This is a genomic window from Sphingobium sp. WR1, from assembly GCF_059693745.1.
Window position 1 is genome coordinate 176,526 of sequence record NZ_JCATID010000002.1, and the last position, 54,832, is coordinate 231,357.

Sequence of the window (54,832 nt, forward strand, 5' to 3'; positions counted from 1 at the left end):
TGCTCGCGGGCAAGCTGGTCGAGCCATTTGACGTCCTCGTCAGGCAGATCGGCCAAAATGCGGGTCATGACAATCTGATATCATATCATGATATCAAGTCAATCGCGCAGGCTATTGTGGACGGATTGTAATGAACCAGATGTCCGGCGGCGCCAACATGCGGAAGGGCAGGCCGCTGGTGCCGACGCCCGCCGCCACGATCATCGTCTTGCCGCCGTCGCGATAGAGGCCGCAGGCATAGCGGGTGCCATATCGGGACGGCACATAGACGATGCCCCAAAAAGGAAAGGCGATCTGCCCGCAATGGGTGTGCCCCACCAGCGTCAGCGACGCATCGTCGGGCAGCTTCGGGAAGACATCCGGCCCGTGCGACAGGATCACCGGCGCGCCGCCGAGCCGGCGCATGTCCGCCAGCGTGTCGGGGATATCGGTCATGCGCGTGTAAATATCCTTGAGTCCGCCGATCGCCAGCGGGCCGCGCCGCACCGCGCCATCCTGCAACAGGGTGATGCCGATCCGATCGAAGGCCGCCTGCCAGTCCGGCCCGCTGAGCGCGCGCGGATTCTTCCCGCTGCGGCTGTCATGATTGCCCAGCACAGCCACCACACCCAGCGGCGCGCGCAGCCCCGCAAAGGGCGCGATGCTCTGCTCCGCATCATAGATCGCCCCGCCCTTGTCATCGCCGATATAGTCGCCGCCCAGCAGGATGAGGTCGGGTTTCAGCCCGTTGATCTGGGCCACGATCCGCCGCATCCGCTCCGGGCTGTTGTCCGGTCCGGACAGATGGGTGTCGGTCAGCAGCGCGACTGTCAGCGGCTCATGCGGCGTATCGACGGGGAATGGCAGCATCACCTCCGCCTCGCGCACCACCGGCATGGCGCGGGCGTTGAGCAGCAGCCAGGCCAGCAGCCCGCCGACCAGCAGAAGCAGGACAAGCAGGCCCCACAGAAATTTGCGCCAGAGCCTCCCGGCGCGCGCGCCTTTCCCGGTGCGCGATGGCGGGGTGGAGTGGCCGCCCCTGGACCATTGCTTCCCCACGAACGCTGAGATGGCCATCATTTGGCGGCCTTTTTCGCCTTCATCCGCTCGCGGAAGGAAGCCGCCCAGCCGACCTTGCCGACCTGCTCGGGCCGCACCAGGCAGAGCGAATCCGCCTCGACCGGGCGCGTCACCACGCTGCCCGCCGCGACGATCGCGCCGTCGCCGATCGTGGCCGGCGCGACCAGCGCGCTGTTGGAGCCGATGAAGGCGCCCGCGCCGATTTCCGTCCTATATTTGAAGAAGCCGTCATAATTGCAGGTGATCGTGCCCGCGCCAATATTGGCCCCCGCCCCGACACTGGCGTCGCCGATATAGGACAGATGGTTGGCCTTGGCCCCTTCGCCCAGGGTCGCCTTCTTGATCTCGACGAAATTGCCGACCTTGGCCTTGGGACCGATGTCCGCGCCCGGACGCAGCCGCGCATAGGGGCCGATCTCCGCACCGCTTTCGACGCGCGCGCCTTCCAGATGGGAGAAGGCATGGATCGTCACATTGTCGGCCACCGTGACGCCGGGGCCGAACACCACATTCGGTTCCACCACCACGTCGCGGCCCAGCAGCGTGTCATGGGCGAAGAAGACCGTGTCCGGCGCGACCAGGGTCACGCCCTCGCGCATCGCCTCGATCCGGCGGCGCGCCTGCCACATGGCTTCCACGCCCGCCAGCTCGATCCGGCTGTTGACCCCCGCCACTTCCCACGCCTCGGTCTCGATCACCGCGCTCTGGCCGTCGGGCAGCATGACGATGTCGGGCAGATAATATTCGCCGGCGGCATTCTCATTGCCGATCTGGTCGAGCAGCACGAACAGGTCGGTCGAGCGCACCGCCATCAGCCCGCTGTTGCAGAGCGTCACCGCGCGCTCGGCCTCACTCGCATCCTTATATTCCACCATCTTCTCGATGATGCCCTGCCCGTCGGCGACGATGCGGCCATAGGCGGCGGCGTCATCGGGGCGGAAGCCCAGCACCACCGCGCGCGGTTCATCGCCCCGGTTGAGACGATCCAGCATCGCCCGCATCGTAGCCACGCCCACCAGCGGCACATCGCCATAAAGGATCAGCACGTCGCCAGCGAAGCCAGCCAGCGCATCATGCGCCTGCGCGACGGCATGACCGGTGCCCAACTGCTGCGCCTGCACCGCGATCACCGCGCCGGTGCCGGCCACGGCCTTCTCCACCTGCTCGCGGCCGGCGCCGACCACCACCACCTGCCGCTCGGGCGCGAGTTCGGAAACGCTCGCCAGCAGGTGCAGCAGCATCGGCCGACCGGCGATCGGGTGCAGAACCTTGTGCAGCGTGGATTTCATCCTGGTCCCCTGCCCGGCGGCGAGGATGATGACGGCGAGCGGCCGAGACGTCGGGTTGGGAGCGGTCACTTTCGACAGGTCCTTGGCAATGAGCGATGAATAGACACACCCTCTGCCATGTTTGACTTGCCATGGCCACCACGGGCGCGGCATGGCGCGGCATGGCAGCGAGAAATTTGAACCCGATCCCCTCAGGCCCCATTCCGTTCGACATCGTCGGCTTCGATCTGGACGGCACCTTGATCGACACCAGCGGCGATCTGGCCGCGGCGGTCAACTATGCGATCGGCACGATCGGCCGCCCGCCCTTTCCGGTCGCCGCCATCCACCCCTTCGTCGGCAAGGGCGCGATGGTGATGCTCCAGCGCGCGCTCGACGCCTCGGGCGGGTTCGACGAAGCGACGCTGGCGCATCTGCTGCCGATCCTGCTCGATTATTATGAGCAGAATCTCGCCATCCACTCCGTCCCCTATCCCGGCCTGATCGCGGCGATGGATCAGCTTGCCGCGCGCGGCGTGAAGCTCGCCATCTGCACCAACAAGGCGGAGCGCTTCACCATGCCCCTGATGCGCCAGATCGGCCTGTCGGACCGCTTCGCCAGCATCATCGGCGGCGACACGGTGGGCGTGTCCAAGCCCGATCCCGCGCCGATCCACGCGATGATCGAGCGCGCGGGCGGCGGCCGCACCATCTTCGTCGGCGACACCATCAACGACATAGCCGGCGCGCGCAATGCGGGCATCGCCAATGTCGCGGTCAGCTTCGGCTTCCTCGATGGTCCGGTCGAAAATCTGGAGGCGGACGCCGTCATCCATCATTTCGACGAACTGGTGCCGCTGCTGGAACGCTGGCCGGCATGAGGAGTCTGTCATGACTTTAGGGCTGGAAACGGACGGCCCGGTCGCGCGGCTGCTGATCGACCGGCCGGATCGCCGCAACGCCATGACCCAGGCTATGTGGGAGCAACTGCCCCATCTGGTCGACGCAGCGATGGCGGACGCCGCCATCCGGGTGCTGATCCTGGCTTCGGCCACGCCCGACCTCTTCTGCGCCGGCGCCGACATCAACGAATTTGCCGCCTGCTCGGGCGATGAAGACTGGCGCGTCGCCAACCAAGCCGCGATCCGCGCCAGCCAATATGCGCTGGCCCATGCCGAAAAGCCGGTGATCGCCGCGATCGACGGCGATTGCGTCGGGGGCGGATGCGGCCTGGCGATCGCCTGCGACCTGCGCATCGCGTCGCCCGCCGCACGCCTCGGCATCACGCCCGCGAAGCTCGGCATCGTCTATTCGCTGTTCGACACGAAATTACTGGTCGATCTGGTCGGCCCGGCCCGCGCCCGGCGCATCCTCTTCACCGGCGCGCTCCATGACGCGCAGGAGGCGCTGAACATCGGCCTGATCGACGAGATCGCCGCCGATCCGCTCGCCGCCGCCGACGCGCTCGCCCGCACGATCGCGGCCAATGCCCAGCATAGCGTGCGATCGTCCAAGGCGATCATCCGCCGCATCCTCGACGGGCAGGCGGACGACGACGCGACCACGCTGGCGCTGTTCCGCGACGCCTTCACCCTGCCCGACTTCGCGGAGGGCGTGGCGGCGTTCCGGGAAAAAAGGCCGCCGGATTTTTAGACGGCGGATTATTTGGCCGAATAGGTCATCGCCTCAATCTTGTTGCCGTCGGGATCATGGACGAAGGCGCCATAATAATGGGCGTCATATTGGCCTCTGATCCCCGGTTCGCCGTCGCTGCGCCCGCCATGCGTCAATGCCGCCGCATAGAAGCGGTCGACCATGGCCCGATCCTCCGCGCCGAAAGCGACATGGCTGCCATTGCCTGCCGTCGCCGGCTTGCCGTCCAGCGGCGTTTCCGCGCTGAACATCAGATGCCCGCTGCCATAATCGGCCGATGTGTCGGACGCCTTCATCAGCGTCAGCCCCAATATGGGCAATACCGCGTCATAGAAGGTCCGCGCGCGCGCCACGTCGTTGGTGCCTACGGAAACATGATGGATCATGGTCGCTCTTCTCCTGCCTGCTCCAGCCGAACGAGCGGCCCGCCCGCGCGATCCCTATGCGCCCAAAAGAAAAGGCCCCCGAAACCGGAGGCCTTCCCTTCGAAACGTCGATCAGCCGGCCGATCACATATGGATCGGCTTGCCGGTCACGGCCATAGCCGCTTCCTTGATCGCCTCGCTGTGGGTCGGGTGCGCGTGGCAGGTATAGGCGATGTCCTCGCTGGACGCGCCGAATTCCATCGCCTGCGCCGCCTGCGCGATCATCGTGCCGGCGACGGTCGCGATGATCCACACGCCCAGCACCTTGTCGGTTTCGGCGTCGGCGATGATCTTCACGAAACCGTCCGGCTCATGATTGGTCTTGGCGCGGCTGTTGGCCAGCATCGGGAACTTGCCGACCTTGACCGCGCCGCGTTCCTTGGCGGCTTCCTCGGTGAGGCCCACGCCCGCGATTTCCGGCTTGGTGTAGACCACCGACGGGATCACGTCATGGTTCACGATGCCGGTCAGGCCCGCGATATTTTCTGCGACGGCGATGCCCTCATCCTCGGCCTTGTGCGCCAGCATCGGGCCGGGGATGACGTCGCCGATCGCCCAGACGCCCGGAATCTTGGTCGCGAAGTCATGATCGGTCTCGATCTGGCCACGCTGGTTCAGTTCCAGCCCGATCTTGTCGAGGCCAAGACCCTCGGTGTTGGGACGACGGCCGATCGACACCAGGACGACATCCGCCTCGATCTTCTCCGCATCGCCACCGGCGGCGGGTTCGACGGTCAGGGTCACGCCCTTCTTACCGACTTCCGCGCCCGTCACCTTGGTGCCGAGCTTATAGTCGAAGCCTTGCTTCTTGAAGATCTTGTTGGCTTCCTTGCGGACTTCGCCGTCCATGCCGGGCAGGATCTGGTCGAGATATTCGACCACCGTCACCTTGGCGCCCAGGCGCTTCCAGACCGAACCCAGTTCCAGGCCGATCACGCCGCCGCCGACGACGACCAGATGATCCGGCACCTTGTCCAGTTCCAGCGCACCGGTCGAATCGACGATCTTGCCGCCCGCATTGTCGACCGCGACGCCGGGCAGCGGCGTGACCGAGGAACCGGTGGCGATGACGATATTCTTCGCCGTCACCTTCTCGCCATTCACTTCGACGGTGTTCGCGCCGGTGAAGCTGGCCAGCCCCTTGAGCCATGTCACCTTGTTCTTCTTGAACAGGAACTCGATGCCGCCGGTCAGCCCCTTGACCGCGTCGACGCGCTGGCCCTGCATGGTGGGCAGGTCCAGGCTCATCTTGTCGATCTTGACGCCCAGCTTGGCGAGCGCACCATTGGCGGCCTCATCATAAAGTTCGGAGGCGTGCAGCAGCGCCTTGGACGGAATGCAGCCGACGTTCAGGCAGGTGCCGCCCAGCGTCTCGCGGCTTTCGGCGCAGGCGGTCTTGAGGCCCAGCTGCGCCGCGCGGATCGCGGCGACATAACCACCGGGGCCGGCGCCGATCACCAGAACGTCATAATCGAAATCGGACATGAGATTTTTCCTCTTTCCGTCATGCCAGCGAAGGCTGGCATCTCCCTTTTCTTCAGAAAGAACAAGGGGCACCCCGGCTTTCGCCGCCGGGGTAACGTTAGATTGCAAGTGTTACAGGTCGATCAGCAGGCGGGTCGGATCCTCGATCGCATTCTTGACCGCGACGAGGAAGGTGACTGCCTCGCGGCCGTCGATCAGGCGATGGTCATAGCTGAGCGCCAGATACATCATCGGACGGATCACGATCTCGCCATTGCGGACGACCGGGCGGTCCTCGATGCGGTGCAGGCCCAGCACCGCCGACTGGGGCGGGTTGATGATCGGGCTGGACAGCAGCGAACCGAACACGCCGCCATTGGAGATGGTGAAGGTGCCGCCCTTCATATCCTCCATGGTGAGCGTGCCTTCCTTGGCCTTCTTGCCGAAGCTGCCGATCGTCTTTTCGATATCGGCAACGCTCAGCGATTCCGCGTTGCGGATGACCGGCACGACCAGACCGTTGGGGGCCGAAACGGCGACCGAGATGTCGGCGAAGTCGTTATAGACGATCTCGTCGCCTTCGATCTGCGCGTTGACGCCCGGAATGTCACGCAGCGCCATGCAGACGGCCTTGGTGAAGAAGCCCATGAAGCCCAGACGGACGCCATGCTTCTTCTCGAACAGATCCTTATATTTGGCGCGCGCCTCGATGACGTTGGTCATGTCGACATCATTGTAGGTCGTCAGCAGCGCGGCGTTGTTCTGCGCTTCCTTCAGCCGCTTGGCGACCGTCTGGCGCAGGCGGGTCATCTTGACCCGCTCCTGCTTGCGGCTCGGGCCAGAAACCGATGCACCGGCGGGTGCGTCGGCAGCCGGGGCAGCGGCGGCAGCGCCGGCCGCAGCCTTGGCCGTGCCGTCGGCGACAGCGGCCATGACGTCGTCCTTGGTCAGGCGGCCATCCTTGCCGGTGCCCTTGATCTTGCTCGGGTCCAGGCCATGTTCCAGCACCAGGCGGCGCACCGCCGGCGACAGGGTCAGATTGCCGCCATCTTCGTCGTCCGCAGCGGCGGGCGCCGACGCGGCCGGGGCAGGCGCCGCGGCTTCTGCCTTGGCGGCCGGAGCGGCGGCAGCGGCGGGCGCCGGCGATGCACCAGCGGACGCGCCTTCGTTCACATAGGCCAGCAGCGCGCCGACCTCGACCGTGTCGCCTTCCTTGGCAACGATGTCGCCCAGCGTGCCGGCGACCGGGGCGGGCACATCGACCGCGACCTTGTCGGTTTCCAGGCTGACGATCGGCTCGTCGGCCTTGACCGCTTCACCCGGCTTCTTGAGCCACTGGCCCACGGTTGCTTCGGTAACGGATTCGCCCAGCGTGGGGACTTTGACTTCGGTGGCCATAAGCTGTCTCAGCCTTTCTTCTGGCGGCGGATTTCTTCACGAACGCTGTGACCCAGCGCATCGGCGACGAGGGCGCCCTGCTCGGCGACATGGCGCTTGGCCAGGCCCGTAGCGGGCGAAGCGGACGGCTTGCGACCGGCATAGCGGGCGCGCATCGGCGCCTTGCCCGCCTTGGCCAGCGCTTCCTCGATATAAGGCTCGACGAAGAACCAGGCGCCGTTGTTGCGCGGTTCTTCCTGACACCAGACGACCTCCTCCAAATTGGTCATGCGCTCGATGCGCGTGGCCAGCGCCTCGGTGGCGAACGGGTAGATTTGTTCGATGCGAACGATCTGCACATTCTTGTCCCCGGCGGCGTCGCGGGCTTCCATCAGGTCGTAGAAGACCTTGCCGGAACACAGGATCAGACGCCTGGTATCCTTGTCGGCCGCCCCGTTGGGGTCCGACAGGATGCGCTTGAAGTGCGTCTCGCCCAGAAAGTCCTCAGCCTTGCTGACCGCCAGCTTGTGGCGCAGCAGCGACTTGGGCGCCATGATGATCAGCGGCTTGCGGAAGGGCCGCAGCATCTGGCGACGCAGGGCGTGGAAGTAATTGGCCGGGGTCGTGATGTTCGCGACCTGGATATTGCCTTCCGCGCAGAGCTGGAGATAGCGCTCCAGACGCGCCGAACTATGCTCCGGCCCCTGCCCTTCATAGCCGTGCGGCAGCAGGCAGACCAGGCCGTTGGAACGCAGCCACTTGGTTTCCGACGAGGCGATATACTGGTCGAAGATGATCTGCGCGCCGTTCGCGAAGTCGCCGAACTGGGCCTCCCAGAGCACCAGGCTCTTCGGGTCGGCCAGCGCATAGCCATATTCGAAGCCCAGCACGCCATATTCCGACAGCGGGCTGTCCAGCACCTCGAACCGGCCATGCGGCACGGTCGAAAGCGGGATATATTTCTTCTCGCTGTCCTGATCGGTCCAGACCGCATGACGCTGGCTGAAGGTGCCGCGCCCCGAATCCTGACCCGACAGGCGGACGCCATAGCCTTCCGACAGCAGCGATCCGAACGCCAAAGCCTCGCCGGTCGCCCAGTCGAAATTCTCGCCGCTCTTGAACATCTCGGCCTTGGCGTCCAGCACGCGCTTCAGCGTCTTGTGGACGTTGAGGCCGTCGGGAACGGTCGTCAGCGTCTTGCCCAGGCTGTCGAACAGCTTGCTGCTGATCGCCGATTCCACATTCTGCCGCGCGGTTTCGGCGTCAGCGGGCTTGTGCAGGCCCGACCAGCGACCGGCGAACCAGTCGGCCTTGTTGGACTTGTAGCTCTTGGCCGCCTCGAACTCTTCCTCCAGATGCGCGACGAACTCGTCGGTGGCCTGCGAGACGAAGGCGTCGTCGACCAGCCCCTCCGCCTTCAGGCGCGCCGCATAGACGTCGCTGACCGGCGGATGCTGGCGGATTTCCTTGTACATCAGCGGCTGGGTGAAGCCCGGCTCATCGCCTTCATTGTGGCCGAAGCGGCGGTAGCACCACATGTCGATCACGATGTCGCGATGGAAGGTCTGGCGATATTCCATCGCCAGCTTGCACGCGAAGGTCACGGCTTCGGGATCGTCGCCATTGACGTGCAGGATCGGCGCCTGCACGCCCTTCGCCACGTCGGACGGATAGGGCGAGCCGCGCGAGAATTGCGGGCTGGTGGTGAAGCCGATCTGGTTGTTGATGATGAAGTGGACGCAGCCGCCGGTATTGTAGCCGGAAACGCCCGAGAAGCCGAGGCATTCCCAGACGATGCCCTGACCGGCGAAGGCGGCGTCGCCGTGAATCAGCACAGGCAGGACCTGCTCATGCTTGGCTAGGTCGTCGCGGAAGGTCTGTTGTGCGCGGACCTTGCCCAGCACCACCGGATCGACGGTTTCGAGGTGCGACGGGTTGGGAACCAACGACATATGGACCTTGATACCGTCGAACTCGCGGTCGGTCGAGGTGCCGAGATGATACTTCACGTCGCCCGAGCCGCCGACATCCTCGGGATTGGCGGTGCCGCCCGAAAATTCGTGGAAGATGACGCGGAAGCCCTTGGCCATCACATTGGCCAGCACGTTCAGGCGGCCGCGATGGGCCATGCCGAACACGATCTCGCGCACGCCCGAGGAGCCGCCATATTTGATGACGGCTTCGAGCGCGGGGATCATGGATTCGCCGCCATCCAGGCCGAAACGCTTGGTACCGACATATTTGCGGCCCAGGAACTTCTCATATTGCTCGCCCTGGATGACCTTGGCCAGGATCGCCTTCTTGCCCTCGGGCGTGAAGTGGATTTCCTTGTCCTTGCCTTCCAGCCGGTCCTGAAGGAAGCGGCGTTCCTCCACGTCGGCGATGTGCATATATTCCAGGCCGACATTGCCGCAATAATTGGCGCGCAGGATCGCCACGATCTCCGCGACGGTCGCATATTGCAGGCCCAGCGTGCCGCCCAGATAGACCTTTTTGTTGAGGTCGGTCAGGCCATGATATTCCGGGGTGAGATCGGCCGGCAGGTCACGCTTGGCCAGGCCCAGCGGATCGAGATTGGCGGCCAGATGGCCGCGCACGCGATAGGTGCGGATCAGCATCTGCGCGCGGATGGCGTCGTCGGCGGCGGCAACGGCGTCGGTATCCGACACGGCCTTGCCCGCGGACTTGGCGGCGGCCTTCACGGCGACCTGCATCTGCGTGGGGTCCAGCGCCCCGGTCAGATCATCGGTATCGCTCAGCGGCCAGTTGTCGCGCGCCCAGCTCGGGCCGCGTTCGATCTCCCCGACCCCGTCAAAAACTTCCTGGTTCTCGTAACCCATTGCCTTGTCCCATCCCAGCCGCGTGCAGTCGCGGAAGCGGGAAAATAGCGGCCGGGGTGCAGCCCGGCCGCTTCATATATAGTGGCTGATCAGCCCTTGAGTACTTCGACCAGCGTCGAACCCAGTTCGGACGGGCTGGCGGCGACCTTGATGCCGGCCGCTTCCATCGCCGCGATCTTGCTTTCCGCATCGCCCTTGCCACCCGACACGATCGCGCCGGCATGGCCCATGCGACGGCCCGGAGGCGCCGTGCGACCGGCGATGAAGCCGGCCATCGGCTTCTTGCGGCCACGCTTGGCTTCGTCGATCAGGAACTGGGCAGCCTGTTCTTCCGCGTCGCCGCCGATTTCGCCGATCATGATGATCGATTCGGTGGCGTCGTCGGCCAGGAACAGCTCCAGCACGTCGATGAAGTTGGTGCCGTTGACCGGGTCGCCGCCGATACCGACCGCAGTGGTCTGGCCCAGGCCGGCATTGGTGGTCTGGAACACGGCTTCATAGGTCAGCGTACCGGAACGCGATACGACGCCGACCGAACCCTTGGAGAAGATCGAACCGGGCATGATGCCGATCTTGCACTCATTGGGAGTCAGCACGCCGGGGCAGTTCGGGCCGATCAGCCGCGACTTGGAACCCGACAGCGCGCGCTTCACGCGCACCATGTCCAGCACCGGAATGCCTTCGGTGATGCAGACGATCAGCGGGATTTCGGCGTCGATCGCTTCCAGGATCGAATCGGCTGCGAACGGCGGCGGAACATAAATGACCGAGGCGTCGGCACCGGTCTTCGACTTGGCTTCGGCGACGGTGTCGAACATCGGCAGGCCGATATGGGTGGTGCCGCCCTTGCCCGGCGTGACACCGCCGACCATCTGCGTGCCATAGGCCAGAGCCTGCTCAGTGTGGAAGGTGCCGGTGGCACCGGTCATACCCTGGGTGATGACCTTGGTGTTCTTGTTCACCAGAATGGACATATGCGTCCCTTTTGCTTCTGTGGACGTGGCACTTGGGTCGAAAACGACCCGCCCCAGGCTGCGCACTTACCTGGGGCGGACCGGTGCAAGCTGGGTAGGATCAGGCGAGCGAGGGGTCGATGCCCTTGCAGGCGACCAGCAGTTCCTTGACGGCGTCGACCGACACCTGGAGGTTGGCCTTGGCTTCGTCGTTCAGCTCGATCTCGACGATCTGCTCGACGCCGTCCTTGCCGATGATCACGGGCACGCCGACATAGAGATTGTCGACGCCATATTGGCCGGTCAGGTTCGCGGCGCAGGGCAGCAGGCGCTTCTTGTCGCCCAGATAGGCCTCGGCCATGGCGATCGCGCTGGTGGCGGGCGCATAGAAGGCCGAGCCGGTCTTGAGCAGCGCGACGATCTCGCCGCCGCCCGAACGGGTGCGCGCGACGATGGCGTCGATGCGCTCCTGGGTCGAACGACCCTGCTTGATGAGGTCGGGGACGGGGATGCCCGCGACGGTCGAATATTCGATCACCGGGACCATCGTGTCGCCATGGCCGCCCAGCACGAAACTGGTGACGTCCTTGGCCGACACGTTGAATTCTTCCGCGAGGAAATGGTTGAAGCGCGACGAGTCGAGCACGCCGGCCATGCCGACGACCTTGTTGTGCGGCAGGCCCGAAAATTCGCGCAGCGCCCACACCATCGCGTCGAGCGGATTGGTGATGCAGATGACGAAGGCGTCGGGCGCGTTGGCGGCGATGCCCTCGCCCACGGCCTTCATGACCTTGAGGTTGATGCCCAGCAGGTCGTCGCGGCTCATGCCCGGCTTGCGGGCGACGCCGGCGGTGACGATGATGACGTCCGCGCCCGCAATGTCGGCATAGTCGTTGGAACCGGTGATCTTCGCATCGAACCCTTCGACCGAAGCGCACTGCGCCAGATCGAGCGCCTTGCCCTGCGGAACGCCTTCGACGACGTCGAACAGGACGATGTCGCCGAGTTCCTTGAGCGCCGCGAGATGCGCGAGCGTGCCGCCGATATTGCCAGCGCCGATGAGCGCGATCTTCTTACGGGCCATATGCAATCATCCTCCAAGTCGTGACTACTGGAATTGCACGCCCGCCTACGCCCTTCGAGCGGGGGTTTCAACCGCGGAAATCCGTGGAAGGCAAATTATCTTTGCAATTCGTTCGCAATTGCATTAAGGCCCTTTCACCCCCTGTCGCTCCGGGCTTCTACCCTGGCCTGCGAGCCTTCCCTGCAGAGGTATCCTGCCGGATGCCATCGTTCGCGATGGCATCCGGTCTGTTTTCCTTTCCAAAAATTGCGTTCAGATGAACGGCGCGCGCAACGTCGACGGGCGGAGCCATTATGTCGCCGTTGCGAGTGTAACGAAGCAATCCGCTGCTGTTACAATGGATTAGCTCGCCGCGACCGCAATAACCGATGTAAAAGCCTATTTCGGCCCGTGGCCAAGGGCGAGATAATCGTCCGACTGCATTTCCATCAGCCGCGACACGGTCCGCTCGAACTCGAAGGCGCCATCGCCTTCGGGATAGAGTCGCATCGGCTCCGCATCGGCCGACGCCAGCAGCTTCACCTTATATTCGTAGAGCGAGTCGATCAGCGTCACGAAGCGCGCCGCCTCGTTCCGCTTTTCCGGTCCCAGCACGGGAATGCCGACGATGATGACCGTATGATATTTGCGCGCGATCGCCAGATAGTCGGGCGCGCCCCGCGCCTCGGCGCAGAGCCGCTTGAAGGAGAAGACGGCGACGCCCTTCAGGCTCTTGGGCACATGCATGGTGCGCCCGCCCTGCACGACGATGTCTTCGGACGGCACCTTGGCCCGATCCTCGACCGAAAAGTCGGTCAGACGGAAAAAGGCCTCGGACAGTGCCCGGGTCGCCTCCGGCCCGTTGGGGACATGCCACAGCTTGGAGTCGCCCAGACGGTCGCGCCGGTAATCGGTCGGCCCGTTCAGGGTCATCACATCCAGCTTCACCTTGATCAGGTCGATGAAGGGCAGGAAGAGTTGGCGGTTGAGTCCATTCTTGTAGAGTTCGTCCGGCTCGCGGTTGGAGGTGGTGACGATCGTCACCCTTTTTTCCAGCAGCCCGGTAAAGAGGCGGGACATGATCGCCGCGTCGGCCATATTGTTGACGACCATCTCGTCGAAACAGAGCAGCCGCGCCTCGTCGGCCAGCGACTCGACCACCGGCGGGATTGGATCGCCCGTCTCCGACTTGCGCGCCTCCGCCAGCCGGGCGTGGACGTCGAGCATGAACTCATGGAAATGGGCGCGCTTCTTGCGCTGGACATGGACCGTGTCGAAGAACAGGTCCATCAGCATCGACTTGCCGCGCCCCACCCCGCCCCACATATAGAGGCCGCGCGGCGGCTCGGGCTGCTTGCGCAGCAATTTCCACAGGGTCGATCCGCGCGCGGGCACCGATTCCAGTTCCTGCTGCAACTCGCCGAGCCGCACCGCCGCCGCCCGCTGGTCCGGGTCCGGCCTCAGTTCGCCGGCCTGCACCAGCGCGTCATAGCGGGCGATGACGCTGGTCACTTGAGGGGCGGCGCCTTGCGGATGGTCGCGGTGGACGCCGCGACGGGCGCGCCGTCCTGGGTCATCACCATGCGCAGGAACATCATCCGCCCGGTTTCGCGCAGCAACTCCACCTCCGCGATCAGGTCGGGTCCGACCTTGCCCGCGCCCAGATATTGCATGCTAAGGTCGACGGTCACGCCATTGACCTGTTCCTTGTGCCCCATCGCCCAAAGCCCGCCAAAATAGGCATGATCGGCGAAGGCGGCGAGAAAACCGCCATGCAGCGTGTCGAGCCGGTTGCGATGGCTGACGCGCGTTTCCAGCCCGACCAGCGCCTGGCCGGGCGCGTCGCTGCGCATATAGCCGCGGCCGATCGCCTGCAAAAACGTATCGGATTGCAAGTCGGACCATGGGGTCCATCCCGCCCATTTGCCATCCGTCAGCGGTTTCCCGCCCGCAACGCCGTCGCTCGCCAACTTACAGCTGCCGCTCGACCATCATCTTCTTGGTTTCGGCGATCGCCTTGGCCGGCGAAAGACCCTTGGGGCAGACATTCGCGCAATTCATGATGGTGTGGCAGCGATAGAGGCGGAAGGGATCTTCCAGCTCATCGAGGCGCTCGCCGGTATATTCGTCGCGGCTGTCGGCCAGCCAGCGATAGGCCTGGAGCAGGATCGCCGGGCCAAGGAACCTGTCGCTGTTCCACCAATAGCTGGGGCAGCTGGTCGAGCAGCAGGCGCACAGGATGCACTCGTAGAGGCCGTCCAGCTTCTCGCGGTCGGCGGGCGACTGGAGCCGCTCCTTGCCGCTGGGCGCCGGGCTGACGGTTTGCAGCCAGGGCTTGATGCTGTTGTACTGGGCGTAGAAATGGGTGAAGTCCGGCACCAGATCCTTGATCACGTCCATGTGCGGCAGCGGCGTGATCTGCACCTGCTTGCCGGCGCACTCGTCGATCGCGGTGGTGCAGGCGAGGCCGTTGCGGCCGTTCATGTTCATCGAGCAGGAGCCGCAAATGCCTTCGCGGCAGGATCGGCGGAAGGTCAGCGTCGGATCATATTCATTCTTGATCTTGAGCAGCGCGTCCAGAACCATCGGGCCGCACTGGTCAAGGTCGATCTCGAACGTGTCGTAGCGGGGATTTTCGCCGGAGTCGGGATCATAGCGATAGACCTTGAAGCTGCGGACATTCGTCGCACCTTCGGGCGCCTTGTAGGTCACGCCCTTGCCGCTGATCTTGCTGTTCTTGGGCAAAGCAAATTCGGCCATCGCTCGTCGAGCCTCTTCGTCGATGTCTGTCTGATGGGGGTCCGCATAACGAAAAATCTGCAAAGGTCCAGCGCTGAGGACCATGTTTCTGTCCTCAAACCCTTGTTGCAAATGGCTTGCAATTATTTGGAGGGGATCGCTGCTCCTTCTTGCTTACTCCGCCATGATCGCTACGGAGCGATTGCCCATGGGAATGACAGGACAAGACCCCTTCCTCCGTTCGGGCTGAGCTTGTCGAAGCCCTCCCTTTCTTCGGAAGAAAGAATGGCCCTTCGACATTGGCACGAGTCACGTGCCTCGTGCCAACAGGGCGAACGGACAATATTGCCATCTCGCCGCCAGGAACCGCCGCGCTTGCCGATCGACATCGCCTTTCTCGCCATCGCCGAAGCGCAGCAGCTCTATCACTGGCTGCCCGCCGCGCTGGAACTGGCGCGCCGGCCCGATGTGCGGGTCAGCATCCTGTCGCCTTCGGACCAGATATTGGCGCTGGTCGGCAGCTATGATCCCGACGGCCGCCTGCACCGCATTCGCCTGGCGCGTCCGCCTTCCGGCCCCGACTCGCTGTTCCGCCAGCCCTCCCGGCTGGCGACGCTGCTGCTCAACTATCCGACCATCGCCCGCTTCCCGACGCTGGTGACGACCGAGATCAGCAGCGCCTGGCTACGCCGCATACCCGGCTTTCGATCCCGCCTCATCCTCATCAAGCATGGCGCGGGCGATCGGGAGGGCGGCTACAGGAAACGCCACGCCGATTTCGACCTGACCTTGGTCGCGGGCGAGAAGGATCGCCGCCGGATGATCGCGCGCGGCCTCTGCACGGCGGAGACGGTCGCGGTCGGCGGCTATCCCAAGTTCGAGCTGAAGGCGGCGCGACAGCGCTTCTTCCCCGACGACAGGCCCGTCCTGCTCTACAATCCGCATTTCGACCCGCAGCTTTCCTCCTGGATCAACCATGGGCCGGCGGTGCTGGCCGCGCTGGAATCGCTCAGCGGCTGGAACGTGATCATCGCCCCGCATACCAAGCTGGCGCGCAAGGCCCCGCCGATCGTCAGCGCCGCCCCCCATATCCGCGTCGACATGGGCAGCCGCCGGTCGATCGACATGAGCTATACGATGAGCGCCGACGTCTATCTGGGCGATGTGTCGAGCCAGGTCTATGAATTCCTCCTCGAACCCCGGCCCTGCATCTTCCTCAATCTCGACCATCGCGATGCCGCCTGCGAGACCTTCGCCCACTGGCGTCTTGGCCAGGTGATCGAGCGCGCCGACGCCTTGCCCCAGGCCCTCGCCCGCGCGAACGACTTGCAACCGACCTATGTTGCCGCGCAAAAGGCGGCGATGCAGCAATCGATAGACCTGTCCCCGGTCCCCGCGTCGCAGCGCCAGGCCGACCTCATCCTGAACTTCGCGAGCCAAGCATGAACCAGACCCTCACCACCACCCTCGGCCCGGTCCGCCTGCTGGGCGAAAATGCGACGCCGATCTGGGGCATGTCCAATGCCGAGCGCAATCGCCGCATGGCGGAAAGCGCTGCAAAGAACGGCAGCAGGCTGGCGGAGGGGCATGAACTGCTCTTCAACCTTAGCTATGCCTTCGATCCGCTGCTGCTGCGCCTGGCGCTGGAAACGCCCGGCACTTTGTTCGCCTGGGCGGGCACGCCGGTCGTGGGGCAGGTGGCGCAGGGCGCCGATCCGCTCACCGCCCCCCATGTCATCGACCTGTCGGACGGGCGCAAACTCTACAATCGCCAGTTACGCAAGCTGGAGCAGCCGATGGTGCGCGAACTCACCCCCGCGACCCGGCGGGGGATCGAGCGGCGCAGCTATTTCGGCGCCTATAAGGGCGTCACCGATCTGCTGACCAAATATCTCTGGCCCGAACTGGCGCTGATCCTGACGCGCATCGCCGCGCAGCTGAAGATGACGCCCAACATGGTGTCGGTGATCGGCGTCACCCTCTGCCTGGTCGCGACCTTCCTCTTCGCCAAGGGCATGTATTGGAGCGGTTTCCTCTGCGGCTTCATCTTCATGGTGCTGGACACGGTCGACGGAAAGCTCGCCCGCTGCACCATCACCTCGTCCAAATGGGGCAATGTGATCGACCATGGCGTCGATCTGGTCCACCCACCCTTCTGGTGGTATTTCTGGGGAACGGGCCTCGTCTATTGGGGGCTGGCGCTGTCGCCCGGCACCTTCACCTTCATCATGACCGCGGTGATCGCGGGCTATGTGCTGCAACGGCTGATCGAAGGGATGTTCCTCAAGGATTTCGGGATGGATATCCATGTCTGGCGTCCATTCGACAGCCAGTTCCGCCTGATCACCGCGCGGCGCAATCCGAATATGGTGATCCTGTTCGTCGCGCTGCTGCTCGGCCGTCCCGACATCGGCCTGATCGCGCTGGCCTGGTGGACGATCCTCTCGCTGATCGTCCATGCCGTGCGGTTGGCGCAGGCTTATGGTGTGAAGCGCTCAGGCAAGCCGATCGTCAGTTGGATGGATGAAGCAGCAGCATGAACGCGACGATCGAGAAATTCGGCTGGCCAGCGACCCTGATCGCGGAGTTCGCCCACTGGCTGGTCCTACTGCGCCCGGCCCAGCCGACGCTGGGATCGCTGGTGCTGGCGGCGAAAAGCGACGCCACCGCCTTCGGCGACCTTCCAGCCGAAGCCCATGCGGAACTCAAGACCGTCACCGCCACGATCGAGGCGGCGCTGGCCAGGGCGGTGGGCTATGACAGGATCAACTATCTGATGCTGATGATGGTCGACCCCCATGTCCATTTCCACGTCCTGCCCCGCTATGCGGGGACACGCAGCGCGGCGGGCGTGACCATGGCGGACGCGGGCTGGCCGGGCCAGCCGGACCTTGGCGCGGCGGTGAAGCTGGACAGCGATCTGGACAATGTGCGCGATTGGTTGAAGGGCTGTTTCGACCGGGAAATGGCGTAACGTCAATCGGCCAAAAAAAAGGCCTCGCGGCGCGGTGAATGTCTCGCAAAATGCGGCGCGTCAGCCGTCCAGCACCTCGCCCACGCCCCGCATCCGGGTGAAGATATTCCAGGTCGCGATGAACAGCGCCGCGATCACCGGGCCGATGATGATGCCGTTGAAACCGAACAGCTCGATCCCGCCCAACGTGGAGATCAGCACCACATAGTCGGGAATGCGCGTGTCGCGGCCGACCAGGATCGGGCGCAGCACATTGTCGACCATGCCGATCACCAGCACCCCGCACGCGACCAGGATCACCGCCTGCCAGATCGCCCCGGTCGCGAACAGATAGATGGCGACCGGCACCCAGATGATCGCCGTGCCCACCGCCGGCAACAGCGAGAAGGCGCCCATCAGTACGCCCCAGAGCAAGGCCCCCTGGATACCCAGCGCCCAGAAGACCATGCCGCCGATCAGGCCCTGCACGATGGCGACCACGATGCTGCCCTTGATCGTGGCGCGGATGACGATGACGAACTGCTCGATCAGCGCCGTGCGCTGGCCCGCGCGCAGCGGCGCGGCGGCGGCGATCCGCTGCGACAGCCTCTCCCCGTCGCGCAGCAGGAAATAGGTGAGATAGAGCATCACGCCCAGCGCCACCAGGAAGCTGAAGGCGCTCTGCCCGATCTGGAAGGCCTGCGTCGCCAGCGTGCGGAAGCTGCTGGTGATGCCCTTCGTCACCATATCCTGCGCCGCATAGAAATTGGTGAGGCCCAGCCGCCGCAGATAGGGCATCGCCCAGTCGGGCAGGCTGTCCACCACCTGCGCGAAGAGCCGCGCGAAATTAATCTCGCCCGACTGGATCTTGGCATAGAAATAGGCCGCTTCCTGCAACAGAGCCGCCCCCAGCACGAAGGCCGGGACGATGACGATGGCCAGGATCAGGAATAGGGTGATCAGCGCCGCGCCGTTGCGATGCTTCGGCATCGCCGCCAATATCTGCCGATTGATCGGCGCGAAGACGATGGCGGCGATCACGCCCCACAGGATCGCGGCGAAGAACGGCTCGATGACCAGCGCGAAGGCGATCGACACGATCAGCACCACGCCCAGGAAGAAACCGTCCTCGATCCGGGGCGTGACGTTGAGCGGGGGGCCGGGCAGCGGGGGAGCGGGCGGCGGCGGGGGCGGTTCGACGGTCATGGCTGTCTCTTTGCAAAATTCGCGGGCCAAATCCATCGCGCAACGATCATCATAACCTGCCCCCTGTCCTTTTCACCTTTCCATGGGTAGAGAAGCCGCTTCCTTTCGTCTTTTGGGACCAGCATCGAACGTGGCACGCGAAATCACCGGATTTTCCAACCCGCTGGTGAAGCGCGTCCGATCCCTTCGCGAGAAGAAATATCGCAAGGCCGAAGGACTGTTCCTCGCCGAAGGGCTGCGCATCCTCACCGAGGCGCGCGAGGAAGGCGTGCTGCCCGAAATGCTCTTCCACGCCGGTTCCACCCACCCTCTGGCGCTGGACCTGATCGACGCGATCGAAGCGGCCGGGGGCGACGTGATCGAAACCACGCCCGACATCCTGTCCAAGATCAGCGGCAAGGATAATGCGCAGGCGGTGGTGGGCGTCTATCGCGACCGCCTCACCCCGCTGGACAGGCTGGATCGCGGCAGGGCCGACATCTGGATCGTCGCCCAGTCGCTGCGCGATCCCGGCAATCTGGGCACCATATTGCGCACCGGCGACGCCGTGGGCGCGGGCGGCCTCATACTGATCGACGATTGCGTCGACCCCTTCTCGGTCGAATCGGTGCGCGCCAGCATGGGCGCGCTTTTCACCCAGTCCATCACCCAGGCGCGCTGGGGCGAATTCATGCACTGGCTGCGCGCCGGGCCGGGCGAACTGATCGGCACCAGCCTGAAGGCCACCCAGGATTATCAGGAACCCCGCTATCAAAGCCCCAGCTTCCTGCTGGTCGGCAATGAGGCGCAGGGACTGCCTGAATCCTACGAGGCCGAATGCGATCAGTTGGTGAAGATGCCGATGCGGGGCAAGGCCGACAGCCTGAACGCGGCGGTGGCCACCGCGGTCATGGCCTATGAACTGCTGAACCAGAAACGAAGAAATTAGAGGATCGTCGTTCCCGCGGAGGCGGGAACCCATCTCCCGGCCTTGCGGCACCGGATAGCGCCGGAGATGGATTCCCGCCTGCGCGGGAATGACGAAATGGGATGAAGCGACAGGGGGAACGGGACGTGACAAACACCAGCGGCATGGGCGAAATGTGGCGGCACAAGCGGGTGCTCGCCGCCAGCCTGATCGGCACGGCGGTCGAGTTTTACGACTTCTATATCTACGCCACCGCCGCCAGCCTGATCTTCCCCTCGCTCTTCTTCCCCGCCTCCTCGCCCACGGCGCAGCTGATGGCCTCCTATGGCAGCCTCGCCCTCGCCTTCTTCGCCCGCCCGGTGGGCGCGGCCGTCTTCGGTCATTATGGCGACCGCATCGGGCGCAAGGCGACGCTGGTCGTCTCGCTCATGCTGATGGGCGGCTGCACCCTGCTGATCGGCTTCCTGCCCACTTATGCGATGATCGGCTGGTGGGCGCCGCTCATCCTGTGCATCCTGCGCTTCGGCCAGGGCTTCGGCCTTGGTGGCGAATGGGGCGGCGCGGCGCTGCTGGCGGTGGAAAATGCCCCGCCCGGATGGCGCGCCCGCTTCGGCATGTTCCCGCAGTTGGGCGCCCCGGTCGGCTTCATCGCCGCCAACGGCCTGTTCCTGATCCTCGGCGCATTCCTCTCCGATGCGGACTTCTTCGCCTGGGGCTGGCGCCTGCCTTTCCTGGGCAGCGCGGTGCTGGTGATCCTGGGCCTGTGGGTCCGGCTGAAGCTCACCGAAACGCCCGAGTTCGCCGCCGCGCAGAAGGAAGCGCCGCCGCCCGCCGTGCCGCTGGCGACCCTCCTCTCCTCGCATCTGGGTGCCGCGATCGCGGGCACCTTCGCCTGCGCCGCCTGCTTCGCGGTCTATTATATCGCGACGGCTTTTGCGCTCGGCTACGGCACCACCGCGCTCAGGATCGACCGCGAAATCTTCCTCGCGATCCAATTGGGCGCGATCCTGTTCATGGCGCTCAGCATCATCCTCGCCGGCTGGTGGTCGGATCGCGCCAGCCCGACCCGCGTCCTCGCCTGGGGCTGCGCCGGCACCTTGCTGATGGGCCTCGCCTTCGGCCCGCTGATCGGCACGGCCATGCTGCTGCCGATCTTCGTGGCGCTCAGCCTCGCCTTGTTCGCCATGGGCTTCATCTACGGGCCGCTGGGCGCCTATCTGCCCGCCCTCTTCCCGATCCAGCTACGCTATACCGGCGCGTCCTTCGCCTTCAACCTCGGCGGCATAGTGGGCGGCGCGCTCGCCCCGATCGTCGCCACCTGGCTGATCGGCGCGCAGGGCGTAGGGCTGGTCGGCCTCTATATGTCGGCGGCGGCGCTCATCAGCCTTGGCGGCCTGTGGTGGACCAGCCGCTACCCCTGAATCAGATCGACTTGCGCATCAGCAGCATCGGCACGCCGCTATCCTCGAACGGACGCACGCCTTCGAAGCCGAAGCTGCGATAGAGCGGCACCCCCGCCATCGTGCCTGTCAGTTCCAGCGCGACGAACCCCTCCGCCTTCGCCGCCGCCTCGCACAGCGACAGGATCATCGTCCCCACGCCTTTGCGGACATGATCGGGATGGGTATACATCGCCCGCACCCGCGCCGGCTCGCTCGCCGGATCGAGCAGCCGGTCGTCGCGCCCCGCGCTGTGATCGCCGCCATAGGCCGTCGCCCGCCGGCTCCATCCGCCGCAACCGGCGATCGCGCCGTCCTCCTCGATCAGGAAATAGGTGCCGTCGGCGATCAGCCGGCTGTCCAGCCCCATGAAGCCATGGCTGGTCTTCACCTGCTCGGGCGTCAGATAATCGGATTGCAGCCGGTCGATGGCCAGGGTCATGACGGCGGACAGCGCCGCTTCGTCAGCGGCGGTGGCGAGACGATGGGTCAGCATGGCCCGCTCATGAAAGGAAGCAGCCGGCCCCGCAAGGGACCGGCCGCAAGAAAGTAGCAGGAACGGATCAGAATTTGAAACCGACCTTGCCGTACCAGAAGCCGCCATTGAAGCCGAAGGGCGACACGTCGGGATAGATGTCGCCGGTGAAGCGGCCGCCGGTCGAGGCATAGACCGGTCCCAGCGTCCCATTCGTATTGGAGAATTTGTCGGGATAGTTGCTGAAGATATTCTGCGCGCCCGCGCTCAGCGTGAAATTCTCGTTGATCTCATAGCTCACCTCCAGGTCGAATACGAACTCGCTGCCGAAGGTCTGCGACACCGGGCCATCGTCCGTCATCGTATATTTTCCGTACCAGTTCATCCGCCCCAGCACCGACAATGGCCCTGCGGTCCAGTTTTCGGTCAGGATGACGCGGGTCTTGGGCAGCGTCCTTTCCAGCTGGGCCACACGCACGTCCGACACGACCGTGGGATCGCGGTCCGTGACCCTGGTCTTGTTCCAGTTGAAGGCCAGGGTCGAATTGAGCGACCCCAGGTCGCCGACCGCGAAGCGATAGCTGCCCACCACGTCGATGCCCTGCGTCCGCGTGTCGAAGGCGTTGGTCAGGAACTGCACCTCATTGACCGTGGCATAGTTGGCCAGGCCCAGCGACTGAAGCGTCGGCCGGTCCGCATCCTCGATCACGAAGGTGCCCGACGTGCCGATGCGATCCTTCACCTTGATATTATAATAGTCGATCGTCAGCGTCGCGCCCGGCGCCGGGGTGAAGACCGTGCCGACCGAGAAGCTGACCGATTCCTCCGGCGTCAGCGGCCTGGCGCCCAAATAGGCCGCGACCGGGCTTGTCACCGGCAGGGTCATCGATTCGATCGCGTTCGGATTGCCGGGGTTGAAGGTGGTCGCGATGCTGCTGGTGTTGACCTGCCCCGGCGTCGGCGCGCGGAAACCTGTCGCCACCGTGCCGCGCAGGGCCAGAATGTCCGGCACGACGGCGTAGCGGGCCGAAAATTTGCCCGTGGTCGAATTGCCGAAGTCCGACAAATGCTCATATCGGCCCGCTATGCCGAACGATAACTGATCGGTAATGTCGCCTTCGATGTCGATATAGAGGCCCTTGGAATTGCGGCTGCTCTCCCCCGCGATGGCCGGGCCATAGCCGGGAAAGCCGTTGGCGCCGACCGGCAGGGCGACCGACAATTGCGTGCCATCGGCATTCAACACCGGCGTGCCGTCCTGATGGAAGACGAGGTTTCCGGTATAGGGGCCGATCGCATAGGAGGCCGGGTCGCCCAGGCCCAGCTCATAGGATTCGCGGAAATATTGCCCGCCAAAGGCGATGGTGATCGGGCTGGCCAGACCGACCTCCCAGGGATAGCTGAAGTCCGCGTTGAACAGGGTTTCGCGCTGCTCCAGCTTGCCGAGATAGAATTCGGTCGGCGACGTGATGCCCAGCGACGGGTTCATCGTGCCGTCCATCGTGTAGCGCAGCGTCGACTGGCCGTAGCTGCCGGAAATATCATAATTCAGGCCGAAGCCGAGCGTCCCCTTATAGCCGAGCGTGCCGGAAATATCGTCGATCTTGCCGAAGAAGATCGGCGTGAAGCCGCCCGAATAGACGCAGCTCCAGTTCTGGACCAGCGGGTCGGAGCAATTCGCGACCTGCGTATAGTCGCGGGTGGTCGGGTCATAGCCGTTGGGCGCATAGACATTGCCGCCCGCGCTTCCGGTCTGGATGCCGGGCAGCAGATTGTTGAAATCGGTGAAATAGTCGTTGAAGATGCCGTTGCGGCCAAAGCTGTTGCCTTCGATGTCGACGCCCGCCGTGTCGACCGACTGGCGATAGTTGAAGCTTTCCTCCTGAAAGCTGTGGCCATAATTGCCGAAGAAATAGATGCTGCTGTCGTCGCCCAGGTCGAAATGGCCGTTGGCGAAGAAGCGATAGGATTCCATCTTCGGATTGCCGTAGCGCTGCGCCAGTGCCGGAACGCCGATGTCGGGCTGTTCCTGCGCCAGCAGATGGGCGCCTGCGCGGGTGACGCCGCGGCTGGTCTTGCCGGCATTCACATATTCGCCGCTGATGTTGATGACGCCGCTGTCACCCAGCTTGAACCCGGCGTTCAGCGCGACCTGATAATCCTCGCCGTCGCCGCGATAATATTGGCCATAGCGGGCATAGCCCGAATAGCCGACATCGTCGCGCAGCGTCATGTTGATGACGCCCGCGATCGCGTCGGACCCATATTGCGCCGATGCGCCGTCGCGCAGCACTTCGACCGCCTTCACCGCGATGGCGGGAATCTGCGCCAGGTCGGCGGAATGGGCGCCGGCCGACTGGGCGTTGGCGCCGATCTGGACCAGCGCGCTGCGGTGCATACGCTTGCCGTTCACCAGCACCAGCGTCTGGTCGGGCGCCAGTCCGCGCAAGTTGGGCGGACGCACGAAGGAGGAACCGTCGCCGATCGCATAGCGCGCGACCGAGAAGGAGGGGACGAGATTCTGGATGACCTGGTTCATGTCGGCCGTGCCCTGCTTCTGCAGTTCCTGACCGGAATAGACGTCGATCGGCGTCGGCGATTCCGCGACGGTGCGATCGGTGCGGCGGGTGCCGGTGACGATGATGGTTTGACCCGGCACCGCCGCCGGTTCTTGCGGCGCAGCATCCTGTGCCAATACAGGCATCGAATAGATCGAGGCGGCGGCAATCGCGCCGCGCGAAATCAGACCCTTATATTTCATCCAAAAAGCCCCCAAACCTGTCTTTTACAGAGGCCTTTTCGACATCCCCTTCCGATCCGTTCACCCGGACTTTCCAAGGCCGCACGAATATTTCACCGAAATCTTGGATTTCAGCGCAATATCATTCGACAACATCTGGAAACGAAAGGCTGGCACAAATCCACTATCTGAGAAATGGCCCTTGTCCTATCGCCGCGAATTCCTTTTGCGCGGATAAAGCCCGGACAGGGGTCCGAAATTGTCAAATCATTGTAACATAAAGAAAAAGGCGGCGCCCCCGGGGGACGCCGCCTTTTTCTTTTTTACAACTGTCAAGAAGCGATTTGGACGATCAATCCTCGCTGCGGGTGTCGCGACGCTCGGCGATGCGCGCGCGCTTGCCAGTGCGGCCGCGCAGATAGTAGAGCTTCGCACGACGCACGACGCCACGGCGGACGACGGTGATCGAATCGATGTTGGGCGAATAGAGCGGGAACACGCGCTCCACGCCTTCGCCGAACGAGATTTTGCGCACGGTGAAGTTGGAACCCATGCCCTTGTTCGAGCGGGCGATGCACACGCCTTCATAATTCTGGACGCGGCTGCGGTCGCCTTCGATGACCTTCACGCCGACGCGCAGGGTGTCGCCGGGGCGGAAGTCGGGAATATCCTTGGCGAGAGCGGCGATGTTTTCCGCCTCGATCTGCTGGATGATGTTCATCTGACGTCAGTCCTCAAGTCTTTTGCTGCGCACCAGAGGGCGACTGGTCCCGAACGCCGATATGGCGTTCCCAAAGGTCCGGCCGCCTTAGCCGTGTATCTTCTTCCGCCTGTTGTTTCCGCCAGGCGGCGATCTTCGCATGATCCCCCGATCGCAACACTTCGGGAATCATGCGCCCCTCCCATTCCACCGGGCGGGTATAGTGCGGATATTCGAGCAACCCCGTTTCGAAGGATTCCTCGACTCCGCTGGAAGCGGCGCCCATTACACCGGGAAGCAGCCGGACGCAAGCGTCGAGCAGCAGCAAGGCCGCCATTTCCCCGCCCGACAATATGATGTCGCCCATGCTGACCTGCTCGATCGGGCGCGCGTCGAAAATCCGCTCGTCAAACCCTTCGAACCGGCCGCAGAGGATCGTCGCGCCCGGCCCTGCCGCCAGCGCGCGCACGCGGCCTTGCGTGATCGGGCGTCCGCGCGGCGTCATCGCCAGCACGGGCAGATCGGGTCGCTGCGCCAGCGCATGGTCGACCGCCTGACCCAATATGTCGGCGCGCAGCACCATGCCCGCGCCACCGCCCGCCGGCGTATCGTCCACGGTGCGATGCCGGTCGGCGGCGAAATCGCGGATATGGATGGGGTGACAGGCCCATTTCCCCTCCGCCAGCGCCCGCCCCGCCAGCGACACGCCCAGCGGTCCGGGAAACATCTCCGGGTAAAGGGTCAGGATTTGCGCGGTGAAGCTCATTTGCGCCTCGCCCTCAGCCGCGCCGCGGACCAGCCGCCCGCCATGCACAACAGGCCGCAGACCAGCAGCGCCACGCCGATCGACTGCAACTGTCCGGCAAAGGGCCGCTGGGGATGCATCACCGCCGGGATCAATATCAGCAGCGGGATGGGGAGGATCAGCGCGATCGCCGTCGCCAGCCGGGCCATGCGCGGCCAGCCGACGCCGAACAGCCGCCAGCCGGCGACGAGCATGAACAGCAGATAGATGGCGGTGACGATCAGGGCCATGCGCCGCGCTTAGGCCAAGGCGCGGCCAGCGTCCAGATCAGGGCGTCTTGATCGCGATCTTCAGTTCCTGAATCTGCGCCGTCGCGGCGGGGGCCAGCAGGATCGATCCGGCCACCCGCCCCTTCTCGCAGTTCCAGGTGAAGCTGCCCGACAGATTGCCGGTGGCGACGATGGGCGCATCGGTGCGGCAGCCCCCCACCTCGTTCTTGAGCGTCGCGAGCTTCTTCGCCCAATTGTCCATGTCGCTGTCCATCAGGACATTCATCGCCAGCCGGTCCCGCGCCGCGCCAACGCTGCCCGCCGCATAGATGCGCCCGGCCGCGGCATAGCCGTCCGCCAGCAGCGCCGTCACCGGCACGCTCCGCGCGATCAGCGCCCCCGCTTGGCTCAGCGCCACCGCCGCGTCCCAAGCAGGCCCCGCGCCGCCATTATAGGTGCGGTTGGTGAAGACGAAGATGCCCACGCCATAATCGGGCATCAGCATCATATGGCTGCCATAGCCCGGATAGCCCCCGCCATGCGCCAGCGTCAGCCCCAGGTCGCAATCCTGCGCGATCCGCATGGCGAAGCCATAGGCCGCCGCCTGCTTGCAGGCGGCCGGACCGCTCTTGCCATTGCGATGAGCGATGGCGACGAAATTGCTCCCCTCCGCCAGCATCCGCACGGCCGCGCGCGACACCGGCCCAGTGTCAGCCTCATCGCGCGCCGGCCAGGCAGACAGCAGGAAGGCGACCCAGCGCGCATAATCGGTGGCGCTGGTCTGAAGCCCGCCCATCGCCCCAAAGGCGCCGTCCGCCATGGTCGGCTCGACCTTCCAACGGCCATCCTCCCAGCGATAGCCGAGCGCGCGGCGCTCCAGCGGCCATTCGCTGACCTCATAGCCGCTCGACGCCATGCCGAGCGGCACCAGCAGGCTCTTTTCGACATAGGTCCGATAGGACATGCCGCTCACATGGGCGATGATCCGCCCGAGCAGCGCATAGCCGAAATTGCTATATTCATAGCGGCTGCCCGGCGCGGTGCTGAACGGGACGCCCTTGGCAAGCATCTTCGTGAAATCCTCCTGCGGCATCGGCGTCTGCCGATCGCCCCAGGGATTGTCGTCCACGAAACCCGCGCTGTGGGTCAGCAGATCGCGGATGCGGATGCGCGGGCTGTCCCTGGTTGGATAGGTCCAGCCCCGCATTTCCGGCACATATGTCTCCGCCAGATCGTCGAGAGACAGCTTGCCGTCGTCGCGCAGCTTCAGGATCGACAGCGCGGTGAAGGCCTTGGTCATGGACGCGATGCGGAACAGGCTGTCGGGCGTTACCGGGCGCCTGTGCACCAGATCCTGCACGCCCAGCCCCTTCACATGGACCAGCCGCCCATTGGCGACGATGCCATAGACCAGTCCCGGCGCATGGCTGTCGACCTGGAAGTCGGAAAAGAGGCGGTCGATTTCGGGAATGGCGGCGGCGATCTTCTTCTCATCGGCCGCCCTGGCCGTCGCGGGAAGCAGGGCCAGGATCAGCAACAACGGAACGAAGCGTAGCGTCACCGCGTCCAATCCTCCACCTTCAGGCCGGGAATGTCGGCAAAGTCCGCCAGATTATTGGTCACAACCGTAGCGTCGAGGCTAAGCGCATGAGCGGCCAACAAGCGGTCAAAGCGCCCCCTGCGAAAAGGCATCTGTGCATAGGCGCGCGCCGCCACCTCATCAAAGGGCAGCAAAACCACTTCTTCAAGAAAGGCATCGAGCAATTCGACGGGCGGAATCTTGCCATTGGCCGATCCCAGCGCCAATTCGGCCAGAACGATCGCCGACAGCGCAAGCTCACCGGACCGACACACCGCCACGCGTTCCACAAGTCTGGAGTGGGTGCCGGTGAACAGGAATACGCAACTGTTCGTATCCAGCAAATACATCAACGAAAACCCTGAAAATCAGGATCATCCCAGGCTCGTGGACTGTCATCAAAATCTTCGCGGGGCAAAGGCTCCAGCCAGGGCGCCTTGCCGGCGAACTTGCTGACGTCGATCCTGCGCTCCGTCTGCACAGGCTCAAAGGTGAATTTGCCCTTTTCCTCACGCAGCATCACCTCGGCGCCCTCCTGAAGGCCCAGCGCCTTGGGCAGCCGCAAGGCCAGGCTGTTGCCCGACCTGAAGATCTTGGCCCGATATTCCTCGCCCATGGCGAACCTCCGTATATACGGAGTGTATATACTATTCAGCGAAAGCCGCGTCAATCAACGCGCCGTTTTCGCTCAGCGTGACGACGTGCATCGGCGCCATGAAGCGCTTGCCCGGCTTGTCGCCGACGGCGGGCCGCTGGACCTCGATAATGTCGCCCGCGCCGAAATTCTCGACCGCGACGATCTCGCCCAGCGCTTCGCCGGTGCTGGAGGTGCAGGAAAGGCCGATCAGGTCGGCATGATAATATTCGCCCTCGCCAAGCGGCGGCAGGGCGGAACGGGGCACGGTCAATTCCGTGCCGCGCAGCGCTTCGGCCGCACTCCGGTCGCCAATCTCGGCGAAGCGGGCGACCGCGCCATTGGGGCCGGGGCGCACCGACTTCAACGTCAGTGTGCGCCCCGCCGCATCGAAGCCCTTATAGGCCTTGAGACCGTCCGGCCCCTCGCCAAAGAGCTTCAGACGGACTTCGCCCGCCACCCCATGCGCACCGATAATGACGGCGAGAGTGACGGGCTTGTCGGTCAAGAGGATCAGCCCTCGGCCTGCTCGGCGGCGGCTTCCTCGGCCGGAGCCTCTTCAGCGGGGGCTTCGGCAGGAACTTCGGCCGGGGCGTTGGCGGCTTCTTCCGCGGCCTTGCGGGCTTCTTCGGCCTCGGCCAGCTTGGTGGCGCGATCTTCGGCGCGATCCTTGGCCTTCTGACCCGGCTCCGCCTTCTTCGGGTTGTTGCGGGCGGCGCGTTCCTTCACGCCCGCGGCGTCCAGGAAGCGGGCGACGCGGTCGGTCGGCTGGGCGCCGGCGGCGACCCAGTGCTTCGCGCGCTCGACGTCCAGGACGACGCGCTTCTCGTCGCCCTTGGGCAGGACGGGGTTATAGCTGCCGATGCGCTCGATGAACTTGCCGTCACGCGGGGCGCGGCTGTCGGCCACGACGATGCGGTAATAGGGGCGCTTCTTGGAACCGCCGCGCGAAAGACGAATGGACGTCGCCATGGTGTTTTGACCTTTCTACTCTAATCTAATCTGTTGAAAATGCTTATTTCTTCATGAAATTCTGAAAACCCGGCGGCAGGTTGGGCGCGCCCAGACCCGGCAGCCCCTGCGGCGGTGCGCCGGCGCCGCCCAGCATCCCATCCAGCCCGCCACCGCCGAACATTTTGGCCAGCCCTTTCAAGCCGCCCATCTTGCGGATCTTCTTCATCGCCGTTTCCATTTCCTGATGCATTTTCAGGAGACGGTTGACTTCCTGCACCGTGGTGCCGCTGCCCTTGGCGATGCGGATCTTGCGCTTGGCGTTGATGATCGCCGGGCGCTCCCGCTCCTTGGGCGTCATCGATCCGATCATCGCGTCGAGATGGATCAGCGTCTTGTCGTTGGCGCCGCTATTGGCCATCGCCGCCTGCGCCTTCTTGAGGCCCGGCAGCATCCCCGCCAGCGCGCCAAGGCCGCCCATGCGGCGCATCTGGTTGAGCTGGGCGCGCAGGTCGTTCATGTCGAACTGACCCTTGGCCATCTTCTTGGCCAGCTTGTCGGCTTCCTCGGCGTCGATCGTCTCGGCCGCCTTCTCGACGAGGCTGACGACATCGCCCATGCCCAGGATGCGCTGCGCGACGCGGGCCGGATGGAAAGGCTCGATCGCGTCCAGCTTTTCGCCGGTGCCCGCGAACTTGATCGGACGGCCCGTGACGGCGCGCATCGACAGCGCCGCGCCGCCGCGGGCATCGCCGTCCATGCGGGTCAGCACGACGCCGGTCAGCGGCACCTGGGCGGTAAAGCTGGTCGCGACATTCACCGCGTCCTGTCCGGTCAGCGAGTCGACGACGAGCAGGATTTCGGCGGGATTGGAGACTTCGGCCACCGCCTTCATCTCGTCCATCAGCGCCTGGTCAACGTGCAGACGACCGGCGGTGTCGAGCATCACCACGTCGAAGCCCTGGAGCTTCGCCGCCTGGAGCGCGCGCTTGGCAATATCGACCGGCTGCTGGCCCGCGACGATCGGCAGCGTCGCCACGTCGGTCTGGGTGCCGAGAACGGCGAGCTGCTCCTGCGCGGCCGGGCGCTGGACGTCGAGCGACGCCATCAGCACCTTCTTGCGCTCTTTTTCCTTCAGGCGCTTGGCGATCTTCGCGGTGCTGGTGGTCTTGCCCGACCCCTGCAGGCCGACCATCATGATGACGGCGGGCGGGGTGACATCGATCAGAAGGTCGCTGGTCTCGGCGCCCAGCGTTTCGGTGAGCGTGTCCGAGACGATCTTGACGACCATCTGGCCGGGCGTGACCGAACGCAGCACGTCGCTGCCGACCGCGCGCTCCGTCGCCTGATCGACGAACTGGCGGACGACCGGAAGCGCCACGTCGGCTTCGAGCAGCGCGATTCGCACCTCGCGCATCGCGGCGCGGACATCGTCCTCCGTCAGCGCACCGCGCCCACGCAGCTTGTCGAAGACCCCACTGAGACGATCGCTTAGCGAATCGAACATCATCACCTCATTTGGGCCGAAAGGCCCGGAAAACTGTGCCTACCCATCAAACGACAAAATCGCCGGCGGGCGAAACCTCGCCGGCCAGCGTCCATCCGATGCCCCTTTGGGCGTCCTGGAGTCGTCAGAGTCGAACGGCGAACCGTCCGATGCGTGCCGCCCCTTAGCGCAGGCCGCGTGCGGATGCAACCGCACCCGTCCGGAACCAGGCCGATGAGCAAGTCGCCCCGCTTTTCTCGCGGCCGCGGATAGGCCACAGTGATGCCTTTGCTATGGCGGAGGAAATCATGCGCCCCCTTCTGAATGCGATCCTGCTGCTGTCCGGTCTCCCATCGATTGCCCATGCCCAGCAGGATGCCGGCCTCACAGATGTCGACGACAGCATCGTCGTCGAAGGACGCAAGATGACGCGCAAGGAAGTAAGGGAGCGCGCGACCGGCTTCGTCCGTACGCTCGGGGTGGTGCAAGGTGACCAGAGCGTGGCGCGCTGGCAAAGCCCGATCTGCCCCGCGGTGCTGGGTGTTCCTGATGACGTCGCGCAGATCGCCGAGTCGAAGGTGCGCGCAATCATCGAGGACGTCAAAGCGCCGCTCGCGAAGCCGGGATGCCACGCGAACCTGCTGATCGCCTTCGTAGAGGACGGTCGCGATCTCATGAAGCTGGTCGCCTACCGGCGGCCGAAGCTGCTCTACCAGATGCAGGGACCGGATCGGCGGGACCTTGTGGACGGCGATGCCCCCATCCGCTGGTGGCATGTGACGGGCAGCGGAACGGGCGGCGGCTCCCCTTCAGGAGGCGCCCCTTCCCCCGCCACCGGCGGCAATGCTGAAGGCGGCGGATCAATACTGCCCGATGGCGTTGCCGGCTCCTCCTCCTATTCGTCGAGCCTGATCCGGCCGCCCATAACGCGCAGCTTTTCCGTCGCCACCGTGATCATCGATGTTCATCGCGCGGAAGGGATCACGCTGGCCGAGGCTGCGGCCTATGCCACATTCGTCGGCCTTGCCGAAGTCAAGGACAGCGCGGATCCCCCGGTCGCCTCGATCCTCAACCTGTTCAAGGATGGGCAGCATCCCGGCGGCCTGACCTTCTGGGACAGGCAGTTCCTGACCGAGCTGTATGAGCTACCACTCAACCGGTTCGGCCGGGTACAGCGCGGCCATCTGATCAAGGCGCTGGTCGAAGGCGGGCACGCCTCTGTGAAGGAGGAGGCGCCCTAACGCCCGGTACGGCTTGCACATCGCCGCGCTTTGCGCCAGCTAACGCGCACGAGAACAGGGGGAGCCGAAGATCATGAGTTGGACACGCCGCAAGCCGATGGAGGCGATGATGCCCGCGCAGGCGGATCATCAGCTCGCCCGCACCCTGTCATGGCCGCATCTTCTGGCATTGGGCGTCGGCGCGATCGTCGGCACCGGCATCCTGACCCTGATCGGCGTCGGCGCGGATCGTGCCGGGCCGGCGGTTCTCCTCTCCTTCGCCATAGCGGGCGCGATCTGCGCCTGCGCGGCGCTCGCCTATGCCGAACTGTCCACCATGATGCCCGCGGCGGGCAGTGCGTACAGCTATAGCTATGTCGTGCTGGGCGAAGGCATCGCCTGGATCGTGGGCTGGAGCCTGATCCTCGAATATAGCCTTGTCGTATCGACCGTGGCGGTCGGCTGGTCGGGCTACGCCGCGCCGCTGCTGACGGCGATTGGCTTCCCCGAGGCACTGACCCAGGGGCCGGAGCTGGGCGGCCTTGTCAACCTGCCCGCCATCTTCATCATCGCGGTGGTCGCAGGCCTGCTGATGTTCGGCACGCAGGAAAGCGCGCGCCTCAACACGCTGCTGGTGCTGATCAAGATCGCCACGCTCAGCCTGTTCGTCTGGGTCGCCCTGCCCGCCTTCGACGCGCAGAATCTGGAGCCGTTCATGCCCTTCGGCTTCGCCAAGTCGATGGGACCGGACGGGGTCGAGCGCGGCGTCATGGCTGCCGCCGCCATCATCTTCTTCGCCTTCTACGGCTTCGACGCCATCTCGACCGCGGCGGAGGAAGCGAAGAACCCGGACCGTGATCTCGCCATCGGCATCGTCGGCTCGCTGGTCGTCTGCACGCTGATCTACGTCCTCGTCGCCGCCGCCGCGATCGGCGCCCTGCCCTTCACCCGTTTCGCCGACAGCCCCGAGCCGCTGGCGCTGATCCTGCGCGAAATGCATCAGGGCGGTATCGCCCGGATCGTCGCCATCGCCGCGGTGATCGCGCTGCCGACCGTGCTGCTGGGCTTTCTCTACGGCCAGAGCCGCATCTTCCTGGTGATGGCCCGCGACGGCTTCCTGCCCCAGAGCCTGGCAAAGATTTCAAAGCGCGGCACCCCCGCCCGCATCACCGCCGTCACCGCCATATTGGTGGCGATCATCGCCGGCCTCCTGCCGATCGACGAGATCGCGGCGCTCGCCAATGCCGGCACGCTGATCGCCTTCACCGCCGTGGGCCTCTGCCTCCTCGTCCTGCGCAAGCGCGCGCCCGACATGAAGCGCCCCTTCCGCACGCCCGCGGCCTGGGTAGTGGGGCTGGGCGCGGTCGCGGGCTGCGCCTATCTGTTCGTCAGCCTGCCGATGAAGACGATCATGGCTTGCGCGGCATGGAATGCGATCGGGCTGGGCGTCTACTTCCTCTATGGGCAGCGGCGAGCGGCTGTCGCCCAATAGGAAGCGGAAGCCACTGGCCTTTCCCATGCCCACGCACTACATGCGCGCCCATGGGACGCTTCTCGAAAATGCACGGCCTGGGCAACGACTTCGTCGTGATCGACGCGCGCGCCGTCCCCGTCGCGATGACGGAGAGGCGCGCCCGCGCCATTGCCGACCGCCATGCCGGGATTGGCTGCGACCAGTTGATCCTGATCGGTGACGCCGACGATGCCGACGTGTCGATGCAGATCTTCAACGCCGATGGCAGCGAAGTGGAAGCCTGCGGCAACGCCACCCGCTGCGTCCCCCTGTTCGTCGGCCGCGACGTGACGATCCGCACCCGGGCGGGGTTGCTCGATGCGAAGCGCATCGACGGCGGCGCCAGCGTCGACATGGGGGCGCCGCGCTTCGACTGGGACGCGATCCCCCTCGCCTACCCCCTGGACACGCTGACCATGGGCGCAAGCTGGGAAGACTTGCCCGCCCCCGCCGCGGTCAATGTCGGCAACCCGCATGTCATCTTCTTCGTCGATGATCTGGACGGTGTGAACTTCGAGCGGCTTGGCCCGCTGATCGAGCATGACCCCCTGTTCCCGAGCCGCGTGAACGTCAATTTCGCGCAGGTCGTGGGCGACAATCATATCCGGCTGGTCGTGTGGGAACGGGGCGCCGGCCTCACCCGCGCCTGCGGCACCGGCGCCTGCGCCACCGCCGTCGTCGCGATCCGCCGCAAGCTGATGGCGGGACCGGTGACGATCAGCCTGCCCGGCGGCGATCTGGTGATCGACTGGGTGCCCGGCGGCGCGATCCGCATGACCGGCCCCGCCACCCATGTCTTCGACGGTGAGGCCGACTGGTCCCGCTTCTGATGAGCGGCCCCGAGATCATCACCATGGGCTGCCGCCTCAACATCGCGGAGAGCGAGGCGATCCGCGACATGGCGAGCGGCCAGGACGACCTGATCGTCGTCAACAGTTGCGCCGTCACCGCCGAAGCCGTGCGCCAGACCCGCCAGGCGATCCGCCGCGCCCGCCGCGAACGCCCGGACGCCCGCATCCTCGTCACCGGCTGCGCCGCCCAGACCGAGCCGCAGACCTTCGCCGCCATGGCCGAAGTCGACGGTGTGATCGGCAATCGGGAGAAGATGGAGGCAGGCACATACACCTCCGTTCGCTTCGAGCGCAGTCGAGAACCGTCCGAGCGCCCGCTTCTCGACTTCGCTCGAAGCGAACGGCCTCTGCTGAGAGTCTCCGACATCATGGCCGTGCGCGACACCGCGCCGCACATGGCGTCCGCCTTTGCCGACCATGCCCGCGCTTTCCTGGAGGTGCAGAATGGCTGCGACCATCGCTGCACCTTCTGCATCATCCCCTATGGCCGGGGGAACAGCCGCTCCGTCCCCGCCGGCGCGGTGGTGGACAAGGCGAAGCAACTGGTCAATGCGGGCTATCAGGAAATAGTGCTGACAGGCGTGGACGTCACCAGCTACGGCCCCGACCTGCCCGGAAATCCGTCGCTCGGCCTGCTGATCGAACGCATCCTGAAGGGCGTGCCCGACCTGCCCCGCCTGCGCCTGTCCTCGATCGACAGCGTGGAAATCGATGAGCGCCTATTCGACCTGATCGCACATGAGCCGCGCATGATGCCGCACCTCCACCTCTCGCTACAGGCAGGCGATGACATGATCCTCAAGCGCATGAAGCGCCGCCACGCTCGCGCCGATGCCATTGCCATTGTGGAGCGCCTCAAGGTTGCCCGTCCCGATATCAGCATCGGCGCCGACATCATTGCCGGCTTCCCGACCGAGGATGAGGCAATGTTCGAAAACAGCCTCGCCCTGGTGGACGAATGCGATATCGTCCACGGCCATATCTTCCCCTATTCGCCCCGCGCCGGCACGCCCGCCGCGCGGATGCCGCAAGTCGATCGCGCAACCATCAAGGCCCGCGCCGCCCGCCTGCGCGCCGCCTGCGTCACCCGCCGCGACGCCTGGCTTCGCAGCCTGACCGGCGCCACCCAATCCGTGCTGGTCGAGCGCAGCGGCATGACCGGCCATGCCGAAAATTTCGCGCCGGTGCGCTTCGTGGAAGGGCAGCCCCCTTCCTCCATCGTGCGCGCGGTCATTACGGGGCTTGAGAAGGACGTCCTGATCGCGCAAGAGGCGGCATGACAGGGATTTCCACGATGGTTTATTTGCATGGCTGAAACTTCCTGGCGCGACCGCCTCTTCGGCGGACTGAAGCGCACGTCCGACAGGCTCGGCGACAATCTCACCGGCCTTTTCACGAAGGCCGCGCTGGACGCGCAGACGCTCGACGAGATCGAGGAAGCGCTGATCATGTCCGACCTCGGCCCCGCCATGGCGGGGCGCGTGCGTGACCGCCTGGCCGAAGGACGCTTCAACAAGGAACTGACCGAGGAGTATCTGCGCGAGATCATCGCGGAGGAGATTGAGAAGACGCTCGCTCCCGTCGCCCGCCCGCTGGAGATCGAGGCCTTCCCGCGCCCGCAAGTGATCCTGGTGATCGGTGTCAACGGATCGGGCAAGACCACCACCATCGCGAAGCTCGCCAATAATTTCCTGGAGCAGGATTATGGCGTGATGCTGGCGGCGGGCGACACGTTCCGCGCGGCGGCGATCGGTCAATTGAAGGTCTGGGCCGAGCGGCTGGGCGTGCCCATCGTCGCGGGCAAGGAAGGCGGCGACGCTGCCGGCATCGTCTTCGACGCGGTGAAGCAGGCGACGGCGACAGGCATCGACGTGCTGATCGTCGACACCGCCGGGCGCCTTCAGAACAAGACGGAACTGATGGACGAGCTGGCCAAGGTGCGCCGCGTGCTGGGTCGATTGAACCCCGCGGCCCCGCACGACGTTGTCCTGGTGCTGGACGCCACCACGGGACAGAATGCGTTGAACCAGATCGAAGTCTTCAAGGAAACCGCGCAGGTGACGGGGCTGGTCATGACCAAGCTGGACGGCACCGCGCGCGGCGGCGTGCTGGTGGCGGCCGCGGAGAAATATCGCCTGCCCATCCATGCCATCGGCGTCGGCGAGAAGATCGAGGATCTGCGTCCCTTCGATCCGGGCGACATGGCGCGCGCCATCGCGGGGACGGCCTATGCGCGGTGACACCAAGCCGGCGGCAACGCCCACCCACAACGGCACGCTCAGCCTGGCGCTCGATTTCGGGCCGCTGCTGGTCTTCTTCCTGACCTACAAGGGGGCGGGCTGGATCTGGGGTCCGGGCAATCCGATCACCGCCATGACCTTCGGCACAGCCGCCTTCATGGCGGCGATCGTCATCGCGGTCGTCATTTCCAAGGTGAAGCTGGGCCGCGTCTCGCCGATGCTGTGGCTCTCGGCCATGCTGATCCTCTTTTTCGGCGGCCTGACCATCTATTTCCACGACCAGCGCTTCATCCAGTTGAAGCCCACCATCATCTACGCCTTCTTCGCGCTGATGCTGTTCGCCGGGCTGCTGCGCCGCAAGCCGCTGCTCAAATATCTGCTGCAGGCGGCCTATGACGGCCTCACCGAAACCGGCTGGCTGAAACTGTCACGCAACTGGGCGCTCTTCTTCGTCGCCATGGCGATCGCGAATGAGGTAATGCGTCGGACCATGACGTTCGACACCTGGCTCGCGGTCAAGGTCTGGGGCGTGACCATCGTGTCCGTCGTCTTCGCCGCCGCCAACATCCCGATGCTGCTGCGCCATGGTTTGACGTTGGGCGATGGCCTCGACAGCGACGAGGTGGGCGAAACCACCCCGCCGCAGGGCTGATTCAGGCCGCGCGGGCCTGCGCGACGTCATCGATGATGATGTCGCGCAGACGGCCGTCACGGTCGGGCCAGAGGATCGACGCGCCCGCCCGCATCCCGATCAGCGCCGCGCCGATCGGCGTCAGGATGGAGATGCGCCCCAACGTCACATCGGCATGGCTGGGATAGACCAGCCGAACCCGGCGCGCTGCGCCGTCGCGCGTATCGCGATAGGTCACGTCCGATCCCATGGCGACGACGTCGCGGGGCAGGTCGGCGGGCGAACACAGGCTGGCGCGACCGACCTCCTCCAGCAACAACTGGCAGACATCGGGGAAACGGTCACGCGCCGCCCAGGCCAGGTCGGAAATCATGTCGGCTTCGGATTCGACGAGCTGGATGGGCGGCACCGCCGCCCCCTTGTGATGCAGGGTCATGAACAAAGGCTTCCTGATAAAGGGTCAACCCGGCGCGCGGGCGTCATACGTCAAGAAGGGTGCCCCGGACCCTGCCGGCGGAGCGCCTGTCAGGTCCGGGGCGGATCGCCCGCGAGAAGCTGGCCTCCGTGATGACGGAAGCGCGGAAAGGCTGCGCCGCTCTGCATGATCCGATCCTGTTCGAGCCGGGCACGACTGTCAAGCAAGCCCCGCCGATCGCCGGGCTTCGGTCAAGATTCGGCATCAATTTCTGCGATCGTTTCGCAATAGGCACATATCTGTTTTCTTGGGCGTTGGGGCAGCATATGGGAAGCGGCGGAGGCGTCCACGCCCCGCCCGGACCATAGAATCAACCGGTCGCGCCAGCCTGTGTGCGGCCGTCCCATAACGAACCCGAGGAGTTCCGCCATGGCCTTTGTTCTGCCCGACCTGCCCTATGCCAAGGATGCCTTCGGCGACATCCTGTCGGTCGAAACCTTCGATTTCCACCACGGCAAGCATCACAACGCCTATGTCGTGAAGGCCAATGAACTGGTCGCCGCCGACGCCTCGCTCCAGGGCAAGTCGCTCGTCGAGCTGATCAAGTCGTCCAAGGGCGGCCTGTTCAACCAGGTCGGCCAGATCTGGAACCACACATTCTACTGGCAGTCGCTGTCGCCGACCAAGACCGAGCCGACCGGCGAACTGCTGGCCAAGATCGAAGAAGCCTTCGGTTCGGTCGATGCGCTGATCGAAAAGCTGAAGGCCGAAGCCGTGGGCCATTTCGCCAGCGGCTGGGCCGCGCTGATCCTGAAGGACGGCAAGCTGGAAGTGACCAGCTATCATGACGCCGACACCCCGGTCGCGCATGAAGGCCATGCGCCGCTGCTGATCGTCGACGTGTGGGAACATGCCTATTATATCGACTACCGCAACCTGCGCCCCAGCTATGCCGACCGCATCCTCAAGGAAGCGATCAACTGGGATTTCGCCGCGCTGAACCTGGACGGCCAAGGCGCCAGCCGCGCCGACCAGCCGGCCTGATGACGGAACCGCCTCCGCGCCGATCGCGCGGAGGCGGTCGCCGCTGCACCATAATGGCGCCAGCGCAACACTCCGTTAAACCTGTTAGCGCATGATCGGCCTTCCAATGGGACGGTGCCGGACATGGACATGAGCGAGCTGCGGCGGCAGCATGAAGAAATAGGCCTGACAGCGAACCTGCTGGCGCGGGCCATATCCGATGATCGCCAGCCCCAGGGCGTCGCGCGGCTGCGCTGGCAGCTGGCGCGCCAGTTGATGGCCCATCTCGCGCTGGAAGATCGCATATTATATCCGGCGCTGATGCGCTCCGTCGACACCGTAGCGCGGGAGCGAACCGCGACGCTGATGAAGGAGACCGGCGCGCTGGCAGACCGTTTCGCTGTTTATATGGCGAGCTGGAGCGATGATCTGATCGCCGGTCAATGGTCCGACTTCTGCGCGGAAACGCGCCTCATCCTGAACGCCTTGAACGAGCGAATCGAACGCGAGAATCGCCTCCTCTACCCGCTTGCCGATACCGGCGCCGAAGGCGACCGGCCGATCGCGCGCCACGCTTGACCGGTTCACGCAGCCTCCAGCTGCGCCACGAACTGGTCGGTTGCGCGTTGCAATGCCTGCGCGGTGCTCGATAGACCCGACGCCGCGCGAGACACACGGCCGGACAGGCTTTCGGTGCTGCGCGCCATGTCCGCCGCCTGCTCCATCCGATCCGCCATCAATGTCGCGTCGCGCGCCGTGTCGCGCGCGGATTGACCGATGGCGGTGGTGGTGTCGCGCTGCTGGCCGACCGCACGCTGAATCTCGTCGGCCGCGCTCGCCAACTGTTCGACCGCGCCGGCGACGTCGGACAAGGCTTCCTGTGCTTGCCCTGCCCCCTGCTGCGCCGACAGGGCCAGCGACTGGATTTCTCCCGTCGCGCTGGCCGCCTGTCCCGCGAGATGCTTCACCTCCTGCGCGACCACCGCAAAGCCGCGACCGACATCCCCCGCGCGCGCCGCTTCGATGGTGGCGTTGAGCGCGAGCAAATTGGTCCGTCCGGCAATCTGCGTGATCGAATCGGCAAAGCTGGTAATGGACGCCGTCCGGCTCTGCATGTCACGCATCGCCTGATGTCCGGCGCTCGACACGCGTTGCGCCTCGCCGCTCAGGGTCGCCTGCTGGGTTGCCGCGGTCGCGATCGCGGTGATCGATTGGGACAATTGCTCGATCCGGCGCGCCAGTTGCTCCGCGCGGCTGGACGAATGTTCCGCCGCCGCGACGCTTTCATCCGTGCCCGCGCTCGCCCGGCGCGCGACGTCGTTCAGCGCGCGTGCCGATTCTTCCAGTTCGCCGGTCGCGGCGCTGACCGCATGAACGACGTCGGCGATCGACTGGCGAAACGCCTGCACCAACACCAGCGTTTCCCCGCGCCGCTCGGTCGCCTGGCGCGTTTTTTCCTGCTCGCGTTCGGCCCGCACCGCCGCTTCCCGCTCATTCGCCGCGCGGCTCGACGCCATGGCCGCTTCCGCCGCCGCGCGCCCGGACTCGGCCGCCTGGGTAAGTTGCGCCGCGTTGCTGGCATGGCCGTCCATCGCCAGCAGCAGCCCGCGCAATCGCATCGTCAGATAGCAGAGCACGGCCGCTTGCAGCACCACGGCAACCGCATGGATCGCGACGCGCTGCACATCGCCGCCGCCGGAAAAGACCCAGAGCGGCGCCACGAAGCTGAGTATGAGATGATGCAGCGCCACCAGACCGCCCGCCAGCAGGATCGGGCGCCAGTCATAGAGCAGCGCGAGGCCCGCAAGCGCGACGAAGAAGAACATGTGGCCGTCCATCTGCCAGCGATGGCCGGTCATCAGGAACACGCCGAGCGCGGGCTGCACCGCCGCCAGCGTTCCCACCGCCAGCCGGACATCCAGGTCGCGCCTCTCGCGCAGGACCATGATAGTCGGCAGCACATTGGCGAAGGTGGACAATAGCAGCACCCGGCCGCCATGCTCCAGTCCCAGACCCTGCGCCATCAGGCCCAGAACGATGCTCCATATCCAGCTGCCCAGCAACAGGATGCGCAGCCCCTGCAACCGCAACCGGCCGACACTATCGATCGCGCTCATCTCAAATCGCCTCCCCACAACCACCCGCGCGCGCCGAAATGGCGATCACGCCCCGGCCGAGCAGAGGTCGGACCAGATCGTTCCGTCGTCCCTCAACCAGTATCGATCCTGCCCATGGTCCCGAGGCGACCAGTCGCGCACCGTGCGCCACAGCCGCCGGCACGAGTCCGATCCGACCGTCATGCGTCAACGGCACAAGCAACATCCGGCCGCGCGCAGGGGGCATGGCATAGACCGCAGTCAAACCGAACAGGATCAGCCCGCCTTGCGCGAACAGCGGCCAACACCTTGGCAGGGAAGCAGAAAATCTCATTTCGGCCGCTTAGGCGAAAGATGGTAAGAATTGGATTAACGATCGTCGGCCGTCGCCAACCCCAGCATCGCCGCCAGTTCATCCAGATCGGCATCCGGCCGTACCAGCAGCCAGTCCCGGCTGTCTGCGCCGTTCACCACCGTGACCGCACCCTTGGGACAGACCCCCAGGCAATTGACCTCGATGATGCCCGCCGCCGCCTTGCGCCCCTTCCTGAGCGACAGATGCTTGCGGAGCGCCTTCACCAGCCGCTCATCACCGCGCGGCCCGAAACCGCCGTCCAGCTTCTTCGAACATTTGCGGCAGACCAGCACGGCATTGCGCCAATTGGAGCGGACATGATCCTTAATCGGCCGCGCCTCTGGGTTTCCAGGTGCGACGCTCTTCGGCCGCACGCAACACTTCATAGGCCGCCTGGATGGTCTGGAAGCGTATGGCCGCGTCGGCATCGCCGGGCTTGACGTCGGGATGATTTTCCTTCGCCAGCCGCCGCCAGCTTTTCTTCACCGCCTCGAAACTGGCGTCGTCCTCCAGATCGAGCGCCTTGAGCGCGTGAACCTCGTCACGCGAGCGGCTGCCGTCGCCCGGTCCACCCCAGCCATGATAGGCGCTCGACTGGAAACCACTCGCGTCGCGGCGCTCCGCCCGTTCACGCTGCGCCCGCTCCTCCGCGTCAAGCCCCTGAAAATAATCCCAGTTCTTGTTATATTCGGCGGCATGATCGCTGCAAAAATACCAACGGTCGCGGCTGTTGGGCGATTTGGGCGCGGGGCAGTCACCCGGCCTGTCGCAACCATGGCGATCGCACAGGCGCACCTGTTGCGCTTCGCGGGTCGCGCCATAGCTGCGCCAGCGGGGAAATCCCCAGTCATTGGATCGGCTCTGTCTTGCCATCGGACCAGAATAGGGATTCGGGCGCATCAACGCCACCCTGCCGCAGTGCAAAAACAGTGCAAAAAATGCCAGAGGGCCTGTAAGCCGGGTTCTGTCCACTCCGCCAACCCGAAGATGGACGGAGATAGGCGACCATTCCTCTAGGGAACGGATTGCTCCGTTCCTCCAGCAACCAACCCGGGCGGTCTCGGCCGAAACATGCCTAGCAGCCTTTCGACTGCGCGCCGCCCCTATTCGGTCTTGCTTCCGGTGGGGTTTACCGTGCCGCCGCCCGTTGCCGGGGGCGCGGTGCGCTCTTACCGCACCCTTTCAATTTCGCTGGGCCTAAGCCTTAGCGACCTGCTTTCTGTTGCACTGTCCCTTGGATCGCTCCAGCCGGCCGTTAGCCGGCACCGTCATTTCGTGAAGCCCGGACTTTCCTCGCCGTGGAAGTTACCCGCCACGCCGCGGCCGCCCGGCCCTCTGGCGTCGGGGGCCTTAGACCGATTCTGATGCTTAGTCATCCCGCTTATTCGTCGCCCTGGGGCTTGGGCAGCAACAGGGCGAGCAGGATGGCGCGGCATTCGCCGTCAATGATCCCGTCGATCAGTTCGGGACGGAAGCGCCGCTGAAAGGCGACAACCGCCGCATCCGGCTCTGCAATGTCATAGCCGAACCGCTCCAGCGCCAGCATGAAGGCGCTGTCGGTCCAGAGCGGGTCCATCAGATTCTTGGTCGGCCGTGGCAGTGCCAGCCGCAGCCGCGCCAGCTGCCCCCACGGGAAAAGCTCGCCAGGATCCTGTTTGCGCGCCGGCGCCACGTCGCTGTGGCCGACGATATTGCCGCGGGTGATGCGATGGCGCTGCACGATGTCGTGGATCAGGGGAATGAGCGCATCCATCTGCGCTTCGGGAAAAGGCCGATAGCCCCATTCATGCCCCGGATTGACGATCTCTATGCCGATGCTCGCGGAATTGATGTCATCCATGCCGCGCCAATGCGAACGGCCCGCGTGCCAGGCGCGCTTGGCCTCATCGACCATGCGGACGATCTGCCCTTCTTCGGTGACGACATAATGGGCCGACACCTTCGATTCCGGATTGGCCAGCCATTCGATCGCGCTCGCCGCGTCAGGCATCCCCGTATAATGGAGCACCAGCATGGAAATGGGCGATTTGCGCTCGTCGAAATTGGGCGACGGCGTTTCGGTCATGGGAATATCGGTCATCGGGAAAGGCCAGTCACTTCCAGCAGTTCGGTCATCGCGCCCTTCCGACCGCCTGTTCACGCAGCGGCCTCAGTCAACCATGACCGAGACCGGCGCAGCAATCAAGCATGGTTAAGAGCTGGATGCCCCCGAAGAATCAGCCGGCGCGACGGACCGGACCTACCGCATGGGCAGGCAACGGCGCCTGCCGCGCATAGCCGCCGCGAAATTCAGGATGCGCGATGAAGTCGTCGCCCTGCCCGATCACCGTCTCTCCCGCGCCCAGCAACAGCACCGAGCGCGCGTGGCTGTGCCGCGCCAGCAGGCGCAGCACGACCTGCCGCCGCTCCGGCGTGAAATAGAGCAGCACATTGCGGCAGAGCAGCAAATCATATTCGCCCGACGGCGCGGCGGGGTCGAACATATTGTCCTGCCGGAAATCGATCATCCGCCGCAGTTCGGAACTGGCCCGCCAGTCGTCGCCATGGGGTTCGAACCATTTGATCAGATCGCCGATCCCCAGGCCGCGCTGCACGTCCATCTGGGAAAAGACGCCCGCGCGCGCCTGCTCGATCGCAGCGCCGGACACGTCGGTCGCCAATATCTCGATGCGCCAGCCATTCCAGCGGGACCAGTCGTTGCGCAACTGGATGGCAAGGGAATAGGCCTCCTGCCCGGTCGAGCAGCCCGCGCTCCAGATGCGCAATGTGCGGTCCTGCCGCTCATAATGAATATGCGGCAGAATCTGGCGGGAGAGCATGTCGAAAATCTGGAGGTCGCGGAAGAAGCTGCTCTCATTGTTGAGCAGCGCTTCGATCACGGATTTCTCCAGATCGATATCGCTCTTGCGCAGCAGCCGCGCGGCGAGCGTATCTATGTCCGCCAGCCCATGATCGCGCAGCACCGGGCGCAGGGCGGTTTCCATCCGCCAGGCACGCCCTTCGGACAGGGTCTGACCCGTGCGCGCCTCCAGCAAGCCGGACAGAAGACGGGCAGCCCCCGCGTTCAGGCGGCCACTCGGCGCGGAGGATGATTCGGCCATCATGCGCACACCTTCCCGCGCCGAGCGACGAAGGCCATCATCGCCGCCGGTTCGAGCAAGGCGCAGCTGAGGCCCGCGCCGGCCACCGACCCGGGCATACCCCAGACGACGCTGCTCGCCTCATTCTGGGCGACGATCCAGCCCCCCGCCCTCACGATGTCGCGCGCACCGGCCGTGCCGTCGCGGCCCATGCCGGTCAGGACGACCCCGGCCGCGCCGGCGCCGAAGACTTCGGCCATGCTGGCGAACATCGGGTCGACGCCGGGCAGGTTGCCGGTCGGCGTGCGCTCCGCATTGAGCTGGATGGTGACACGCCCATGCAGCCCCTTGCGCAGTTGCAGATTCGCGTCGCCAGGCGCGACATAGATTGTATCAGGCGCCAGAAGATCCCCCGTTTCCGCCACTTTCACCCGCAGACTCGTCATGCGCGAAAGTTGCTGCGCGAAATAAACCGTGAAGCTGAGCGGCAGATGCTGCGTCAGCAGGATGGGCACGCCGAGCGGCGCGGGAAGCCCCTGGAACAGCTGGCCCAGGGCATGGATGCCGCCGGTCGACGCGCCGATACCGAGGCAGGCCAGCGGCTGCACGACGGACTGGACGACCGGCTCTGCGACGGGGCGGGACACGGCAATCGCCGACCCGCTATCAAAGAGGCGGTTGAGCCGCTCGATCAGCGCCTGCGGAAACTGGTCGCCAAAGCTGCCGCTACCCGGCTTCGACACGATGTCGCTCGCGCCCAGCGCCAGCGCCTCGATGGCGGCGGCGCTGCCCTCCTCACACTTGCCGGACAGGATCGCGACCTTGGCGCCCGCATTCGCCTGCAGGATCGCCGGCAGGGCGGCAAGCCCGCTCTGACCCGGCAATTCGATGTCGAGTAGCACCAGATCGACCGCATTGTCCGCCAGATAGCTCAGCGCATGTTCGGCGCTGTTGGTCTTGTGAACCACGGCGTAGCGCGAATCGGCATTCAATATGCGTTCGATGACCGTGCGCACGACGACCGAATCGTCAACGACCAGCGTGCGGACCGGCGTGGGTTCGCTGCTGTCACTGGTCATGATCGGCACGATGGCGGTCATCACGTCGCTTTCTGCACGAACGATGGAAGAAAAGGCGGAACTCCCCGGATCAGGGTCGATGGCGCGGTCGGCTAGATGACCCCCACGATCGCCAGCTTGCTTTCCAGCGTCTCGCGATCGAACGGCTTCATCACATATTCGTCCGCGCCGGCCTCGACCGCCGCCTTGATGTGGCTGATGCCGTTTTCCGTGGTGCAGAAGATGATCTTGGGCCGCGCCTCCATCCGGGCGGTCGACAGCGCCTGAAGAAATTCCATGCCGCTCATCACCGGCATGTTCCAGTCGAGCAGCACGACATCGGGCGGCGACGCTTCACACTGGTTCAAGGCGTCCTGCCCGTCCACAGCCTCGCTTACCGTCAGATCAAGCGATTCGAGAATATGGCGGGCCACCTTGCGGATGACCTTCGAATCGTCGACGACCAGGCAATTCTTCATGAAACATCCTTTGGATTACGCGCCCTGTTGGAATCAGGGTTAACCGGCAAAACCAAGGATTTGGTAAACGCCGAAAAAAAATCAGGCGGCCGGCGCCGCCGCGCACCCCTCGATAAAGCCGGCCAGCGACACGAGCAGCCAGGAATCGCCGTCATGCTCGACGATGGCGCGGGCAAAGGGCGCCCAGGCCGCATCCAGTTGGCCCCGCAGCGGCAATTCGCCTTCGGGCACATGGCAAATGTCGGTCACGCTATCGACCATCAACCCGTAACTATGACCGCTGATGTCGGCGATGATCGCCAGCCCGCGCTGTTCGGGCGGCGTCGCCCGGCCATGCACGATCGCCGCGACATCGATGATCGTCAGCACCCGGCTGCGCAGCGCCGAAAGGCCGGCGACATGGACGCCCATGCCGGGAACGGGGGAAATGTCGGTCAGCCTGACGACCGCCTCGACCTCCCCGGCTTCGACCGCGATGCGCGTGCCCGCCAGCATCGCCAGAAGATAGAGTTTTTCCATGATTCTACCCCTGCCCTCCGGCGATCGCCGCCATCAGCGCATCCTGGTCGTAGCGATAGATGCTGCCATCCTGCGGTCCGGTGGCGCGGGGCGAGGCACGCAGTTGGACCACGCGGCATCCCATGATCTCTGCCACCTGCGCCGCATCGGAACCGCTGCACAGCACCACGTCGCGCGGGTCGACCGCCGCATCGGCGGGCAGGCCCAGCATCACGTCATGCCCCGCCTGCCGCAGCAGCGGCGCCAGTATCTCGCGTGTCCAGCCATCGTCGCTGTCGGCCAGCAGGCAGCGCCCGCGCGGTCGCTCTGCGATCGTCTCCTCCGGCAGGGCGGCGAACAGGGCGAAGGGGTTGAGCACCTCCAGATGCTCGCCCTCGATCACCGACACGCCGCTCAGCACCCCGTGCATCGCGACCATGTCCGGCACCAGCGGCATTTCGACGATGTCCAGCACGGCGGCGACCGGATAGCAGACCTCCCGCTGGTCGTCGCGCAGACGCAGCGCCGACACCTTGTCGCGATCGAAGCCGGCCTGGCCGTTGGCGACGGGCACGAGCCGTCCGTCGAGCCGCACGAAAGCGCGACCGCCGGACCGGCCGAACAGGCGCGTATCGATATCCTCGACCCGCTCGATCAGCGACAGTTTCAGCAGGCGTCGTTCGCCCGACAATTCCTCGAAGCGCAGCGCGGCGACCATTTCGACTCGCGCCTGTGCATCGGCCTGCTCCTCCCGCTGCTGTGCGCGGTCGTCGATGATGTTGGGCAGACGCGCCGCATTGGCGAGACCCGCCGCATCGAGCAGCAGCATCGGCTTGCCATTGTCGGGCAGGGTCATGCCGGCATAGACGCCGCTCGCCATCACCAGCGGCGAGGCGGGCCGAATCACCAGTTCCTCATGATTGTCGACCGCGGCCACGCCCATGGCGAAGGGCACGCCGGTAGCGGACCGCACCACCATGATCGCGCGCGGCCCGGCCTGCGCCAGCCTTTCCATGCCGAGCACGTCTTCCAGCGCGATCATCGAATGGCGCACCCCGCGGATCGTCGCGATCTGCGCGCCGCCGACTTCGCTGATGCGCAGCATGTCGTTATTGTCGTGCAGGATTTCCACGACCGCTGAGCGCGGAATGGCGAAATGCTGCCCGCCCGCCCGCACGATCAGGCCCGGAATGATGGTCAAGGTCAGCGGCACGCGCAGGGTGATGCACAGCCCCTGCCCCGGCTGATTGTCGAGAGCGATGACGCCGCCGATCCGCTCCACATTGGCGCGCACCACGTCCATGCCGACTCCGCGGCCGGAAATGGCCGTGACCTGGCTCGCGGTGGAAAGCCCCGCCTGGAAGATCAGGTCGAGCCGCTCCTGCTCGCTCATGCGCGCCGCCGCATCGGGTGTCAGCCGCCCGGCCGCGATCGCTTTTTCCACCAGCCGTGCCGTATCGATACCCGACCCGTCGTCGGCGATGGCGATGACGATCTGGTTCCCCGACTGGCGGGCTTCCAGCCGCAGCTTGCCGGCCTCCGGCTTGCCCCTGGCGCGACGCTTGTCGGGTGTCTCTATGCCATGGTCGATGCTGTTGCGCACGATATGGGTGAGCGGGTCGACGACCATCTCCACCATTTCGCGGTCCATCTCGACATCCCCGCCTTCCAGGCTCAGGTCGATGCGCTTGCCCAGTTCGCGGCCCAGATCGCGCACCATGCGCGGGATCGCAGCGAACAGACGGTCGACGCGCTGCATCCGCGTCTTGGAAATCACGTCGCGCATGTCCGCCACACAGGCCGACAATCGCTCGAACACCGTATCCAGCTCCGGGTCGGCGGAGCGTTCGCGCAGCTTGCGCGACAATTCGTTGCGCGCCAGCACCATGTCCGACACGCCGTTCATCAACTGGTCGATCAGGCTGAGCGGCAGACGAATGGTGCGGGGCGCGGCCTGGCTGGCCTGACGCGCGACCACGGCCGTCGCGGCGCCGACATCCATCGCCGTCCCCCCGTCCGCTTGCGTCACGGCGTCAGACGGAGCGCTGAGCGCCGCGATCAGATAATCGTCATTCTCGTTGGGCAGGGCGGCGCCCATGGCGACCGCTTCGGTCAGTTCGCCGATTCGGTCCATCAGTCCCAGCACGGCATTGACCGTCGCAGGGTCGGCCTGCCGATTGCCGGCGCGAATTTCGGACAGCACATCCTCGGCGGCATGGCTCAGCCGCTCGAAACGCGGCAGGTTCAGAAAGCCGCAACTGCCCTTGACCGTGTGGAAGAAGCGGAAAATGGCGTCCAGCCGGTCCCGGTCCGATGGATCGGCTTCCCACGCCACCACCTCCCCGGCGAGCGCTTCCAGCGTCTCCTGCGTCTCGGATATGAATTCCTGTAGTAACTCGTCCATTCCCAATCGGCCCCACGGATGCGCGCAACCGCACCATGGCGGGACGTGGTTAAGGGGGCGTTAAAGGCGCGACGGAAGCGCAAGAAGGGGCGCCGCGATCGAATCGCGACGCCCCTGTCGGCTCAATGCGGGAGCCGTTTGGTCTTAATGTTCCTTCTTTTCGACGGCGTCGCCCGCCTTCTCGCCCGCCTCGCGGGTGGCGTCGGCCTTGTTCTCCAGCGCGTCAGCGGCATTTTCCGCCGCATTTTCGGCATTGCCGGTCAGGTTATCGGCCATGGCTTCCATATTGTCGGCCTGGTTGTCGAGTGCAGCCGCCTGATTCTCGTATGCGTTCTCGACCTTATTTTCCTGCTTGGAATCACACGCGGCAAGCGCGACCATGCTGGCAAGGCCAAGAACAGTGACGAAGGTTTTCACGGCGTTTTCTCCTGTTGCGCCCCCTACGGGCTGACGTCGTTTTACAAGGCCGGACCGCCGCAGCGGCCGATAAACCCTGACGCCCAACAACCTGTCGCGCCGGGGATGGTTCCCGTCGCAGTCTCGTTTCGTCGCATAAACGACTATTTTTTGAGCGAATCCCGTATCTCACGCAGCAGCATGATGTCTTCCGGCGTCGCCGCGGCTTCGGGCTCCGGCTTGGCGGTCAGCTTGTTCACCAGCTTCACCAGCAGGAAGATGATGAAGGCCAGAATCAGGAAATTGACCAGCACCGTCAGAAACTCGCCCCAGCCGAACATGGCGATGCCCGCCGCCTTCAGGTCGGCATAGCTTTCGGGATTGCCCTTGAACCCGGCGGGAAGCTCACCCAGCCGGATGAAATAGCCGGAAAAATCCGCGCCGCCGAAGAGATAGCCGACCACCGGCATGATCAGGTCGTCGGTCAGCGACTTGGTGATGGTGGCGAAGGCGCCGCCGATGATCACACCGACGGCGAGGTCCATGACGTTGCCGCGGTTGATGAAAGTCTTGAATTCGGAAATCAGCCCCATGTGCAAACCTCTTATGCTAGCTGCGATAATATCAGGATGGCCCGTTGCGTCGTGCCGGGCAACGCCCTATTTCCACCAGCGAAACAAAGCCGAGGATGTTCCATGACGCTTCTGCGCCGCTTCTCCACTTTCCTGCTGCCGATATTCGGGGCGCTCGCCCTGTCCGCCTGCGGCATCAACAGCGTGCCCACCGCCGAAGAGGAGGCGAAGGCCAAATGGGCCGATGTTCAGGCGCAATATCAGCGCCGCGCCAATCTGACCGGCAATCTGGTCGCCACAGTGAAGGCGGCCGGCAAGCAGGAGCAGGCAACGCTCACTGCCGTTACCGAGGCGCGCGCCAGGGCGACCTCCGTGCAGGTCAATGCCGAAGACCTGTCCGATCCCGCCAAGGTCGCGCAGTTCCAGGCCGCCCAGGCGCAGCTCAGCCAGGGCCTTGGCCGCCTGCTCGCTACGGTCGAGGCCTATCCCGACCTGAAGACCAACGAGAATTTCCTCCAGCTCCAGTCGCAGCTGGAAGGCACGGAAAACCGCATCGCCGTCGCCATCCGCGACTATAATGGCGCGGTGCAGGCCTATAACACCCGCATCCGCACCTTCCCCGATGCGATCGGCGCCAAGCTGATCCACGGCGCCAAGCCCATGACCCCGTTCCAGGCCACCACGCCGGGCGCGGAGGAAGCGCCGAAGGTCGATTTCGGCAACTGATCCGATGCTTCGCCGCCTGCTGCTGATTCTCGCGCTGCTGGCTTTCACGCCGGCAGCGTGGGCGCAAAGCTTCCCCAAGTTCGACGACAAGGGCGTGGTCGATGCGGCGAACCTGCTTGATCCGGCGCAGGAACAGGCGCTGAGCGCGAAGCTGATCGCACAGAAGCAGGCGAGCGGCCGATCGCTGGTCGTCGCCACCATTCCCGACCTCCAGGGCTATGACATTTCCGACTATGGCTATCGGCTCGGCCGGGCCTGGGGCATCGGCGACAAGGACAGCAATGGCGCCCTGCTGATCATCGCGCCCGCCGAGCGGAAGATACGGATAGAGGTCGGCTACGGGCTGGAGGGCATCCTCACTGACGCCCTGTCCTCGCAGATCATCCGTAACGCGATCACGCCGCGCTTCAAGGCCGGCGACATGGCGGGCGGCATCACTGCCGGTGTGGACCAGATCACCACATTGCTCGCGCTGCCGCCGGACCAGGCGCGGCAGCGCGCGGCGGCTGCCGAGGCCGATGCCCGCCAGCAGGACGATGGCGGCGGCGCCATCATCGGCTTCTGGGTCATCCTCTTCATCGTCTTCTTCGTCGTCCTGCCGCTGCTGTCGCGGGCGCGCGGCGGCAAACGCTATCGGCGCGGCGGCGGCGTCCCGCCCGTCATCATCTGGGGACCGGGCACCGGCAGCTCCGGCTGGGGATCGGGCGGCGGCTGGGGCGGGTCAAGCTGGGGCGGCGGCGACAGCGGCGGCGGCTTTTCGGGCGGCGGCAGCTTCGGCGGCGGCGGCGCATCGGGGGACTGGTGATGCAGCTTCATCTGACGCAGGCCGACCATGAGCTGGTCTCCGCCGCGGTGGCGGAGGCGGAGGCGCATAGCTCCGGCGAGATCGTCACCATCGTCGCGCGACGGTCCGACAGCTATCATGATGTCGGCCTCAGCTGGGCCGCGGCGGCGGTGTTCATCGCCCTGTCGGTGATGGCCGCCTTCCCCGCGCAGCTTCGCGGCTTCCTGTCCATGCTGCTGCTCGACTGGGAGCATGAACTGGCCGACTGGAAGCTGTTGATGGGGCTGCTCGGCCTCCTCATCCTCAAATTCCTCGTCGTGCGCTATCTGCTGGCGATCATGCCGCTGCGCATGGTCATGACCCCGCGCGCCACCAAGGCCCGCCGCGTCCGGCGCCGCGCCATCCTGCTGTTCCGCACGGCGGCGGAGGCGCGCACGCGCGGGCGCACCGGCGTCCTCATCTATCTCTCGCTCGACGAGCATCGGGCGGAGATCGTCGCCGACCGCGCGATCAACGAAAAGGTCGCGCCCGAAGCCTGGGGCGAGGCGATGGCCGCGCTGATCGACGCGATCCGCGCCGGGCGCGCGGGCGAAGGCCTCGCGGAGGCGGTGCGGCAGGTGGGCGCGGTGCTGGCCACCCATTTCCCGCGTGCCGACGATGATATCAACGAACTTCCCGACAGGCTGATCGAATTATGACCGACCCCGACCGGAGCGCCCCCGAAGAAGTCATGTGGGAAGGCCGCTTCATCACCGCCAAAAGACGCGGCAAATGGGAATATGTCAGCCGCGCACGCGGCATCCACGCCGCCGTCATCCTGGCGATCGACGAAGCGGCGGACGGCCGCCATGTGCTGCTGGTCGATCAATATCGCGTGCCGCTCGGCCGGCGCTGCATCGAACTGCCCGCCGGCCTGGTCGGCGATCATGACGAAGGGGAGGATACCCACCTCGCCGCCACGCGCGAGTTGGAGGAGGAAACCGGCTACCGCCCCGCCCGGCTCGAATCGCTGGGCCAGTTCTACAGCTCGCCCGGCATGGTGTCCGAAAGCTTCACCCTGTTCCGCGCCCATGGCCTGGAAAAGACGGGAGACGGTGGCGGCGTCGATGGCGAGGACATTCATGTCCACCGCGTGCCGATCGCCGCCCTCCCCGACCAGATCGCCGCCTGGCGCGCGCAGGGCTATGCGATGGACGTAAAGCTGCTGCTTTTGCTGGGCGCGGACATGGTGAAATAAATATCCGTTCAACGCACGCGATACCAGCCCGCCACCCGCTCCAGCGCCAGAGTCAGCACCAGCTTGCCCGCCCGGCTGGGCCAGCCCAGCGCCTTTTCCGCCGCGACCAGCCCCTCGCCCGCGCAGGCCACGCGCCAGAGAATGTCCGCCAGCCCCGGCCCCGCCGCGCGGATCGCGCCGTCGAACCGCTCGCGCGCTGACAGTTGGGCTAACGTCGGATCGGGGCGGCCGCCCATTCCTCGCCGCCCGCCCTCGCGCGGGGCGGCATCCCAGTGCATCGTCACCCTTGCGCCCAGTCCGGCTTTCTCCCAATCCGCGCGCAACTTGTCGCCCGCGAGATAATGACGTTCGCTAAGATGCCCGCGCGCGTGCAACCAAGCGAGCGGTGATTCGCCCAGATGGACCATCACTCTTTGCTGCTGGCCGTCCGGTCCCTCGACCAACTGTTCGACATGGTTCGTCATCTGCGTCTCCATCCAAAGAATCAGGATGATGAGACTTGCCATGCGGGATAATTTGTAGGAAAGAGAAAACCAAATAGGTTATTAATGAGGCCGGCATGATTACCCGCATCCGCGAGGTTCGCAAGGCGAAGGGGCTGACCCTGGAACAGGTGGGCGCCCTGTGCGATCCGCCCACAACTGCCCAGACGATCGGGCGGCTGGAAACCGGAACCCGCACCGTGTCCGTCAAATGGCTTAATCGCATTGCGCTGGCGCTGGGCGTCACCAGCGCCGAACTAGTGGCGCTGCCAGGACAGAGCGAGATCGCCGTCGCCGCGCTGCTCGGCCCTGACGGCGCGCGCGCGCCGACCCGCGCCTTTACCTTCCCGCCGCCGATCGCGTCCGACGGCATGGTCGGTGTCCATGTCGGGGCCAGCATCGGCGACTATCGCGCGGGCGACGCCATCTGGTGCCGCCGCATCGCCCCGGCGGATTATGGCAGCGCGCTCAACCGCGACATATTGCTCCCCCGCCCTGCCGGCCGCTTCCTCTTCGGCCGCCTGATCGGGCGCGAGGGCGACCGCCTGCAAATGCTGCCTCTGGGCTCCGGCACGCGGCAACTGGTGCTGACCGACCCGCCCTGGGCCGCCGTTGCGGAGCAACTCGTCCGCAGACTCTAGCCAATCCGCCGCTCTGCGCTTAACCATGTGTCGAAGCTGTGCATCCAAAGAGGGACCATGACACTCAACATCCTCATGTTGTCGACCCTCTTCCCCGACATCAGCCGGCCCAATTTCGGCGTGTTCGTGGAACGACAGGCGCGCGAACTGGCGAGCCGACCCGAAACCGACGTGACCGTGATCGCGCCGGTCGGCCTGCCGCCCTGGCCGCTATCCTATGCCGGCCGCTACGCGGCTCTGCGCGCCCTGCCGCGCAAGGAGCGCTGGCGCGAACTGACGGTCTATCGCCCGACTTTCCCGATCATTCCCAAATTCGGCGGCCGCACCAATGTCGGCGCCATGACCCGCGCCATCCTGCCGCTGGTGAAGCGGCTCCACGCGGAAAAGCCGTTCGACGTGATCGACGCCAGCTTCTTCTTTCCCGACGGCCCGGTGGCGCAGCGCCTGTCGAAGGCGCTCGGCATTCCCTATTCGGTCAAGGCCCGCGGGGCCGACATCCACCATTGGGGCACGCAGGGCGGCACCCGCAAGATGGTGCGCAGGGCCGCCGCCGACGCCGCCGGGCTGCTCGCCGTGTCGGACGCGATGCGCCGATCAATGGCACGCATGGGCATCGATGCCGACAAGATCCGCGTCCACTATACCGGCGTCGACCTCGACACGTTCGAAATCACCGATCGCGCGGCGGCCAAGGCGGCGCTGGACTTTAACGGCCCGGTCGTGCTCAGCGTCGGCGCGCTGATCCCGCGCAAGGGGCAGGATCTGCTGGTGCGCGCGCTGCCGCAACTGCCCGACGTCACGCTGCTACTGGCAGGTCAGGGTCAATATCGCCGCACGCTGGAAAATCTGGCGCAGGAACTGGGCGTGGAACGGCGAATCGGTTTCCTCGGCTCCGTGCCCCATCACAAGCTGCCGCGCATCTTCGCCGCCGCCGACGTCATGGCGCTGCCATCCGAATCGGAGGGACTGGCCAATGCCTGGGTCGAATCGCTCGCCTGCGGCACGCCGATCGTAATCAGCGACGTGGGCGGCGCGCGCGAACTGCTCGACCGCCCGGCGGCAGGCAGGATCGTGGACCGCGATCCCGATGCGATCGCCGACGCCATCCGCGCGATCCTCGACGATCCGCCGGCCCAGGCCGCCGTTCGCGAAACCGCCCTGCGCTTCACCTGGCAGGCCAATGGCGACGCGCTGCTTGCCCATCTT

General features: G+C 65.2%; 60 protein-coding genes and 1 other RNA gene (3 of these 61 cut by a window edge). 21 read left to right on the plus strand and 40 right to left on the minus strand.

Annotated features, from left to right (window positions below):
* The 3 genes from AC58EF_RS03295 to glmU form a co-directional block, all read right to left on the minus strand.
* Window positions 1-68 carry the 5' end (the start) of a ribbon-helix-helix domain-containing protein gene (locus AC58EF_RS03295; protein WP_497274475.1) on the minus strand. The gene continues 295 nt to the left of window position 1, outside the view, so 68 of the gene's 363 nt are visible here — the first part of the coding sequence; its start codon is at window positions 66-68; its stop codon lies off the left edge, out of view.
* Window positions 69-111: 43 nt separating this feature from the next.
* Window positions 112-948, minus strand: a complete 837-nt coding sequence (locus AC58EF_RS03300; RefSeq protein ID WP_497274964.1) for a metallophosphoesterase — start codon at window positions 946-948, stop codon at window positions 112-114.
* A 107-nt stretch (window positions 949-1,055) separates the two neighbouring features.
* A complete protein-coding gene (glmU, locus tag AC58EF_RS03305) occupies window positions 1,056-2,348 on the minus strand; it encodes a bifunctional UDP-N-acetylglucosamine diphosphorylase/glucosamine-1-phosphate N-acetyltransferase GlmU (protein WP_497274966.1) in 1,293 nt (430 codons plus the stop codon).
* A 161-nt stretch (window positions 2,349-2,509) separates the two neighbouring features.
* On the opposite strand from glmU, the gene AC58EF_RS03310 reads away from it, so the two are divergent.
* Window positions 2,510-3,208, plus strand: a complete 699-nt coding sequence (locus AC58EF_RS03310; RefSeq protein WP_497274968.1) for an HAD family hydrolase — start codon at window positions 2,510-2,512, stop codon at window positions 3,206-3,208.
* A gap of 10 nt (window positions 3,209-3,218) precedes the next feature.
* On the plus strand, window positions 3,219-3,980 hold the full coding sequence (locus AC58EF_RS03315) for an enoyl-CoA hydratase/isomerase family protein (RefSeq protein ID WP_497274477.1): 762 nt from the start codon (window positions 3,219-3,221) through the stop codon (window positions 3,978-3,980).
* A gap of 8 nt (window positions 3,981-3,988) precedes the next feature.
* On the opposite strand, the gene AC58EF_RS03320 is transcribed toward AC58EF_RS03315, so the two are convergent.
* From AC58EF_RS03320 to AC58EF_RS03360, 9 genes are all read right to left on the minus strand, one after another.
* A complete protein-coding gene (locus AC58EF_RS03320; RefSeq protein WP_497274479.1) occupies window positions 3,989-4,366 on the minus strand; it encodes a VOC family protein in 378 nt (125 codons plus the stop codon).
* Between the two features lie 123 nt (window positions 4,367-4,489).
* Window positions 4,490-5,890 carry a dihydrolipoyl dehydrogenase gene (gene lpdA / locus AC58EF_RS03325; RefSeq protein ID WP_497274481.1) on the minus strand — a complete coding sequence of 467 codons (1,401 nt, stop codon included), beginning with the start codon at window positions 5,888-5,890 and terminating at the stop codon, window positions 4,490-4,492.
* A 111-nt stretch (window positions 5,891-6,001) separates the two neighbouring features.
* Window positions 6,002-7,267, minus strand: coding sequence for a 2-oxoglutarate dehydrogenase complex dihydrolipoyllysine-residue succinyltransferase (gene odhB, locus AC58EF_RS03330; RefSeq protein WP_497274483.1), 1,266 nt, complete (start codon window positions 7,265-7,267; stop codon window positions 6,002-6,004).
* 8 nt (window positions 7,268-7,275) lie between these two features.
* Window positions 7,276-10,086: a 2-oxoglutarate dehydrogenase E1 component gene (locus AC58EF_RS03335; RefSeq protein ID WP_497274484.1), complete on the minus strand. Its 2,811-nt coding sequence runs from the start codon at window positions 10,084-10,086 to the stop codon at window positions 7,276-7,278.
* Window positions 10,087-10,175: 89 nt separating this feature from the next.
* A complete protein-coding gene (gene sucD, locus AC58EF_RS03340) occupies window positions 10,176-11,060 on the minus strand; it encodes a succinate--CoA ligase subunit alpha (RefSeq protein WP_497274485.1) in 885 nt (294 codons plus the stop codon).
* A 100-nt stretch (window positions 11,061-11,160) separates the two neighbouring features.
* Window positions 11,161-12,123, minus strand: coding sequence for a malate dehydrogenase (gene mdh, locus AC58EF_RS03345; protein ID WP_497274487.1), 963 nt, complete (start codon window positions 12,121-12,123; stop codon window positions 11,161-11,163).
* 378 nt (window positions 12,124-12,501) lie between these two features.
* The gene (gene zapE, locus AC58EF_RS03350) at window positions 12,502-13,614 is read right to left on the minus strand and encodes a cell division protein ZapE (protein WP_497274489.1); all 1,113 of its coding nucleotides are present in this window, start codon (window positions 13,612-13,614) and stop codon (window positions 12,502-12,504) included.
* Window positions 13,611-14,072 (minus strand): PaaI family thioesterase, encoded by a 462-nt coding sequence (locus AC58EF_RS03355; RefSeq protein ID WP_497274490.1) that lies wholly within the window; start codon window positions 14,070-14,072, stop codon window positions 13,611-13,613. Before AC58EF_RS03355 ends, zapE begins: the two co-directional genes overlap by 4 nt.
* A gap of 1 nt (window position 14,073) precedes the next feature.
* Window positions 14,074-14,862, minus strand: coding sequence for a succinate dehydrogenase iron-sulfur subunit (locus AC58EF_RS03360; protein WP_497274492.1), 789 nt, complete (start codon window positions 14,860-14,862; stop codon window positions 14,074-14,076).
* 354 nt (window positions 14,863-15,216) lie between these two features.
* On the opposite strand from AC58EF_RS03360, the gene AC58EF_RS03365 reads away from it, so the two are divergent.
* From AC58EF_RS03365 to AC58EF_RS03375, 3 genes are read left to right on the plus strand one after another with little or no spacing between them, the layout of a single operon-like run.
* A complete protein-coding gene (locus AC58EF_RS03365) occupies window positions 15,217-16,287 on the plus strand; it encodes a CDP-glycerol glycerophosphotransferase family protein (RefSeq protein ID WP_497274494.1) in 1,071 nt (356 codons plus the stop codon).
* Window positions 16,284-17,381, plus strand: a complete 1,098-nt coding sequence (locus tag AC58EF_RS03370) for a CDP-alcohol phosphatidyltransferase family protein (protein ID WP_497274495.1) — start codon at window positions 16,284-16,286, stop codon at window positions 17,379-17,381. Before AC58EF_RS03365 ends, AC58EF_RS03370 begins: the two co-directional genes overlap by 4 nt.
* Window positions 17,378-17,815 (plus strand): HIT family protein, encoded by a 438-nt coding sequence (locus AC58EF_RS03375; protein WP_497274497.1) that lies wholly within the window; start codon window positions 17,378-17,380, stop codon window positions 17,813-17,815. The genes AC58EF_RS03370 and AC58EF_RS03375 overlap by 4 nt, the downstream gene beginning before the upstream one ends.
* Before the next feature lie 60 nt (window positions 17,816-17,875).
* Here AC58EF_RS03375 and AC58EF_RS03380 read toward each other — a convergent pair whose 3' ends face one another.
* Entirely contained in the window at window positions 17,876-19,000 is a 1,125-nt protein-coding gene (locus AC58EF_RS03380) for an AI-2E family transporter (RefSeq protein ID WP_497274499.1), read from the minus strand.
* Window positions 19,001-19,130: 130 nt separating this feature from the next.
* Here AC58EF_RS03380 and AC58EF_RS03385 point away from each other — a divergent pair, with 130 nt between their 5' ends.
* Complete coding sequence (locus tag AC58EF_RS03385; protein WP_497274501.1) at window positions 19,131-19,928, plus strand: TrmH family RNA methyltransferase; 798 nt, start codon at window positions 19,131-19,133, stop codon at window positions 19,926-19,928.
* A gap of 101 nt (window positions 19,929-20,029) precedes the next feature.
* Entirely contained in the window at window positions 20,030-21,328 is a 1,299-nt protein-coding gene (locus AC58EF_RS03390; protein WP_497274503.1) for an MFS transporter, read from the plus strand.
* A 1-nt stretch (window position 21,329) separates the two neighbouring features.
* On the opposite strand, the gene AC58EF_RS03395 is transcribed toward AC58EF_RS03390, so the two are convergent.
* The 11 genes from AC58EF_RS03395 to ffh all read right to left on the minus strand — a co-directional run bounded on the left by AC58EF_RS03395 (window position 21,330) and on the right by ffh (window position 30,949).
* Window positions 21,330-21,842 carry a GNAT family N-acetyltransferase gene (locus AC58EF_RS03395; protein WP_497274505.1) on the minus strand — a complete coding sequence of 171 codons (513 nt, stop codon included), beginning with the start codon at window positions 21,840-21,842 and terminating at the stop codon, window positions 21,330-21,332.
* A 67-nt stretch (window positions 21,843-21,909) separates the two neighbouring features.
* Window positions 21,910-24,582, minus strand: a complete 2,673-nt coding sequence (locus AC58EF_RS03400; protein WP_497274507.1) for a TonB-dependent receptor plug domain-containing protein — start codon at window positions 24,580-24,582, stop codon at window positions 21,910-21,912.
* Between the two features lie 331 nt (window positions 24,583-24,913).
* Window positions 24,914-25,282 carry a 50S ribosomal protein L19 gene (gene rplS / locus AC58EF_RS03405; RefSeq protein ID WP_497274509.1) on the minus strand — a complete coding sequence of 123 codons (369 nt, stop codon included), beginning with the start codon at window positions 25,280-25,282 and terminating at the stop codon, window positions 24,914-24,916.
* 13 nt (window positions 25,283-25,295) lie between these two features.
* Window positions 25,296-26,027, minus strand: coding sequence for a tRNA (guanosine(37)-N1)-methyltransferase TrmD (gene trmD, locus AC58EF_RS03410; RefSeq protein WP_497274511.1), 732 nt, complete (start codon window positions 26,025-26,027; stop codon window positions 25,296-25,298).
* Window positions 26,024-26,296 (minus strand): hypothetical protein, encoded by a 273-nt coding sequence (locus tag AC58EF_RS03415; RefSeq protein WP_497274513.1) that lies wholly within the window; start codon window positions 26,294-26,296, stop codon window positions 26,024-26,026. Before AC58EF_RS03415 ends, trmD begins: the two co-directional genes overlap by 4 nt.
* A 37-nt stretch (window positions 26,297-26,333) precedes the next feature.
* Window positions 26,334-27,836: a serine hydrolase domain-containing protein gene (locus AC58EF_RS03420; RefSeq protein ID WP_497274515.1), complete on the minus strand. Its 1,503-nt coding sequence runs from the start codon at window positions 27,834-27,836 to the stop codon at window positions 26,334-26,336.
* On the minus strand, window positions 27,833-28,207 hold the full coding sequence (locus AC58EF_RS03425; protein WP_497274517.1) for a type II toxin-antitoxin system VapC family toxin: 375 nt from the start codon (window positions 28,205-28,207) through the stop codon (window positions 27,833-27,835). Before AC58EF_RS03425 ends, AC58EF_RS03420 begins: the two co-directional genes overlap by 4 nt.
* The gene (locus tag AC58EF_RS03430) at window positions 28,204-28,470 is read right to left on the minus strand and encodes an AbrB/MazE/SpoVT family DNA-binding domain-containing protein (RefSeq protein ID WP_497274518.1); all 267 of its coding nucleotides are present in this window, start codon (window positions 28,468-28,470) and stop codon (window positions 28,204-28,206) included. Before AC58EF_RS03430 ends, AC58EF_RS03425 begins: the two co-directional genes overlap by 4 nt.
* A gap of 31 nt (window positions 28,471-28,501) precedes the next feature.
* A complete protein-coding gene (rimM, locus tag AC58EF_RS03435; RefSeq protein ID WP_497274520.1) occupies window positions 28,502-28,996 on the minus strand; it encodes a ribosome maturation factor RimM in 495 nt (164 codons plus the stop codon).
* A gap of 5 nt (window positions 28,997-29,001) precedes the next feature.
* Entirely contained in the window at window positions 29,002-29,460 is a 459-nt protein-coding gene (gene rpsP / locus AC58EF_RS03440; RefSeq protein ID WP_497274522.1) for a 30S ribosomal protein S16, read from the minus strand.
* Window positions 29,461-29,503: 43 nt separating this feature from the next.
* Window positions 29,504-30,949, minus strand: a complete 1,446-nt coding sequence (gene ffh / locus AC58EF_RS03445; RefSeq protein ID WP_497274524.1) for a signal recognition particle protein — start codon at window positions 30,947-30,949, stop codon at window positions 29,504-29,506.
* A 284-nt stretch (window positions 30,950-31,233) separates the two neighbouring features.
* Here ffh and AC58EF_RS03450 point away from each other — a divergent pair, with 284 nt between their 5' ends.
* From AC58EF_RS03450 to ispZ, 6 genes are all read left to right on the plus strand, one after another.
* Window positions 31,234-32,166 carry a hypothetical protein gene (locus AC58EF_RS03450; protein WP_497274526.1) on the plus strand — a complete coding sequence of 311 codons (933 nt, stop codon included), beginning with the start codon at window positions 31,234-31,236 and terminating at the stop codon, window positions 32,164-32,166.
* Window positions 32,167-32,239: 73 nt separating this feature from the next.
* On the plus strand, window positions 32,240-33,637 hold the full coding sequence (locus AC58EF_RS03455) for an amino acid permease (RefSeq protein ID WP_497274527.1): 1,398 nt from the start codon (window positions 32,240-32,242) through the stop codon (window positions 33,635-33,637).
* 50 nt (window positions 33,638-33,687) lie between these two features.
* On the plus strand, window positions 33,688-34,488 hold the full coding sequence (gene dapF, locus AC58EF_RS03460; protein ID WP_497274528.1) for a diaminopimelate epimerase: 801 nt from the start codon (window positions 33,688-33,690) through the stop codon (window positions 34,486-34,488).
* Window positions 34,488-35,789 (plus strand): tRNA (N(6)-L-threonylcarbamoyladenosine(37)-C(2))-methylthiotransferase MtaB, encoded by a 1,302-nt coding sequence (mtaB, locus tag AC58EF_RS03465; protein WP_497274530.1) that lies wholly within the window; start codon window positions 34,488-34,490, stop codon window positions 35,787-35,789. Before dapF ends, mtaB begins: the two co-directional genes overlap by 1 nt.
* A 27-nt stretch (window positions 35,790-35,816) precedes the next feature.
* The gene (ftsY, locus tag AC58EF_RS03470; RefSeq protein WP_497274532.1) at window positions 35,817-36,749 is read left to right on the plus strand and encodes a signal recognition particle-docking protein FtsY; all 933 of its coding nucleotides are present in this window, start codon (window positions 35,817-35,819) and stop codon (window positions 36,747-36,749) included.
* Window positions 36,739-37,401, plus strand: coding sequence for a septation protein IspZ (gene ispZ / locus AC58EF_RS03475; RefSeq protein WP_497274534.1), 663 nt, complete (start codon window positions 36,739-36,741; stop codon window positions 37,399-37,401). The genes ftsY and ispZ overlap by 11 nt, the downstream gene beginning before the upstream one ends.
* Window position 37,402: 1 nt before the next feature.
* Here ispZ and rnk read toward each other — a convergent pair whose 3' ends face one another.
* A complete protein-coding gene (gene rnk / locus AC58EF_RS03480; protein ID WP_497274536.1) occupies window positions 37,403-37,816 on the minus strand; it encodes a nucleoside diphosphate kinase regulator in 414 nt (137 codons plus the stop codon).
* A 408-nt stretch (window positions 37,817-38,224) separates the two neighbouring features.
* On the opposite strand from rnk, the gene AC58EF_RS03485 reads away from it, so the two are divergent.
* Both AC58EF_RS03485 and AC58EF_RS03490 read left to right on the plus strand, forming a co-directional pair.
* Complete coding sequence (locus AC58EF_RS03485; RefSeq protein ID WP_497274538.1) at window positions 38,225-38,839, plus strand: superoxide dismutase; 615 nt, start codon at window positions 38,225-38,227, stop codon at window positions 38,837-38,839.
* 129 nt (window positions 38,840-38,968) lie between these two features.
* On the plus strand, window positions 38,969-39,397 hold the full coding sequence (locus AC58EF_RS03490; protein ID WP_497274539.1) for a hemerythrin domain-containing protein: 429 nt from the start codon (window positions 38,969-38,971) through the stop codon (window positions 39,395-39,397).
* Window positions 39,398-39,402: 5 nt separating this feature from the next.
* Here AC58EF_RS03490 and AC58EF_RS03495 read toward each other — a convergent pair whose 3' ends face one another.
* From AC58EF_RS03495 to mscL, 13 genes are all read right to left on the minus strand, one after another.
* Window positions 39,403-40,935 (minus strand): methyl-accepting chemotaxis protein, encoded by a 1,533-nt coding sequence (locus tag AC58EF_RS03495; protein WP_497274541.1) that lies wholly within the window; start codon window positions 40,933-40,935, stop codon window positions 39,403-39,405.
* Between the two features lies 1 nt (window position 40,936).
* Entirely contained in the window at window positions 40,937-41,248 is a 312-nt protein-coding gene (locus AC58EF_RS03500) for a hypothetical protein (RefSeq protein ID WP_497274543.1), read from the minus strand.
* A gap of 35 nt (window positions 41,249-41,283) precedes the next feature.
* Window positions 41,284-41,655, minus strand: coding sequence for a (2Fe-2S) ferredoxin domain-containing protein (locus AC58EF_RS03505; protein WP_497274545.1), 372 nt, complete (start codon window positions 41,653-41,655; stop codon window positions 41,284-41,286).
* Window positions 41,594-42,142, minus strand: a complete 549-nt coding sequence (locus AC58EF_RS03510; RefSeq protein ID WP_497274547.1) for a J domain-containing protein — start codon at window positions 42,140-42,142, stop codon at window positions 41,594-41,596. Before AC58EF_RS03510 ends, AC58EF_RS03505 begins: the two co-directional genes overlap by 62 nt.
* Before the next feature lie 64 nt (window positions 42,143-42,206).
* Window positions 42,207-42,608: RNase P RNA component class A (gene rnpB, locus AC58EF_RS03515), an RNA gene on the minus strand.
* A 42-nt stretch (window positions 42,609-42,650) separates the two neighbouring features.
* On the minus strand, window positions 42,651-43,349 hold the full coding sequence (locus AC58EF_RS03520) for an N-acetylmuramoyl-L-alanine amidase (RefSeq protein ID WP_497274548.1): 699 nt from the start codon (window positions 43,347-43,349) through the stop codon (window positions 42,651-42,653).
* A gap of 136 nt (window positions 43,350-43,485) precedes the next feature.
* Complete coding sequence (locus AC58EF_RS03525; protein WP_497274550.1) at window positions 43,486-44,370, minus strand: CheR family methyltransferase; 885 nt, start codon at window positions 44,368-44,370, stop codon at window positions 43,486-43,488.
* Window positions 44,370-45,449, minus strand: coding sequence for a chemotaxis protein CheB (locus AC58EF_RS03530; RefSeq protein WP_497274551.1), 1,080 nt, complete (start codon window positions 45,447-45,449; stop codon window positions 44,370-44,372). Before AC58EF_RS03530 ends, AC58EF_RS03525 begins: the two co-directional genes overlap by 1 nt.
* Before the next feature lie 71 nt (window positions 45,450-45,520).
* The gene (locus AC58EF_RS03535; protein ID WP_497274553.1) at window positions 45,521-45,886 is read right to left on the minus strand and encodes a response regulator; all 366 of its coding nucleotides are present in this window, start codon (window positions 45,884-45,886) and stop codon (window positions 45,521-45,523) included.
* An 81-nt stretch (window positions 45,887-45,967) separates the two neighbouring features.
* Window positions 45,968-46,405, minus strand: a complete 438-nt coding sequence (locus AC58EF_RS03540) for a chemotaxis protein CheW (RefSeq protein ID WP_497274555.1) — start codon at window positions 46,403-46,405, stop codon at window positions 45,968-45,970.
* A 4-nt stretch (window positions 46,406-46,409) separates the two neighbouring features.
* Window positions 46,410-48,788 (minus strand): chemotaxis protein CheA, encoded by a 2,379-nt coding sequence (locus AC58EF_RS03545; RefSeq protein ID WP_497274556.1) that lies wholly within the window; start codon window positions 48,786-48,788, stop codon window positions 46,410-46,412.
* A 144-nt stretch (window positions 48,789-48,932) separates the two neighbouring features.
* Window positions 48,933-49,205, minus strand: coding sequence for a hypothetical protein (locus AC58EF_RS03550; RefSeq protein WP_497274558.1), 273 nt, complete (start codon window positions 49,203-49,205; stop codon window positions 48,933-48,935).
* Window positions 49,206-49,348: 143 nt separating this feature from the next.
* On the minus strand, window positions 49,349-49,777 hold the full coding sequence (gene mscL, locus AC58EF_RS03555) for a large conductance mechanosensitive channel protein MscL (RefSeq protein WP_497274559.1): 429 nt from the start codon (window positions 49,775-49,777) through the stop codon (window positions 49,349-49,351).
* Between the two features lie 102 nt (window positions 49,778-49,879).
* Here mscL and AC58EF_RS03560 point away from each other — a divergent pair, with 102 nt between their 5' ends.
* The 4 genes from AC58EF_RS03560 to AC58EF_RS03575 are packed head-to-tail and all read left to right on the plus strand — an operon-like array spanning window position 49,880 to window position 52,503.
* A complete protein-coding gene (locus AC58EF_RS03560) occupies window positions 49,880-50,482 on the plus strand; it encodes a LemA family protein (protein WP_497274561.1) in 603 nt (200 codons plus the stop codon).
* Window positions 50,483-50,486: 4 nt separating this feature from the next.
* Window positions 50,487-51,287 (plus strand): TPM domain-containing protein, encoded by an 801-nt coding sequence (locus tag AC58EF_RS03565; RefSeq protein ID WP_497274562.1) that lies wholly within the window; start codon window positions 50,487-50,489, stop codon window positions 51,285-51,287.
* The gene (locus AC58EF_RS03570) at window positions 51,287-51,964 is read left to right on the plus strand and encodes a TPM domain-containing protein (RefSeq protein WP_497274564.1); all 678 of its coding nucleotides are present in this window, start codon (window positions 51,287-51,289) and stop codon (window positions 51,962-51,964) included. The genes AC58EF_RS03565 and AC58EF_RS03570 overlap by 1 nt, the downstream gene beginning before the upstream one ends.
* The gene (locus AC58EF_RS03575) at window positions 51,961-52,503 is read left to right on the plus strand and encodes an NUDIX hydrolase (protein ID WP_497274566.1); all 543 of its coding nucleotides are present in this window, start codon (window positions 51,961-51,963) and stop codon (window positions 52,501-52,503) included. The genes AC58EF_RS03570 and AC58EF_RS03575 overlap by 4 nt, the downstream gene beginning before the upstream one ends.
* 8 nt (window positions 52,504-52,511) lie before the next feature.
* On the opposite strand, the gene AC58EF_RS03580 is transcribed toward AC58EF_RS03575, so the two are convergent.
* Window positions 52,512-52,967: a DUF6456 domain-containing protein gene (locus AC58EF_RS03580; RefSeq protein ID WP_497274568.1), complete on the minus strand. Its 456-nt coding sequence runs from the start codon at window positions 52,965-52,967 to the stop codon at window positions 52,512-52,514.
* A gap of 95 nt (window positions 52,968-53,062) precedes the next feature.
* Between AC58EF_RS03580 and AC58EF_RS03585 the strand changes: the two genes are divergently transcribed.
* Together AC58EF_RS03585 and AC58EF_RS03590 are read left to right on the plus strand one after the other, a co-directional pair.
* A complete protein-coding gene (locus tag AC58EF_RS03585; protein WP_497274570.1) occupies window positions 53,063-53,626 on the plus strand; it encodes a helix-turn-helix domain-containing protein in 564 nt (187 codons plus the stop codon).
* A gap of 57 nt (window positions 53,627-53,683) precedes the next feature.
* A protein-coding gene (locus tag AC58EF_RS03590; protein ID WP_497274571.1) for a glycosyltransferase crosses the window boundary here: on the plus strand, window positions 53,684-54,832 show its 5' portion. The gene runs 24 nt beyond the window's last position; only the first 1,149 of its 1,173 coding nucleotides appear in the window; its start codon is at window positions 53,684-53,686; its stop codon lies off the right edge, out of view.
* A protein-coding gene (locus AC58EF_RS03595; protein ID WP_497274573.1) for a molybdopterin oxidoreductase family protein crosses the window boundary here: on the minus strand, window position 54,832 shows a 1-nt sliver of it. Its footprint extends 1,652 nt past the window's final position; just 1 of its 1,653 coding nucleotides falls inside the window; its start codon lies off the right edge, out of view; only part of the stop codon is in view: it crosses the right edge, with 1 base visible at window position 54,832. The genes AC58EF_RS03590 and AC58EF_RS03595 overlap by 25 nt on opposite strands.

What these genes read in the sequence shown, in the direction of transcription:
- rpsP (WP_497274522.1), bottom strand. Translation starts at nt 29,460, where the DNA reads ATGGCGACGTCCATTCGTCTTTCGCGCGGCGGTTCCAAGAAGCGCCCC.
- AC58EF_RS03565 (WP_497274562.1), top strand. Translation starts at nt 50,487, where the DNA reads ATGCTTCGCCGCCTGCTGCTGATTCTCGCGCTGCTGGCTTTCACGCCG.
- AC58EF_RS03400 (WP_497274507.1), bottom strand. Translation starts at nt 24,582, where the DNA reads ATGAAATATAAGGGTCTGATTTCGCGCGGCGCGATTGCCGCCGCCTCG.
- AC58EF_RS03430 (WP_497274518.1), bottom strand. Translation starts at nt 28,470, where the DNA reads ATGGGCGAGGAATATCGGGCCAAGATCTTCAGGTCGGGCAACAGCCTG.
- AC58EF_RS03560 (WP_497274561.1), top strand. Translation starts at nt 49,880, where the DNA reads ATGACGCTTCTGCGCCGCTTCTCCACTTTCCTGCTGCCGATATTCGGG.
- AC58EF_RS03380 (WP_497274499.1), bottom strand. Translation starts at nt 19,000, where the DNA reads ATGACCGTCGAACCGCCCCCGCCGCCGCCCGCTCCCCCGCTGCCCGGC.
- AC58EF_RS03315 (WP_497274477.1), top strand. Translation starts at nt 3,219, where the DNA reads ATGACTTTAGGGCTGGAAACGGACGGCCCGGTCGCGCGGCTGCTGATC.
- AC58EF_RS03575 (WP_497274566.1), top strand. Translation starts at nt 51,961, where the DNA reads ATGACCGACCCCGACCGGAGCGCCCCCGAAGAAGTCATGTGGGAAGGC.
- AC58EF_RS03375 (WP_497274497.1), top strand. Translation starts at nt 17,378, where the DNA reads ATGAACGCGACGATCGAGAAATTCGGCTGGCCAGCGACCCTGATCGCG.
- AC58EF_RS03525 (WP_497274550.1), bottom strand. Translation starts at nt 44,370, where the DNA reads ATGGCCGAATCATCCTCCGCGCCGAGTGGCCGCCTGAACGCGGGGGCT.
- AC58EF_RS03520 (WP_497274548.1), bottom strand. Translation starts at nt 43,349, where the DNA reads ATGACCGATATTCCCATGACCGAAACGCCGTCGCCCAATTTCGACGAG.
- AC58EF_RS03485 (WP_497274538.1), top strand. Translation starts at nt 38,225, where the DNA reads ATGGCCTTTGTTCTGCCCGACCTGCCCTATGCCAAGGATGCCTTCGGC.
- AC58EF_RS03505 (WP_497274545.1), bottom strand. Translation starts at nt 41,655, where the DNA reads ATGAAGTGTTGCGTGCGGCCGAAGAGCGTCGCACCTGGAAACCCAGAG.
- mtaB (WP_497274530.1), top strand. Translation starts at nt 34,488, where the DNA reads ATGAGCGGCCCCGAGATCATCACCATGGGCTGCCGCCTCAACATCGCG.
- lpdA (WP_497274481.1), bottom strand. Translation starts at nt 5,890, where the DNA reads ATGTCCGATTTCGATTATGACGTTCTGGTGATCGGCGCCGGCCCCGGT.
- AC58EF_RS03585 (WP_497274570.1), top strand. Translation starts at nt 53,063, where the DNA reads ATGATTACCCGCATCCGCGAGGTTCGCAAGGCGAAGGGGCTGACCCTG.
- AC58EF_RS03510 (WP_497274547.1), bottom strand. Translation starts at nt 42,142, where the DNA reads ATGGCAAGACAGAGCCGATCCAATGACTGGGGATTTCCCCGCTGGCGC.
- AC58EF_RS03580 (WP_497274568.1), bottom strand. Translation starts at nt 52,967, where the DNA reads ATGACGAACCATGTCGAACAGTTGGTCGAGGGACCGGACGGCCAGCAG.
- AC58EF_RS03360 (WP_497274492.1), bottom strand. Translation starts at nt 14,862, where the DNA reads ATGGCCGAATTTGCTTTGCCCAAGAACAGCAAGATCAGCGGCAAGGGC.
- AC58EF_RS03490 (WP_497274539.1), top strand. Translation starts at nt 38,969, where the DNA reads ATGAGCGAGCTGCGGCGGCAGCATGAAGAAATAGGCCTGACAGCGAAC.
- AC58EF_RS03495 (WP_497274541.1), bottom strand. Translation starts at nt 40,935, where the DNA reads ATGAGCGCGATCGATAGTGTCGGCCGGTTGCGGTTGCAGGGGCTGCGC.
- mscL (WP_497274559.1), bottom strand. Translation starts at nt 49,777, where the DNA reads ATGGGGCTGATTTCCGAATTCAAGACTTTCATCAACCGCGGCAACGTC.
- AC58EF_RS03335 (WP_497274484.1), bottom strand. Translation starts at nt 10,086, where the DNA reads ATGGGTTACGAGAACCAGGAAGTTTTTGACGGGGTCGGGGAGATCGAA.
- dapF (WP_497274528.1), top strand. Translation starts at nt 33,688, where the DNA reads ATGGGACGCTTCTCGAAAATGCACGGCCTGGGCAACGACTTCGTCGTG.
- AC58EF_RS03370 (WP_497274495.1), top strand. Translation starts at nt 16,284, where the DNA reads ATGAACCAGACCCTCACCACCACCCTCGGCCCGGTCCGCCTGCTGGGC.
- AC58EF_RS03310 (WP_497274968.1), top strand. Translation starts at nt 2,510, where the DNA reads ATGGCAGCGAGAAATTTGAACCCGATCCCCTCAGGCCCCATTCCGTTC.
- AC58EF_RS03540 (WP_497274555.1), bottom strand. Translation starts at nt 46,405, where the DNA reads ATGGAAAAACTCTATCTTCTGGCGATGCTGGCGGGCACGCGCATCGCG.
- ftsY (WP_497274532.1), top strand. Translation starts at nt 35,817, where the DNA reads ATGGCTGAAACTTCCTGGCGCGACCGCCTCTTCGGCGGACTGAAGCGC.
- AC58EF_RS03395 (WP_497274505.1), bottom strand. Translation starts at nt 21,842, where the DNA reads ATGCTGACCCATCGTCTCGCCACCGCCGCTGACGAAGCGGCGCTGTCC.
- mdh (WP_497274487.1), bottom strand. Translation starts at nt 12,123, where the DNA reads ATGGCCCGTAAGAAGATCGCGCTCATCGGCGCTGGCAATATCGGCGGC.
- AC58EF_RS03570 (WP_497274564.1), top strand. Translation starts at nt 51,287, where the DNA reads ATGCAGCTTCATCTGACGCAGGCCGACCATGAGCTGGTCTCCGCCGCG.
- AC58EF_RS03390 (WP_497274503.1), top strand. Translation starts at nt 20,030, where the DNA reads ATGAAGCGACAGGGGGAACGGGACGTGACAAACACCAGCGGCATGGGC.
- AC58EF_RS03545 (WP_497274556.1), bottom strand. Translation starts at nt 48,788, where the DNA reads ATGGACGAGTTACTACAGGAATTCATATCCGAGACGCAGGAGACGCTG.
- glmU (WP_497274966.1), bottom strand. Translation starts at nt 2,348, where the DNA reads ATGAAATCCACGCTGCACAAGGTTCTGCACCCGATCGCCGGTCGGCCG.
- AC58EF_RS03535 (WP_497274553.1), bottom strand. Translation starts at nt 45,886, where the DNA reads ATGAAGAATTGCCTGGTCGTCGACGATTCGAAGGTCATCCGCAAGGTG.
- rnk (WP_497274536.1), bottom strand. Translation starts at nt 37,816, where the DNA reads ATGACCCTGCATCACAAGGGGGCGGCGGTGCCGCCCATCCAGCTCGTC.
- AC58EF_RS03320 (WP_497274479.1), bottom strand. Translation starts at nt 4,366, where the DNA reads ATGATCCATCATGTTTCCGTAGGCACCAACGACGTGGCGCGCGCGCGG.
- odhB (WP_497274483.1), bottom strand. Translation starts at nt 7,267, where the DNA reads ATGGCCACCGAAGTCAAAGTCCCCACGCTGGGCGAATCCGTTACCGAA.
- AC58EF_RS03530 (WP_497274551.1), bottom strand. Translation starts at nt 45,449, where the DNA reads ATGACCGCCATCGTGCCGATCATGACCAGTGACAGCAGCGAACCCACG.
- AC58EF_RS03500 (WP_497274543.1), bottom strand. Translation starts at nt 41,248, where the DNA reads ATGAGATTTTCTGCTTCCCTGCCAAGGTGTTGGCCGCTGTTCGCGCAA.
- AC58EF_RS03450 (WP_497274526.1), top strand. Translation starts at nt 31,234, where the DNA reads ATGCGCCCCCTTCTGAATGCGATCCTGCTGCTGTCCGGTCTCCCATCG.
- trmD (WP_497274511.1), bottom strand. Translation starts at nt 26,027, where the DNA reads ATGAGCTTCACCGCGCAAATCCTGACCCTTTACCCGGAGATGTTTCCC.
- AC58EF_RS03455 (WP_497274527.1), top strand. Translation starts at nt 32,240, where the DNA reads ATGAGTTGGACACGCCGCAAGCCGATGGAGGCGATGATGCCCGCGCAG.
- ffh (WP_497274524.1), bottom strand. Translation starts at nt 30,949, where the DNA reads ATGATGTTCGATTCGCTAAGCGATCGTCTCAGTGGGGTCTTCGACAAG.
- rplS (WP_497274509.1), bottom strand. Translation starts at nt 25,282, where the DNA reads ATGAACATCATCCAGCAGATCGAGGCGGAAAACATCGCCGCTCTCGCC.
- sucD (WP_497274485.1), bottom strand. Translation starts at nt 11,060, where the DNA reads ATGTCCATTCTGGTGAACAAGAACACCAAGGTCATCACCCAGGGTATG.
- ispZ (WP_497274534.1), top strand. Translation starts at nt 36,739, where the DNA reads ATGCGCGGTGACACCAAGCCGGCGGCAACGCCCACCCACAACGGCACG.
- AC58EF_RS03415 (WP_497274513.1), bottom strand. Translation starts at nt 26,296, where the DNA reads ATGGCCCTGATCGTCACCGCCATCTATCTGCTGTTCATGCTCGTCGCC.